Origin of the sequence: Andreprevotia sp. IGB-42 (assembly GCF_009848685.1) — a bacterium.
In the GTDB taxonomy this organism is placed as follows: Bacteria; Pseudomonadota; Gammaproteobacteria; order Burkholderiales; family Chitinibacteraceae; genus Andreprevotia.
Map to the genome: position 1 here is coordinate 226,395 of NZ_WXTX01000002.1, position 56,961 is coordinate 283,355.

Below are 56,961 nucleotides of genomic sequence, written 5' to 3' on the forward strand. Positions count from 1 at the left end.
GGGCAAAAAGCTTGAAGCGGCCGGCTTCGCAGTGGAAATACCGCTGCTGGCCGGCCATGGCAGCACACCGGCCGAACTGGCGGCCACGCACTGGCAACAGTGGTATGCCAGCGCCGAAGCCGCGCTGGAATCATTGCTGGCGCGCTATCCGCGCGTGTCCATCGGCGGCTTGTGCATGGGGTCGTTGCTGTCGATCAAGCTCGCGCACAAGTACCAGCACCGGCTGCGTGCACTGATCCTGGTTTCCCCGACGATGTTTTTCGATGGCTGGGCGCAACCCTGGTACCGTTTCATCCTGCCGCTAGTGGTGAAAACCCCGCTCAAGCACCGGCTGTCTTTCCCGGAAGCGCCACCTTACGGCATCAAGAACGCCAAGCTGCGCTCGCGGCTGGAAAAACAGATCCACGCCGGCCAATCGCACTATGGCGCCACGCCGGTGGCTGCCATCCATGAAGTGATGCAGCTGATCGATACGCTGACCCCGCAGGTACTGGGCGAGATGTATCTGCCCACGCTGATCGTGCACGCGCTGGAAGACGAGGTGGCCGCACCCACCACGCCGCTGCACCTGAAGCAGCACTTGGCGCATTGCGATTGCGAGCTGGTGTGGCTGGAAGACAGCTATCACATGGCCACCATGGACAACCAGCGCGACCGCGTCAGCCAGCATGCATTGCGCATGCTGCGCCTGGCCGGGCATCAGGCCAGCCTGCCGGCGCTGGCGCCGTTTGCCTGCCCGACTGCGCTGGCGGCGGGGTAGGGCCGGCGCGGCAGCTCCCCGCCAGCCCCGGTTACCGTGCAACCGGCCAGTAGCGGCCTTTACAGTCCCAATGACAGCATGCAGACGATCTGCCCGTCCTCGGCGCCGGCCAGGTTGGCACGCGCACAACGCAGCCGCATGCCGCTGGCGGTGATGATTTCATCGGCCAGCGCCCACGCCGGGTCAACGTGGTCATCCTGCAATGCCAGCCAGGCACGCGCGGTGTTGTTGGCGGCTTCGATGCGGCCATTGCGCAACCACAGCACGGCCGCAGGGAATGCATCGAACAGGCCGGGAAAGCGCGTACGCAAGTGCTGCGGATCCTGCAGCCGCAGTGCCAGCTCGGCTTCCAGATCAGTTTGCCTTGCTGCCAGCGCGAACTGCGTGCGGCTCACCAATACCGCCTTGTCGTGCAAGCGGGCGATCACCTGCACGCAGATCAGCGCGCTGGTCATCAGCACCCCCAGCCGCACGGCGGTTTCCACGCTGTGCACGCCAAAACGGTAGTACGGCCACAGAAAGAAGAAATCGTAGGCGATGATGCTTGCCACGCTGATCGCCAGGCCGCCTGCCAGCCCCAGATAGAGGCTGGCGTACACCACCGGCACGATCAGCAGCATGTCGGCCACGCCGTGCCGCCCGAAGTGCCCCAGCACCATGCCGATGGCAATCACTGCCGCCAGCAGCAACGCCGAGATCAGCACATGGCGGCGGCGCAATGCCTGCGGGTTATCCAGCGGATTGGCAAACAATTGCGACATCTCGGTGTCCTCGGCGTAACGTATATGCCATGCAGTTTAGAGGCAAAGGCGGCAGCTTGCGCCGGCCATCGACCCGTATGCATGGCAAGGTGGATTGAATTGGCAGCCTTTGCCACCATATGCTGCACTCGTAGAACGCCAACGGAACCCATCATGAGTGTCCCCCACCTGACTACCGCGCTGTCCGGCCCGCTGCTCGACCTGGAGCGCAAGATCCTGGATGCGCAATCGGAAATCGAACACTGGTTCCGTAACCAATGGCAGGAGCACACGCCCCCGTTCTACGGCTCGGTGGATTTGCGCAATGCCGGCTACAAGCTGGCACCGGTGGACATGAATCTGTATCCGGGTGGCTTCAATAATTTGAACCCCGATTTCCATCCACTGGCAGTGCATGCGGCAATGAGCGCGGCAGAAAGTTTCTGTCCGGACGCACGCCGCCTGCTTTTGATCCCGGAAAACCATACCCGCAACCAGTTCTACCTGCAGAACGTGGCCGCGCTGGCACGCATCCTGCGCCATGCCGGCCTGAAAGTGCGCATCGGCACGCTCAACCCGGATATCACCGAGCCAACCGAGTTCGAGCTGCCCAATGGCGCCAAGCTCAAGCTCGAACCGGTGGTGCGCAACGGCCGCCGCGTGGGCCTGCCCGATTTCGATCCATGCGTGGTGTTGCTGAACAACGATCTGTCGGCCGGCGTGCCGAAAATCGTCGAGGACATCGAGCAAACGCTGCTACCGCCCTTGCATGCCGGCTGGTACATGCGCCGCAAGACCAACCATTTTGCCGCTTACGACCAGGTGGTGAACGAGTTTGCCAGGCTGATCGGCATCGACCCGTGGGTGATCAACCCTTACTTTGCCAGGGTGGGCGGGCTGGATTTCCACGAACGCACCGGCGAGGAAAAACTGGCCGCTACCGTGGACGAGATGCTGGAGAAAATCCGCGTCAAGTATGCGGAACACGGCATCACGCAAACGCCGTTCGTCATCGTCAAGGCAGATGCCGGCACCTATGGCATGGGCATCATGACGGTAAAATCGGGCGAAGAACTGATCGGCCTCAACCGCAAGCAGCGCAACAAGATGTCGGTGATCAAGGAAGGGCTGCAGGTGCACGATGTGATCGTGCAGGAAGGTGTACCCACCTTTGAAACCATCGACGGCGCAATTGCCGAGCCGGTGATCTACATGGTCGATCACTTCGTGGTGGGCGGTTTCTACCGCGTGCATACCGAGCGCGGCATCGACGAAAACCTCAACGCCCCCGGCGCGCAGTTCGTGCCGCTGGCGTTTGCCTCGCCGCCGAACACGCCGGAGTGCGACGACAACCCGGATTGCGAAACCAACCGTTTTTACGCCTATGGTGTGATTGCACGGCTGGCACTGCTGGCCGCCGCGCACGAGCTGGAAGCTACCGCCCCCGAGCCCGCCCTGGCGCTGGCCATTTAAGCTGGAAATCGCATGAAACTGCTCGTCATTGCCGACCCGCTCGTCAAGTTCAAGATCCACAAGGATTCCACCTACACCATGCTGGTGGAAGCCAGCCGCCGCGGCTACGCCATCCATACCTGCGAGGCAGACACGCTGCGCGTGAAGGATGGCGTGGTCGAAGCGCAGGTGCTGCCGTTTGCACTGACCGCAACGCAGGCCTACGGCAGCTGGTTTGCAGCCAGCGAAGTACAAACCGTGGCACTGCGGGATTTCGATGCGGTGATCATGCGCAAGGATCCGCCATTCGATCAGCAATACCTGTACAACACGCACCTGCTGACGCTGGCCGAAGCGCAGGGCGCCAAGGTATTCAACCCGGGCGGCACGCTGCGCGAGTACAACGAGAAGCTGTCCATCCTCAAGCATCCGGAATTCATCACGCCCACGCTGGTGGCGCAGCAGGAAAGCGACCTGCGCGCGTTCCTGAATGAGCATGGCGATATCATCCTCAAACCGCTGGACGGCATGGGCGGCACCGGCATTTTCCGCGTGCGCGATGACGACCCCAATGTGGGGAGCATCATCGAAACGCTGACCGCCAACGGCCGGCAGACCATCATGGCGCAGCGCTACCTGCCCGCGATCAAGGAAGGCGACAAGCGCATCCTGCTGATCGACGGCAAGCCGGTGGACTGGTGCCTGGCACGTATCCCGAAGGCGGGAGAAACCCGTGGAAACCTGGCCGCCGGCGGCACCGGCGTGGCCCGCCCGCTGACCGACAGCGACCGCGCGATTGCCGAAGCACTGGGTCCGCGCCTGGCGGCCGAAGGGCTGCTACTGGTGGGGCTGGACGTGATCGGCGACAAGGTGACGGAAATCAACGTCACCAGCCCGACGTGCTTCCGCGAAATCAGCGATCAATCGGGCATCGACGTACCGGCGCTGTTCATCGATGCGCTGGAGCGCCATGCCGCTTGAGCACTGCCACCGCTGGCTTGCCTACCCGGGCAGGCTGCTGTGCGTGCTGACCGTGTTGCTATCGCTGGCCGCCTGCAGCAAGGAGCCGCTGTACCAGAAAGAAGCACAGGCTTTCGGTGGCCGGCTGAAGATCACCATCTGGGGGCTGCCCGATGAGCTGGCGGCCCGCCACGCCAATGCGGTCATTGCAGACATGCAGCGGCTGGATGCCAAGCTCGGTAGCGGGCCACGCTCGGCGGTCAGCGCGCTGAACGCCACCTTGTTGCGTGGTGAGCCCGTGCAACTGGATGAAGAACTGCAGGAAATCCTCGCCCAGGGCAGCGATGTTGAACTGCGCTCGGATGGGCTGTTTCCCGCCGCTACCACACGCATGCCCGCGACATCGGCGGTGCAGGCGGCCAGCGCGCCTGCAACCGAACCTGCCATGCTACGCAGCGCGGGTCTGGCAGCCCTGCATCTGGATGGCAATCAGCTCAGTGGCGACGGCGCGACCACGCTGCGGCTGGATCATGTTGCCCAAGGCTGGGCGCTGGACCGGATGGCCGCCTATCTGCGCCGTCACCGCGTTTTCAACGCGCTGCTGCAGCTTGACGGCGCCACGCTGGCGCTGGGCAAGCGCGGCGAGACACGCTGGAAGGCAGTGATTCCCAGCCAGAAATCCAGCACGCCACTCGCAATGCTGGCACTCAAGAGCGGCGAGGCCTTTGCCTATGCCAGCGCTGCAGATACAACACTGGCTGTCGACCCGAAAACGGGCAAATCCGCCCGCAAGGTACAGCTGGCGGCTGCGCTCACGCCTGCGACGCTGCAGGCTACCGCGTTGGCAGGCATCGCCGCCAAAACTGCATTTGTGGCCGGGCTGGACGGTGCGCTACGCTACGCGGGCCGCTATGGCACGCAAGAAGCACTGATCGTTGCCAATGACGACAGTATCTACGTGACCGCCGGGCTGCAGCAGCGGCTGGAGTGGCAAAGCAGGCCTGCGCATTTGTACCGTTTGCGCTAAGTACAGGGAACTGGCTGTTGCGGCAGACGTCAACCCGAACCGCCCCGCTGTAAAGGCGGGCCGGATTGCGGTATAAATTCATCAATTCATGATACTCAGGCGTCATCCACCGTGATGATGCGAAAGGAAAGCCATCCGCATGGTCGGCATCATCATCGTCACCCACGTTTCGCTGGGTGATGCGCTTATGTCGTGTGCCCAGCACATCATGGGCCGCCCGTTGTCCAATGTGTCGCAACTGGCAGTCAGCAAGGCCGACGACCCGGACAAGGTGGTCGAGCGCGCGCGCCAGATCATCACCTCGCTCGACGACGGATCAGGCGTGTTGCTGCTGACCGACATCTACGGGGGCACGCCCTCGAACGTGGCCAACCGGCTGATCGTGCCGGGCCGCGTGGAAGCGGTTGCCGGCGTGAACCTGCCCATGCTGGTGCGTGCGTTGACCTATTGCCACCAGCCACTGGAAACCGTGGTCAGCAAAGCGATTACCGGCGGTCTGGAAGGCGTACTCTATATGCTGCCCAGCGCCACAGAATAAAAACGGATGCACCTATGCCCAGTCAAGAAGTAGAAATCGTCAACAAACTTGGTCTGCATGCCCGCGCATCCAGCAAATTCACCCAGCTTGCCAGCCAGTTCCAGTGCGAGGTGTGGATCAGCCGCAACCAGCGGCGTGTCAACGCAAAGTCCATCATGGGCGTGATGATGCTGGCCGCCGGCAAGGGCAGCATGGTCACCATCGACACCAGCAATGGCCCGGATGAAGTGGAGGCACTGGAAGCACTCAAGGCACTGGTCGCGGACAAGTTCGGCGAAGGGGAATGACACGCAGCCCGGGAGCGGGACCCCGGGCATGCAGACAGTGGCGCCACGACAATAGCCCACAGGGCAAAAAGAACGAGGAAGGCGAATGAGCATCTCACTGCACGGTATCGGCATCGGCGGCGGCATCGCAATTGGCCGCGCCCACCTCGTTTCGCAGGCCGATATCGAAATCGACCATTACATGCTGCACGATGCGGACGTGCCGGCCGAGCAGGTCCGCTACGACGCGGCCATCCGTCATGCCCGCCAGGAGCTGGAGCAACTGTGGGGCAGCATTCCGGAAAACGCCCCCACCGAACTGGGCGCCTTTCTCAGCCTGCACATCATGCTGCTGAACGACCACACGCTGTCACGCGATCCGCGCGACCTGATCGCGGAACAGAAATGCAATGCCGAATGGGCATTGCAGCAACAGCTCGATTCGCTGCTGGCGCAATTTGACGAGATCGAGGAAGAATATCTGCGCGAACGCCGCGCCGACGTGATCCAGGTGGCAGACCGCATCTTCAAGGCCCTGGCCGGCCACGACGCGCTGGCGCCGCTGCCGGTACCCAACGCTGGCGACGGCATTCTGGTGGCGCACGATCTTTCCCCGGCCGACATGGTGCTGTTCAAGGACAGCCAGTACGTGGCTTTCATTACCGACGTGGGCGGCCCCACCTCGCACACCGCCATCCTGGCGCGCAGCCTGGATCTGCCATCGGTACTGGCGCTGCGCCATGCGCGCGCGATGATCCGCGATGGCGAAACCATCATCGTCGATGGCGTGAACGGCATGGTGATCGTCGACCCGGACGAAGGCATCCTGGCCGAATACCGTGCTCGCCAGGATCAGTGGCAGGTCAAGAAAGACGCGCTGCAAGGCATCCTGAAGAAAAAAGCCGTCACCCGTGATGGCACCGAAATCGAGCTGTTCGCCAATATCGAGCTGCCCGACGACAGCGAGCAGGCACTGGGTAACGGCGCGGCCGGCATCGGCCTGTTCCGCTCGGAATTCCTGTTTCTGAAGGAAGACGACCTGCCGACCGAAGAAGAACAGTTCGAGGCCTACAAGCAAGTGGCGGAGGCCATGGGCAAGAAGCCCATCATCATCCGCACCATCGACTTGGGCAAAGACAAGATCCCCAAGTGGCAGGAAGAGGTGGAAACACCCAACCCCGCGCTGGGGCTGACCGGCATCCGCCTGTGCCTGGCCGAGCCGCAGCTGTTCCGCACGCAGCTGCGCGCGCTGCTGCGCGCTTCTGCGTTCGGCAAGATCAAGCTGCTGATTCCCATGCTGTCGCATGTGGGCGAAATCCGGCAGATCCGCCGGCATCTGGATGAAGTGGCCGCGCAACTGGCCGAGGAAGGCATTGCCTTCGATACGCAGATCGAGCTGGGCGGCATGATCGAGGTGCCAGCGGCAGCCGTTACCGTGGCTTCGTTCCTGGCGCAGCTCGATTTCGTCTCGATCGGCACCAACGACCTCATCCAGTACACGCTGGCGGTCGACCGCAACGACGATGCAGTCAATCACCTGTACGACCCGCTGCACCCGGCGGTGATTTCCTTGCTGGGTCATGTGATCGACACCGCCAACCGGATGGAAAAACCGGTATCGATGTGCGGCGAGATGGCGGGCGATCCGGCGCTGACCCGGCTGCTGCTGGGCTTGGGGCTGCGCCGCTTCTCGATGCTGCCCGCGCAGTTGCTGAAAGTGAAGCAGCAGGTGCTGTCCACCGACCTGGACAAGATACGCGATCTGATCGATGCGATGCGCAACAGCGCTGATGCCGACGAGCTGCGCAATCTGCTGGCACAGCTCAACGCTTGAGCCTACATGCACAGGCGCAGGAATGCGCATTGTCGCCCGGCGGCTGATTTACCTACAATGGCAGAGCCAAAGGCACTGCCATGAAACGAGCCAACCCTGACCCTCTCGGTGAAATTGATCGCCTGATCGACGCGGCGAGGGATTCGTACGCGCCGCGTTGCGAGGAGACGCTGACGCTGGCGCAGCAAGCTGCAGACGCCGCGCGGCGTGTGCATTACACCGCTGGCGAGGCGCGCGCACTGCTTTGGTGGGCCCGTTCGGTACTGGTGCTCAAGGGCTGGCACGATGCCAAGCCGCTGGTGCAACGCGCGTTGCGGCTGGTGCAGGACGATGCAGACCTGCCTACGCGCGCCATGCTGCTGCATGTACTGGCACAATGCCAGGCGGCAGCCGGGCAGCCCGCAGTGGCGGCCCGAAGCTGGCTGCGCTGCCTGACGGATGCGCTGGCCAGTGGCGCAACCGAATGCTGCATCGAAGCCTGCCTGGGCCTGGGCGACCTGTTCGTGCTGCACGAAGACATCGAACAGGCGTTTTACTACCATGCGCTGGCGCACGAGCTTGCCGGCCTGATCAGGCACGAAGACCTGCGCGCCAAGAGCGGCCTGTTCATGGCATCGGCGCTGATCAAGCTCAAGCGCTTCGATACCGCCAAGAGCATCCTGCTCGATACCGAGCGCCACCTGATCCTGCCACTGCGGCGCGACTGGCTGGCCGAAACCTGCCATTACCTGGGCCTGATCCACAGCGAGGCTGGTGACTACGCCATTGCCCGCCACTACCTGGATCGTGCCTACGAAATCAGCGTGGAAACCGGCTACCTGTGGGACCAGACCATCACGCTGCTGTCACTGGGGCGCATGACGCGCAAGGAAGGCAAGGAGGCAGAAGCCGAACAGCTGCTGCACAAGGCGCTGGACGTGGTATCGCGCTTTGGCGCCGCCAACCTGACCATGCAGATCCACGAAGAATTGTCCGCGCTGTACGAGGCACGCGGTGACCATGCGCGTGCGGTCATGCACTACATCGGCTTCCATGATCACTACATGCAGATCGCCCGCGAAGGGCTGGCGGCGCTGGCGGCACGGCAATCGGCACGCCGGCTGGCCAGCCTGGAAATCAAGCTGCGGCTGATGTCGTCCGAGCTGGAAGTGCAGCAGTTGCGCCAGCAGAGCGAAGCGCACAACCAGCAGATGAAACAACTGGAAACCGCCGCCTACCGCGACGGGCTGACCGGCATCTACAACCGCCGCACGCTGGATCAGCGGCTGCCCGACCTGGTGCAGCTGGCGCAATCGAGCGATACCGCGCTCTCGCTGCTGGTGATCGATTTCGATCATTTCAAGCAGATCAACGACAATCACTCGCATCTGGCCGGTGACCGCGTGCTCAAGCAAGGCGCGCTGCTGCTGCAGGACGGCATACGCGATGCCGACCTGCTGGCGCGCTACGGCGGCGAGGAATTCACGCTGGTGCTGCCGGGGGCCCCTTTGCACGTAGCCATGCAGGTGGCCGAGCGCATCCGCCGGCGCATTGCAGAATACCCGTGGGAGAAAGTCGCCCCCGGCCTGCATGTGACCGTCAGCATCGGCTGTGCTCAATTGCGGGATGGGGACGGCGGCGACAGCCTGATCGCACAGGCGGACGAGGCGCTTTACCGCGCCAAGCGTGCAGGCCGCAACCGTGTACTTGAAGCCGAGATGGGTTAAAGCGATGGAAAAGCTGAATCCGGCGGAACTCGCCATGGCGATCGACACGTTGCGCGAGCGCATCGACATCGGTGAGCAGCGCAACCAGGCCTTGCCGAGGGCCGAGCAACTGGTGGCCCATGCGCAGCAGCTGGGCGATCTGGCGCTGCTGGCACGCGCCCAGCGCGAGCGCGCCCGCGCCATCACCCACGGCGGCCATCCCCGGCAGGGGGTGACGGTGATGCAGGAAACCATACGCCTGCTGCAGAAGGAAAAACGCGCCGACTTGCTGGCCTGGGCACATAACGAGCAGGCCGAAATGCACTACCACGCTGGCGAGTACCAGCCGGCACTGGATGCCTGGCTGCGCTGCCTGGAAATCGCCGGCGAGCGCAATGAGCGGCAATTCTGTGCGCTGGCATACATCGGTATCGGCAAGGTGTATTACGCGTTCGACGACTTCACCAACGCCCTGCATTTCCATCGGTTGGCCGAACAGATCGCCCGGCCGCTGGATCAGCCGCTACTCAGTTGCGGCATCCATATCAATATCGCCGGCGATGCGTACCGGCTGCACGATCATGCGGCCGCACTGACTGCGCTCTCCGCTGCCGAGCTGATGCTGGATCAAGGCATTGTCCGGCCGGTATGGCGGGCGGAAATCGTCTACTACTACGGGCTGATCCATTTCGAGCAGGGCGATTTCGAGCGCGCCGAACGCTTCCTGAATGACGCATACCGCATCTACCGCGATACCAACAACCAGTGGGGCGAAGGCCGCGTGCTGTTGCACCTGGGGCGCAGCTACCAGAAGCTGGGCCGCCCGCAAGCAGCGCTGGAGTGCCTGCAGACCGCCAATCACATCGGCGAAACCGCCAAGCTGCCCAGCCTGTTGCTGCAGACCGAAGAGCTGCTGTCCCAGCTTTACCTGGATGTGGGTGAATACCGGCAGGCGCTGGTGCATCACAAGCGCCTGCACGCCACGGTGAGCAGCCACGAGCACAAGCAGGGCGGGCTGCGCCTGCCCAAGGCCACCCGCCAGCAACTGCACCAGCTGGATTTGCAGCTGCAGCTGGAGCGGGTGCGCCTGCAGCAGCAGGTGCGCAAGCCCTGCGCCTAGCGCTGCTGGCCCGATGCGGTGCTCAGGTCACGCCGCGATCCGCAGACTTGCCGGTACGCTTTGCAGCGCCAGCCTTCTTCGCTGCAGCAGGCTGGGGTGTGGCTGCAACCGGCGCCGTACTGCGCAGCGGCGTTGCCACCGCCGGCCCCAATACATCGGCAGTGGTCCAGTTTTCCGGCAGCGCCGCCACGCCGGGATCAAAGGTGATACCCAACCGTTCGGCATGCGCTTCGGCAAAGCGCAGGCCCACATCGAAGCCGATGCGGAACAACGTGGACAGATTGCTGTACGACCAGTCGAACATATGCGCCCAACGCTCTGGGGGCAGGTTCTTGTCGAGCAGCGGCACTTTCAGCAGCGTGCGCCGGGGGCTGCCATCCGCGTTGCGGTTGTGTACCAGCTCGAACAGCTTGAGGTCATCGCGGGCAATTTCGGTCAGCGGCGTGATGATGGACATCACCCAGGCATCATAAAGATCGGTTGGCGCGCGCAACAGCTCATCCGCGCCCAGTACGTCGAACACCACCAGCGTATCGATGTCCGCGCACGGGCCATCTTCGGCGACCAGTGCCTTGAAATTGAGCGTATCGATGGCGGCGCCCTCGATGTAATGCTCGGGCTTGCCATCCTTGTCCGGAATCACCGTGGGCGGGTACAGAAAGGGGAACGACAGCGCCGCGCGGAAATGCGCAACGTCGATCTCCTTGCTGTCCCAGATCGCCATCTCGTGCCGGTCCAGGTTGTAGGCATTCAGATAGAGCTGGCCGGTGTAGGCCTGCAACTGCTCGAAATCGACGATGTCCTCGATGAACGGCACATGCGCACACAGGCCCAGGCTATCGCTGCCCAGATCGCTGGGCGTTGCCACCGCCCACAGCAATTGGTGCCAGTCCGCCCAGAGCCGGAAGCCCGGGCTGGCGTCGTGCAGTTTTGTCAGCAGCTGCGCAAAGGGTGATTGCTTCAATTGCTGGCGGAACAGATCAGCCAGCTGGCCGGGCTTGTTGAAGACCTTGTAGTTGACCGGATAGGCATCGAAGATCGGATCTGCAATGCCCATCTTCACCATGCTGGCCAGCGCTTCGATCGGCGTGGTGTTCTTCGGCGCGGCATACAGCAGTCCCACCAGTGCCCCGGCACCCGATGTGGAAATCACGTCGAACTGCACCTTCTGCCGCAGCAGCGCTGCCAATGCACCCGCCATCAGCGGCATGTTGGGCGCGCCGCCCCCGATGATCAATGCAGTCTTGTGTCCCGCCATGAATGTGTCCTCGTAGCAATGATGCAACAAGGATAGCGTTACTTTCTTTCAGACACAGCTTTTGTAACAAGCCACGTCAGCCCATGCCGCTCAGTACACGCCGGGCATGCCTTCCGGCCGGGTCTTGAAGCGGCGGTGCAGCCAGTAGTACTGGCTGGGGTGCTCGCGCACGCAGGCTTCGATGAAGGCATTCATCCGCGCGGTATCCGCTACTTCGTCACCAGCCGGGAAATCCTCCCAGCACGGGTAGAAGCGCGATACGAAGCCATTTTTATCCAGCGTTGTCACCATCGGCACCACGACCGCGCCAGCGAGCTTGGCAAGCTTGCCCAGCGCCGGCACGGTGGCGGTGGGTACACCGAAAAACGGCACGAAAATGGATTCGCGTGGCCCCAGGTCCTGATCGGGCAGGTAATAGAACGAGCGCGGTTCGCGCAATGCCTTGATGATGGCGCGGATGCCATCGTTGCGGCGGATCAGCAGCGTACTGCCAAAGCGGCTGCGCCCGGCCAGCAATAACTGGTCGAACGCATTCTCGTGCGATGCCGAATACATGCTGCAGCCGTGGTGATCGACGCTGAGGCGGATCCCGCCGGCATCCAGCCCCAGAAAATGCGGCACCAGCAGGATGACGGGTCGGCCGCTGGCCACCGCAGCGGCGTAATGCTCGTAGCCTTCGTGCCGTACCAGCGCCTTGAAGCGCTCACGCCCGGCAAACCATACGTGTCCGTAGGCGAAAATGCAGGTCGCCAGTTGCCGGAAATGCTGGCGCAATACCTGCCGGTGCCGGGTATCGCGCCACTCGGGGAAACACAAACGCAAATTGACGAGGCCGATATGCCTGCGGCGGCCCAGCAGCAGATACAGCATGCTGCCCAAGCCGCCCCCCAGCACATGCAGCAGCGGAAACGGCAGCAAAGCCAGCAGGCGGAACGGTAGTGCCAGCAGCCGGGCCGCCAGGCCCGGCGCAGTTGCAGGAAAAAAAGTCTGATTCAATGCGGAAACTCCGGTGCAGGCGGCGCACCGGCCGGTTGCTTGTAACGGTTATAGCTCCACAGATACTGTGTGGGCGCGAGCTTGATCAGGGTTTCGAGATGCTGGTTCAGCAACGCCGCGTCGTATTCGGGCTTGCCGCTGAATGCCCCGGCCATGGGTAGCACATGCAGCCGATAACCGCGCCCCCAGCTCAGCCTCTCGGCAAAACAGAACAGCACGGTAGCATCAAACTGGTGTGCCAGCCGTGGCAGCAGCGTCATGGTATACGCAGGCCGCCCGAAAAACGATGCCCATACGCCGTCACCGGCCCCGGGCGCCTGATCGGGCAGCAGGTATGCCGTCTGGCCGGCGCGCAGCGTCTTGAGCAACAGGCGCACGCCCTTGGCATTGGCGGGAGCGGCCAGACCGTTCTCGCGGTCGCGCGATGCCAGCATCAACGGTTCCAGCGCATGGATCTTGGGCGGGCGGTAGAGCGCAGCCAGCTGGCGCGGAATGCGCATGGCCAGATGGATACCGCAAGCCTCGATCGCACCATGATGTGGCGATACGAACAGGATGGGATTGGGCCTGGCCAGTGCGGCGTCTACATGCTCCCAGCCATTGCGCTCGACCACCAGCTGCGCCACCTTTTCGGCCGGGCGCAACCAGTGCACCATCATCTCTGCGGCAGCCCGCCCCTGCTCGCCCACACTGGCACGCAACAAACGGTTATAATCTCGGCCGCTTTTAGCGAGATTCGCTTGGCGCAGATTGTCGGCCAGCCGGCGGCGATAGGCGGAGTCCAGCAACCAGGCAAGCCAGCCCAGCAGCGTACCTGCCGCGTGAAAGAACCACAGCGGTAGCCAGGCAAAAGGCCGAAGCAAGCGAACGAGCATGTTGTATCCGTAGTAGGTAGCAGGCAGGATTTTATCGGCTTTGCGCCTCTCAAGACACTTAGGAGCTCAGCGCCCATGAAAGAATTCCTGTTTACTTCAGAATCGGTATCCGAAGGCCATCCGGACAAGGTTGCCGACCAGATTTCCGACTCCATCCTCGATGCCATCCTGACCCAGGACAAAAACGCCCGCGTTGCCGCAGAAACGCTGGTCAATACCGGTCTGGTCGTCCTTGCCGGCGAAATCACCACTACCGCCAATATCGACTATATCCAGATCGCGCGCGACACCATCAAGCGCATCGGTTACGACCACAGCGATATCGGTTTTGATTACAAGACCTGCGCGGTGCTGGTGGCCTACGACAAGCAAAGCCCGGACATCGCCCAGGGCGTGGACGAAGGCGCTGGCCTCGATCTGGACCAAGGTGCAGGTGACCAGGGCCTGATGTTCGGCTACGCATGCGACGAAACCCCGCAACTGATGCCGGCATCGATCTACTACGCGCATCGCCTGATGCAGCGTCAGTCCGAGCTGCGCAAGGATGGCCGCCTGCCGTGGCTGCGCCCGGATGCCAAATCGCAGGTTACGCTGCGCTACGATGCGGAAAGCGGCAAGGTACTGGAAGTGGACACCATCGTGCTGTCCACCCAGCATCACCCGGATGTATCGCACGCACAGCTGTCCGAAGCGGTGATCGAAGAGATCATCAAGCCGGTGCTGCCGGCAGAATGGCTGAAGAACCCGAAATACCTGGTCAACCCGACCGGCCGTTTCGTGATTGGCGGCCCGATGGGCGATTGCGGCCTGACCGGCCGCAAGATCATCGTCGATACCTACGGCGGTGCCGCACCACACGGCGGTGGCGCGTTCTCGGGCAAGGATCCGTCCAAAGTCGACCGCTCCGCCGCGTATGCCGGCCGTTACGTCGCCAAGAACATCGTTGCCGCCGGCATTGCCAGGCAGTGTCTGGTGCAAGTGTCGTACGCGATCGGCGTATCGAAGCCAGTATCGATCATGGTCGATACCTGGGGCACCTCGAAGCTGTCCAACGAGCAGATCGTCGGCCTGATCGAGCGCCATTTCGACCTGCGCCCCAAGGGCATCGTGCAGATGCTGGACCTGCTGCGCCCGGTGTACACCCGCACAGCGGCCTACGGCCACTTCGGCCGCGAAGAGCCGGACTTCAGCTGGGAACGCACCGACAAGGCCGAGGCGCTGCGCGCTGACGCCGCCAGCCTGTAACAGGCCGGGCCAGTGCGACAAGGGCGGCGTGAGCCGCCCTTTTTCACGGCTGCCGTAACCGTGATGCGCTGCAGTCAGGCCAACAGCACTGATGTTCCTGCAACCCGCGCCCGCGTTTACAATGGCGGATTGCGCAATGCAGGCACGCAGCAATCAATTGCGGCGTCTGCACGCCGTCCTCTTCGAAATGGAACCCGCATGCAACAACTGACCGCAACCGATCTGGCCGCCTGGCTGGCCGACGATAGCCGGGCGCAGCCATTACTGCTTGATGTGCGTGAAGGCTGGGAGGTTGCGCAATGCCGGTTACCCGGCATCACGCATATCCCGATGAACGAGATCCCCGTGCGCCAGCAAGAGCTGGACCCGGATGTTCCCACGGTGGTGATCTGCCATCACGGCATGCGCAGCTATCAGGTGGCGATGTTCCTGGAGCGCAACAACGGTTTCTCGGCGCTGTTCAATCTGGCCGGCGGCGTTGCCGCGTGGGCGGATGAAGTGGATCCGGCGTTTCCGCGCTACTGATACGGCACGCCTTGTGGCCGCCGTCGGACGACATCAGGCGCGTGGCAGGCTACCGCGCGCTACGTCCCGCAGCGTATGCGTTTGCGGCGCCAGTGCAGCCAGCAATGCGTCGACCGCGCGTTGCGGCTGCGCATGGCCACACATGAAGATATCCAGCGCCGCATAGCCATGTTCTGGCCAGGTATGGATGCTGATGTGCGATTCCATCAGCAGCAACACCCCGGTTACCCCCTGCCCCACGCCGAAGGCATGGAAATGGGCGAACAGCGCGGTAGCGCCCGCCGTCTGCGCCGCGGCACGCAACATATGCTCCAGCACGGCAGCATCGGTCAGCAGCGCCGCAGCCACGCCGTGCACATCCAGCAACAGATGGCGGCCAATGGCATCGGCGGCGGCCTGCGCGTCGCCCGAATCCGCTCCTGGCCGCATGGTCATATCCGGCTCACGCACTTACTTGTGGCTGCCGCCATACGACCAGCCGCTGCCGCCGCTGGAGTGACCGCCGCTGCCCCAGCCGCGCCCGGCGCTACGCTGGCCATCGGTCTGCGACATATTGATGCCGGTCGACACCACGCTGATGATCAGCGCGTAGATGATGTACACAAAGCGCGACATTCAGTCCTTCATTTCCTTGCCCGCCGGCCACCACAACAGCACAGCGGCAATCAGGGTTACAAAAAAGATACCGCCACCATCATCCGATGCCAGCCATAGCGGCAGGTTGATCAGCAGCAACAGCACGATGGCAACGATGGCGGGGCTTTTCAGTGCCGAATCGCTGACCGCAGCCGCACCTGCCGGTATGGCCTTGGCCGGCTTGGCAAACCATTGCGCAATCTGCTCCGCAGTCACCGGGCGCGCCAGCGACCATCCGGCCTCCTGCGCGGTCGATTCCTTGCTCAGCTTGCCATCCGGCCCCTTGTAATCGGCCAGATGGGTGATGTCGCCCACTTTCACCCGCCAGTTGAACGCGCCAACCGCATAACCCACCACTGATGCGTAGTTGTACAGGTTCTTGTATTCCTTGCCGCGCAGGGTGGCCTCCATCGAGGTGAACCGCTCCGGCCATTCGTCCAGCACCATTACGCGTTCCCACCCCTCCATGCTTTCCACCAGCCACTGGAAGCCCCGTGAGGGGTTGTACAGCAGGTATTCGGTCCACACCGATGATGGCTCATCGCGCTCGTGGCAGCGCATCACGCCGATCACAGCCCATTTCGTGCCGTCAATCTTGCCTTCATCGCCCGGCGCCAGCGTGGTGACGACGCGCGACAATTCAGTGGCTTTCTGCAGTACTTCGGTCTTGTCGCCGGTGCAATCCACCTGTGCCTGACACGCCGGGCAGATCACCTGCGTGGCCCGGCCCGCCTGGTAGGAGATCGGGCTGCCACAGCTGGGGCAGTCGAGCACATTGGCCCGCCCCGGCAGGCGCCCGGCAGTTTCGGCGATTCTTTCCGGCTCACGGCTCAATTGCACCCGCAGCCCTTCCAGCGTGACGGCTTCGCCCAGGTAAAGCCTGGCGGGGCCATCAGAGTAATCAAGCGTGAGGAACAGCTTGCCGCTGCGGGCATCGGCCACCCTGGCCTGCCAGCCCGCACCCACGCTGAATGGCAGCTCGCCCTCGCCACCGGTGCATTGCGCGGTGCGTACGTCGCTGAACACAAAGCTCTTGCCGTCGCGGTTGTAGCGGAATTCGGGGCGCAGCGTCTCGAACGCCGGCGCATCGGTAGCCGGCCCCAGATCGGTGGTCATCACGTACTGGCCGGAGGCGTCAGCCAGCCAGCCGGCACGGCCATCGTCGAACCACAGGTACCACTCGTTCCAGAGCCCGTCTTCATAACGCAGCTGGATACGGCCCACCACGCTGAACGGCCGGTTGGCCCACAGCCCGGACATGCCGATCTGGATGCGGCTGTAATCCTCCAGCACCGCACTCATCTTGCCCTGATCGCGCACGCTGTCCGCATCGCGCAGCAACGTGCTCTGGCAATAGCTGCACACCGCCATCACGGATGCCGGCGACCTGAATATGACTTCGCCGCCGCATGCGGGGCAGGGAGTGCGGTACATGCAGGCTTAACCGATCAGTTTCTTGATGACTTCGGCCTTGGCGCTATCGAAATCCGCCTGCGTGATCAGCCCCTGGTCAAGCAGGCCCTTGAGCTGCGCCAGCTTGGCTTGCAGCGGATCTGCCGCAACGGCAGGTGCGGCAGGTGGCGGTGCTGCCCCAGGTTGCGCCTGCGGATTGATGGCGCCGCGCATCGAATCGGCCATCACCTGGCCAAAGCCCACCCCGGCCGCCAGGCCGGCGCCGAGGCCGGCGAGGCCGCCTTCGTTCTGCGCCGCCAGCGGAATCGCCTGTGCAGTCTGGTACTGGGTGAACTTCTGCATGTCGCCCACCATGCCCATGCTGATGCGGGTATCGATGGCCTTTTGCAGCTCTTCCGGCAACGAGATGTTCTCGACCGCGAAGTTGTCCAGCGCCAGCCCGTACTTGCTGAAAGTGGGCAGCAGCACTTCGGAAATCTTCTGCGCCATCAGGCCCTGGTTGCCGGCCATGTCGAGGAAGGGCACGCCCGAGCCACCCAGCGCGGTGGTCATCGATGACACCACCAGGTTGCGCAGTTGCAGCTCCAGGTCATCGCGCGTGTACTCCTCGCGCGTGCCGCTGATTTCGGCAAAGAACAGCTTGGGGTCGACCAGCTTGTACGAATACAAGCCGAATGCGCGCAGGCGCACCATGCCAAAGTCCGAGTCACGCACGGTGATCGGCTGCTGCGTGCCCCACTTGCGGCCCAGTTGCAGCCGCGTGCTGAAGAAGTACACATCGCTCTTGAACGGGGATTCGAACAGCTTGTCCCAGTTTTTCAGGTAGGTGAGCACCGGCAATGTCTGCGTGGTGAGCTTGTGCGTACCCGGGCCGAACACGTCGGCAATCTGCCCCTCATTCACGAATACCGCCAGTTGCGATTCGCGCACCGTCAGGCTGGCGCCGTTCTGGATTTCCATATCCTGCATCGGGAAGCGCCACGACAATACGCCGTCGCTGTCCTCATTCCACTGCAGGATGTCGATAAACTGTTTCTTGATGAATGAACCGAGACCCATGACGGTACTCCTGAGGTCAGATTGGTCAAAAAAACGGAATGATTACGGCAGATCAGGACAAGCAGGCGGCATTGGCAACCCCCACTACCAGCGACACCGTGCCCATCAGCGAGCCCATGGCGACGTTATTCTCTTCCAGCGCCTGATTCATATTGGGCAGCACGCGTGACAGGATCACGTAGGTCAGCAATTGCACCGCCATCGCGCCAGCCGCCCACGCCAGGAACCAGAGGTAATCGGCATGATAAATGGCCGATGCCGCCAGCGTGAGCGTAAAACCCAGCAAAGCGCCGCCCAGGCTGAGCGCGGCGGAGATCTTCCCCTCGCGGATCAGCTTGATTTCATCGAACGGCGTGACCTTGCAATACACGACGGCAAATACCGCCAGCAGTGCAAAAATGGTCAGCAAGTAGATCAGATAGTTGTAGAGCTGTAGCATGCGGCAGTCCTTGCGATGGCAAGCATGATAGCCGTCAATATTAAGTCAGATCGTACTGGAGCGCATTTGGATCGTATCCTCATCCTGTCGGTTTTCGTCGTTGCTTCCTGCGGGCTGGCGTATGAACTGATTGCCGGCGCGCTGGCGAGCTACCTGCTGGGCGATTCGGTACTGCAGTTTTCCAGCATCATCGGCTGTTACCTGTTTGCGATGGGTGTGGGCTCGCATCTTTCCAAGTATGTGAAAGACGAGAATACGCTGGGCGCGTTCGTCGAGATCGAGCTGCTGGTCGGCCTGATCGGCGGCTTGTCCACCACCTTGCTGTTTCTGGTGTTTGCATGGGCATCCGCGCCGTTCCGCAGCGTGCTGTACGCACTGGTATTCATCATCGGGGTGTTCGTCGGCATGGAAATCCCGCTGGTGATGCGGGTGATGAATGCACGCAATGCCGAATTCAAGGAGCTGGTCAGCCGGGTACTGACGTTCGATTACCTGGGGGCGCTGGCGGTATCGCTGCTGTTCCCACTGGTACTGGCACCACACTTGGGCATGGCGCGCACCGGGCTGCTGTTCGGCGTACTCAATGCTGCGGTGGCGGTGTGGACCTGCTGGTGTTTCCGCAACAGCATTCCGCAACTCGCCGCCAAGCTCAGCCGCGCCGGCCTGGTGCTGCTGGCCTTGCTGACTGCATTTGCGTTCTCGGACCGGCTGACGACGTGGGCAGAGAAAGGCCTGTTCGGCGACGATGTGATCCACGCCGAAACCACCCGGTACCAGCGCATGGTGGTTACCCGCTGGCACGATGACCTGCGGCTGTATCTGAACGGCAACCTGCAGTTTTCCAGCCGCGACGAGCATCGCTACCATGAGGCGCTGGTGCACCCGGTGCTGGCCACGCTGCCGTGGGCAAAGCGCGTGCTGATCCTGGGCGGCGGCGATGGGTTGGCACTGCGCGAAGTGTTGCGCTACCCGAATATCGAGCACACCACGCTGGTCGACCTGGACCCGGCGATGACCACGCTGTTTGCCACCGCGCCACAGCTGACCGCGCTCAACAAGGGATCGCTCAAGGACAAGCGCGCCACCGTCATCAATGCCGATGCCGCGCAGTGGCTGGAAAGCAACAGCGAGGTGTTCGACGCCATCATCATCGACTTCCCCGATCCCACCAATTTTGCGCTGGGCAAGCTGTATTCGGTGCCGATGTACCGGCTGGTGCAGCGCCACCTGTCGCAGAACGGGCTGGCAGTGGTGCAATCGACCTCGCCTTATTTCGCCCCCAAGAGCTACTGGTGCATCGATGCCACGCTGCGCGAGGCGGGTTTTCATACCTGGCCGTACCATACCTACGTACCGTCGTTCGGCGAATGGGGCTTCATCCTGTTCGCCAGCACCGCCACCTACCGCCCGCCCGAGCGTTATGCACTGCCGATGCGCTTTCTGGATGCCGCCAGCACCCGCTTGATGTTCCAGTTTCCCGCCGACATGCAGAAGGTGGACGTCGAGCCCAACCGGCTCAACTCGCAATCGCTGGTGCACTACTTCGAAGACGACTGGCGCAACGTGCAACGATGAAACGGCGTGATTTCCTGCTGCTGTCCGCCGGTGCGCTAGCCGGTTGCGGCCTGCACCCGGGCGTGGCCTTGCGCCGCAATGCACCCGGCATGGCAGAAGGCCACGCGCTGCGCGATATCCGGTCGCTACCGCCACCCTCGGCAGAGATCGAAACCGATGTGGTCATCCTCGGCAGCGGCGTGGCCGGGCTCAGCGCCGGCTGGCGGCTGGCCTCGCAGGGCTATCGCGATTTCCTGATGGTGGCGGGGCCTGAATGGCATGGCAATGCCAGCGGTGCGCTGCTGGGCGGCACACCATGCCCGCTGGGTGCACACTATTTGCCCATCCCCGGCCCGGCCGCCACCCATGTGCGCGATCTGCTGGCCCAGATGGGCGTGATCGAGCAGGGTGCCAGCGCGCTCAAGCCCACCTATGACGAACGCTGCCTGATCCATGCGCCGGAAGAGCGGCTGTACCTGAACGGCCAATGGCATGACGGATTGATCCCGCCCGGCAATACGTCGGACGAAACCGCGCAGATCAAGCGCTTTTTCGACTACGTGCATGGTTTGCGCGGGCAAGCGGGCAGCGACGGCAAGCGTGTATTCGAAATACCCAGCGCGTTGTCGTCACAAGACCCGCAATGGCGCGCGCTGGACCAAATCTCGTTTGCCCAGTGGCTGGACCGGCAGCACTACACTGCCGCGCCACTGCGCTGGTACCTCGACTACGCGTGCCGCGATGACTACGGCGCCAATAGCAGCCGGGTTTCCGCCTGGGCGGGCCTGCACTATTTTGCCAGCCGCAATGGTGCGGCCAGCAATGCCGATGACGATGCCGTGCTCACCTGGCCGGATGGCTTGAACCCGCTGGCACGGCACATGGCCGGCCGGATCGGCGCGGATCGCCTGTTGCCGGGGCTGGCCGCACATGTGACCGAACGCAATGGCCGTGCCGATGTACTGGTGTGGCAGCCGCAGCAACGCCGCACGCTGCGCATCCGTGCGCGCAAGGCCATTTGCGCGATGCCGCTGCACGTGGCGGCACATGTGGTCGAGCCCATGCGTGCACTCGGTTTCGACACGCGCGATCACATGCCCGCGCACGCCCCATGGCTGGTCAGCAATTTCGTGTTCGATCAATTCCCTGCGGAAGCGCAAGGCGTACCACTGGCGTGGGATAACGTGGTGTATGGCAGCAACAGCCTCGGCTATGTGGTGGCCACGCACCAGTTGATCCGTGCCGCACGGCCGGAACGCACGGTGTTTACCGCCTACCATGCACTGGCCGAACACACGCCGGAAGCGGGCCGGCGCTGGCTGCAACAGGCCAGCGATGATGCGCTGTATACCCTGGCCAGCAGCGACCTCGCACAGGTCTACGGCTGGAAGCTGTGGCGCAATGCCAGCCGGGTAGATTTCACGCTGCGCGGCCATGCGATGGCGGTGCCGGGGCCCGGCTTCCTTGGCAACGCCGGGCTGGCTGCATTGCGCGCGGTCGATGGTGCCGTCCAGTTTGCGCATGCCGATCTGTCGGGGTTTTCCATTTTCGAAGAAGCGGCATGGTGGGGAGACGTAGCGGCAACGCGGCTGCTGCAAGGCTGATACCCGCCGATGGGCCCTGCGCCGGTTCATGCCCAGCTGACCTGCAGACGCAAAAACGGGGCGCCTTGGCGCCCCGCTTCTTCCTGCCAGCCAGAAAACAGCCGGTTTACTTGCCCGAATTGAGCTTCTTGCTGACCGAGAACTTGGTACCTGCCACAGTCACTTCGGCAGTCAGGCCGTTCGCGGTGATCTGGTACGCATATACTTCCGGCGCAATCAGCGAAGCACCCGATACGGCACCGCCGCTCTTGCCGGCCTTGGCAGCAGCAGTGGCATCACCAGAGAACGCCCAGCCCGACTTGATGAACTTGTTGAACGCCTTCTCGCTGGTGAACACCAGCAGCAGGCGCGATTCCTTGGCCCCCAGGCCCAGACCGGCCTTGATCTGACCCACGGTCATGAAGGTTTCCTTGCCGTTGTGCACGGCAACGCCGTCACCACCTGCACCACCGGCAAACACCACCTGCACACCGCCGGTCTTGAAGGTGGCATAGCCTGCGGCCTTCTCGATCTGATCTTTGGCTTCCGGGTACTTGGCATACACTTCCGCCAGCGTCTTCTTGGCGTTTTCGCGGGCATCGGCACGGCGCTCGGCCGGGCTCTTTTCCTTTTCCTTGCTGGTTTCAGCCTGATTGTTGGTGCCTTCAGGATTCTGGCTTTCCGCATGAGCGGGCACGGCTACTGCAAGGGCAAAACCGAACAGACTGGCAATCAGTGTTTTTTTGGCAAACATATTGGTATCTCCTATGTGCAGGGCAGCAATCCCATGGACTCACTGTAGTCGTTCAAATAGATAAACATGGATGTCAAAATGACAAACGGCTGCGGTAAAAGTAACTGCAAGCTTTCTGCCAGCAAACATGTGTTCCGTGTATCGGTGATAATCAAGCCATCGTCACAAGAGTCTTCCCCATGAGCTTCGGCACTGCGCTGTTCGTGATGTTCCTGCTGGTTGTCCTGAGCGCATTCTTCTCGATTGCGGAGATTTCGCTGGCAGCGGCCCGCAAGTTCAAACTGCAAACCATCGCCGAAGAGGGTGAACCCAATGCATTACGGGTTATCGCATTGCAGGAAAAACCCGGCGACTTCTTTACCGTAGTACAAGTAGGTGTCAATGCGGTGGCCATTCTGGGCGGTATCGTCGGCGAAGCGGCCTTTACCCCGGCAATGACCCGCGGCTTCGAAGCGATGGGCCTGGGCGGCGATACCGCCGGCCGGCTGGGCTTTCTGGCCGCCTTCCTGCTGACCATCACGCTGTTCATCCAGTTTGCCGACCTGATTCCCAAACGCCTAGGCATGCTGATGCCGGAAAAAGCCGCCGTGCTCATCGTGCGGCCGATGCTGATCTGCACCGCCCTCCTGCGCCCGCTGGTATGGCTGTTCGACGGCATTGCCAACCAGTTCTTCCGCCTGTGCGGACTGCCGGCCGCGCGGGCCGATGCGATTACCTCGGCAGAGATCGTGGCGCTGGTCGATGCCGGCACCGAGGCCGGCACTTTCTTCCGGCAAGAACACCGCGTGATCGAAAACCTGTTCGAGCTGGGCGAGCGCTGGGTGACCTCGACCATGACGCAGCGTGATCAGGTGGTGTATTTTTCGCTGACCGAAGCGGCCGAGGCCATCCGCAGCAAGATCATTGCCGATCCGCATTCCAAATACCTGCTGTGCGAAACCGGCATCGACAGTGCCTTTGCCTATATCGATGCCAAACACCTGCTGCAACTGATGCTGGGCACCCCGCCAGCCGATTTGCTGGCCGATCTGCGGCGCATTGCGCTGCCGCTGCTGGCCGTACCCGATACGCTGTCGCTATCCGAACTGCTGGAACGCTTCAAGGAAAGCGGCGAGGATTTCGCGCTGATCGTCAACGAATACGCGCTGGTGGTAGGCGTGATCACGCTGGGCGACATCACCGGGCAATTGATGGGCGAGCTGATTGCGCCCAGCGACGACGACCAGATCGTGCAGCGCGATGCCGGCTCGTGGCTGGTGGACGGCATCACGCCGATCGAAGACCTCAAGCGCGTGCTGGAAATCGACGAGCTGCCCGATGAAGAACTGTTCGAGACCGTGGCAGGCTTCCTGATGGTGCAGCTCAAGCGGCTACCCAAGAAGGCAGAGGCCATCGACCATGCCGGTTTCCGCTTCGAAGTGGTCGATATCGACCATCACCGCATCGACCAGATCCTGGTGACACGGCTGCCGGCCGGCAACTGAACGGGCACGAAGGCGGCAAAGCCTTTATAATCCGGCGCATTCCGAGGAGCGCTGCGAGGCCCGATCAACAGATCGCCCCCAGGCTCGGACTCTCGCCCCGGCCCCACCTTGCCGGCGCGTTTCAACGGCGCTCATCTATCAACCCGTGCCGGGCGCGGGATGACGGGTGAGCCGCATCCCCCCGGCCACATGCAAAGGAAACGCACTGTGGCTGAATTCAAAGATTTCAAAGTAGCAGACATGAGCCTTGCCGCCTGGGGCCGCAAGGAACTCAACATCGCCGAAACCGAAATGCCGGGCCTGATGTCCGTGCGCGATGAATACAAGACCGAGCAACCGCTGAAAGGCGCGCGCATTGCCGGCTCGCTGCACATGACCATCCAGACCGGCGTGCTGATCGAGGCGCTGCAGGCACTGGGCGCCACCGTACGCTGGGCATCGTGCAACATCTTCTCCACGCAGGATCACGCCGCTGCCGCCATCGCCGCCACCGGCACGCCAGTGTTCGCATTCAAGGGCGAATCGCTGGAAGAATACTGGCAGTTCACGCACCAGATTTTCGAATGGCCGAATGGCGAATACGCCAACATGATCCTGGATGATGGCGGCGATGCCACGCTGCTGCTGCATCTGGGCGCGCGCGCCGAGAACGACATCAGCCTGGTCGGCAACCCGACCAACGAAGAAGAAACCGTGCTGTACGCGGCCATCAAGGCGCAGATCGCCAAAGACCCGAAGTGGTACTCCACGCGCCTGGCCGCCATCAAGGGCGTGACCGAGGAAACCACCACCGGCGTGCATCGCCTGTACCAGATGCACGAACAGGGCAAGCTGGCGTTCCCGGCAATCAACGTCAACGATTCGGTGACCAAATCCAAGTTCGACAACTTGTACGGCTGCCGCGAATCGCTGGTGGACTCCATCAAGCGCGCCACTGACGTGATGATCGCCGGCAAGGTTGCCGTGGTGCTCGGCTACGGCGACGTGGGCAAGGGTTGTGCGCAATCGCTGCGCGGCCTGGGCGCCACCGTGATGATCACCGAGGTGGACCCGATCTGCGCGTTGCAAGCCGCCATGGAAGGCTACCGCGTCGTCACCATGGACGACGTGGCCGACCAGGCAGACATCTTCGTCACCACCACCGGCAACGTCAGCGTGATCACGCATGCGCATTTGCTGCGCATGCGCAACAACGCCATCGTCTGCAACATCGGCCACTTCGATTCGGAAATCCAGATCGCCAGCCTGCGCCAGTACGAGTGGGACAACATCAAGCCGCAGGTCGACCACATCGTGTTCCCGGACGGCAAGCGCATCATCCTGCTGGCAGAAGGCCGCCTGGTGAACCTGGGCTGCGGCACCGGCCACCCCAGCTTCGTGATGTCCAACTCGTTTGCCAACCAGGTGCTGGCGCAGATCGAGCTGTTCACCAAGCTGGAGCAATACCCGGTAGGCGTGTACGTACTGCCCAAGCATCTGGACGAAATGGTTGCCCGCCTGCACCTGAAGAAGATCGGCGCCAAGCTCACCGTGCTGACCGACGAACAGGCCGCTTACATTGGCGTCAGCAAGGAAGGCCCGTACAAGCCGGCACATTACCGTTATTGATCTGCCAGCCTGTGCGGCGGCCGTTTCGACAGTCCCGTTACGCTGACAAAGAACAGGAAACACTCACGCCTTCCATGCAAGGTGTTTCCCGTATCTGACAAGGAAGCGCCGAATGGCGCTTCTTTTTTTGCCCAAGGTTTTGTAAGGTGGTTGTAGTACCTCTCCCACAAGAACCCGGATGCCGCATTCGCCACTCGCAATCGATCTGCATTTGCACCAGTTGCGCCGCAGCCTCGTTGCCGCGACGCAGCACGGGGTGGATGCAGCCTTGTCCATGCTGACGCAGGCACGCGCGCAGCAGTACGGCCATGGCATCGCAGAAGCCCAGCTGGTGCAGGCACAGGCGTTGTGGGCGGCAATGCGCTATGACGAAGGGCTGCGTGTGGTCCGGCAGGCGCAGCAGGCGGCGCGCTTTGAAGGCGCCCAGGATCTGCAGGCAGAAGCGCACCATACCGCTGCCCTGCTTTATATGGCCAAGGGCCGCTATCTGCAGGCATTTTCGGCCTGGCAACAGGCACTGGAGCTCAGCCTGATCACCCGGCAGGATGAACTGGGCATCGATGCGTTGATCGGGGTGGGCAAGCTGTGGCATATCGACGGGCAAAGCGAGCGTGCCCACGACTATCATCTGCTGGCTTACCAGCGGGCCTGCCAGCTGAAACTGGCGCTGCATGCCAGCAAGGCCGCCATCTGCCTTGCCCGGCAGCGCATCATGCTGGGCAACCACGAGCAGGCGCTGGATACGCTCTCCGAAGCCAGTGCCTTGCTGCAAGCCGATGGCGACAAGACTTGGCAGGCCGAGGTTCACAACTACCGCAGCACCGCGCTGCTGGCGCTGGGCGACGCACCGGCGGCACTGGCCGAATGCGGGAACGCCTGGTGCATTGTCGGCAATGACGATGCACTGGCCTGGGCGCAAACACTCACGCTGCTGCAACGTGCACGCGTGCTGCTGGCGGCCCGCAATGCGGATGCAGCCGCTACGGATCTCGATGCCGCCCGCGCACTGGCCACCCGCTTCGAGCTGGGTGATTTCCTGGCGCAGATCGCGCTGTGCTGGTCAGAGCTCGCCGAAGCGCAAGCCGACTGGCCCCGTGCACTGGACGAATACAAACACTATCTGGCGCATGAGCAGCATGCGTTGACGCAGCACCGCAAGGCCGAGCAACAGGCCTTGTCATCCGCACGCTTCAGCAAGCTGGCACGCAACATGGACAAGTTGGTCAGCCGCATGCTCGGCGGTCTTGCCCATGCGCCGGAAAAACGCGACGCTTCCCCCATTGTCTCCCGCCATGCATGGCAACGACAGTTGACCCGGACCGCACAAGCACCCCACGCGATGGGCATCATGCTGATCCAGTGGCCGTCGGCGGGTAGCCCGCGCCATGAACAGCAAAGGTTATTGTTGCTGGCCTCTTTCTGCTCGGATCAAGAGGTCGTCACGACGCTGGCTGACGGACTGTATGCATTGTTGCTGTGCCCGGCCCAGCCCGCGGTGCTCGCACAGCTGGGGACGGCGCTGCGGGCAATCGGCGCCCGGCTGCCCTGGGAACCGGCTCCGATGCTCATCGGGCATGCCTATGGCGAAAGGGGCATGACGGCTGATTTCCTGCTGAGCGCAGCACATCAGGCACTGGCAAGCGACCGGGTGGTCTTCACATGATTTCCAGAACGCATCCACCCACTCCGGGCGCGCTGCGCAAGGCCAGAGCTGCGCCAAAGCCGGCAAACGGCGGATCAGACGCCGAGCGGCTGCAGGCCTTGTTGCTCAAGGCTACCGCCGAGGATCAGCTGGGACGCAGCGAAGCAGCGATCGCCTCGCTGACCGAAGCACTTGCCCTGTCCGGTACCGCAGCGTTGAGCGAGGTCCGCCTCAGGCTGCTCGATCAACTGGCAGACCGGCTGTACACGGTAGGCCACTACCGCGAAGCGCTGGAACACTGGATGGCCTGCATTGCACTCGCCGTCGACCTGGGTGATATCGCCGGCTATGTACAAGCATACATGGCCGTAGGCGGGGTATTCGATGCCGCCGGCGCGCACGAGCGCGGCCTGCAGCAACACGAGCGCGCGCTGGCCTACAGCAGCGCGCTGACCGACCCGCAGATCCACGTGAACGTGCGGCTCTATCTGGCATCGGATTACGTGCACTTTGGCCGCCATGCCGAAGCACTGGAAATACTCGACGATGCCGACCGGGTCATCTCCGTCCATGATTTTGCCACTCACCGGGCAGAGACCAGCCTGCACCGCGGCATGGCGCTGCTGGCGCTGGGCAAGACACAAACCGCACTGGTCTGCTTGCGCGAAGGCGCCCGCCAGGCCGAACAGGCAAATCATCCATGGGCGCACACCATGTGCCTGATGCGGCTGGGCCAGGCCCATGACCGGCTGCGCAATCCTCACCTGGCCGAACAGGTGCTGCGCAGTGCACTGGTACTGGCAGAAAGCGGCGATTTCAAGCGGCAGCAACGCGAAATCCAGCAAACGCTGGCCATCCTGTTCGAGGAGGCCGGCAGGGCACGCGAAGCGCTGGGCGCATTGCGCGCCACGCATGCACTGGATTTGGAACTGGCGCGGCATGCGCCGGTATCGGCGCTGGAGCCCCACCTGCTCAAGCGGCTGGACAAGCTGGACACCCGGCTGCGGCTGGAATTGTCGCGCCAGGAAAACCAGCGCCTGCGTGAAACGCAGAACAGCCAGGATCAGTTGCTGCACCGGCTGCATATCGAGGCCTACCAGGATGCGCTCACCGGCCTTGCCAACCGGCGCTGGCTGGATGCGCAGCTGGCAGAAAAGCTCGGCGGCTGGCAGGGGCAGCCGCCAATCTCGCTACTGGTGCTCGACATCGACCATTTCAAGGCCATCAACGATGACTTTTCCCACCTGGTGGGCGATGCGGTACTGCGGCAGGTGAGCGAGCTGCTGCGCCAGGCATGCCGCGGGCACGATACGCCGGTGCGTTTTGGCGGCGAGGAATTCGTGGTGGTACTGGAAGGCTTGCCGCTGCACGAAGCCACGCTGGTGGCGGAGCGCATCCGCGTGCGCATCGCCAGCCACGATTGGCATGCGATCCTCGGCAACCGGCCGCTGACACTGTCTGCCGGCGTGACCGAAGCGCTGCCGGGCGACAATGCCGCCACGCTGATCATCCGCGCCGACGAAGCGCTGTACCGTGCCAAGCGCAATGGCCGCAACCGCATCGAGGCCGCCACGGCATAGCCCTCCATGAGCACGGCTCATACTCCGCTGAACACGGCCGGATGAAAGCCGGCGCTGCCAGTGATACCATCGCACGTTAACCTTATCCAGACCGAGCCGGCACCATGAGCGCGCCCACTTTCAGCTTCGAATTTTTCCCGCCCAAGACACCGGAAGGTGCGGAAAAGCTGCGCGTTACGCGCCGGCAACTCGCCCAGTTCAAACCCGAGTTCTTTTCGGTCACTTTCGGTGCCGGTGGCACCACGCAGGAAGGCACGCTGAATGCGGTACTGGAAATCCGCCAGGAAGGGTTTGCCGCCGCACCGCACCTGTCGTGCATCGGCAGCTCGCGCGCCAACATCGCCGAAATCCTGCAGCGCTATCGTGATCACGGCATCCGCCATATCGTGGCGCTGCGTGGCGACATCCCCAGCGGCATGGGCGACGTGGGCGAGTTCCGCTATGCCAACGAACTGGTCGCCTTCATCCGCGAAACGCACGGCGACTGGTTCCATATCGAGGTGGCCGCCTACCCGGAATACCACCCGCAAGCGCAAAGCGCCGAGGCAGACCTGCGCAACTTCGTGAACAAGGTCAATGCCGGCGCAAACTCGGCCATCACCCAGTATTTTTTCAATGCCGATGCGTATTTCCACTTCGTGGATGCGGTGCAGGCACGCGGCGTGAACATCCCCATCGTTCCCGGCATCATGCCGATCCAGAACTTCAACCAGTTGGCGCGCTTCTCCGACATGTGCGGCGCGGAAATCCCGCGCTGGCTGAAGCTGCGGCTGGCGTCGTTCGGCGACGATAGCGCGTCCATCCGTGCATTCGGGCTGGATTTCGTCACCGAGCTGTCGGACCGGCTACTGCAGAACGGCGCACCCGGCCTGCACTTCTACACGCTCAATGCCGCCGGCGCGGTCTCCACCGTGTGGCAGCGATTGGGCCTGTAAGGGCCTGTTGCACCCCCTTAGCCCCGATCTATGGATAACCTGCATCAGACAACCCGGCCAGCCGGGTTCTGACCGGTTTTTGACAGGGAAACAGCGGCTCTCTCCTGTTTGATTCCGCTCCCCCATCCTCGCCGCCGCGACGGCGCCTCGCTGCGCTCGTCAGTGGCACGAATAGCCGCTTTGCAAGCAGATACCCAAGTACATGACAGGCTCCAAGCTGCGGTTGGTTCGCTGCAAGAGCCGCCAGGCCGTTTTTTTCATTCGCGCTGCTGCCGCATCAACGATGGCTTTGCCGGTATTGCTCCGGCGTGGTGCCGGCCAGCCGCTGGAACATGGCGATGAATGCGGATGCAGTGCTATAGCCCAGCTCGAACGCGATCTCTTGCACGGTATGCCCCGCTTCCAGCGCTTCGATTGCCCGCAAAAAGCGCAGCCGCTGGCGCCATTCGCCCAGGCTCATGCCCAGCTCACGCCTGCATTGCCGCGCCAGCGTGCGTTCGGTCATGTGGATGGAATCAGCCAGCGCGGCCTGCGTGCGTGCGTCGCCGGGTGCCTGCTGCAGTACCTGCAACAAGCCGGCCAGTGCCGGTGATGTCGCCATGGGCAGGTAAAGCGTTTCCGCCGCCGCTTGCGTCAGCTGGTCAACCAGCACCTGCGCGAGGCGTTGATCGGCAGCGGTGCGCGGGATGGCTACATCACGTGTGGCAAAATCGGCCAGCACCGCGCGCAGCAGGTCGCTGATCACCAGCGTGCACGGCGCAGCCGGCAAATCCGCACACAGTACCGTGGCCAGGTACACCGAGCGATATATCAGTGCATGACGGTTGTAACTGCTGTGCAGCGCATCAGGCGGCACCCAAACAGCGTATTGCGGCGGCGAGATGAAGCGCTGCCCGTCGATATCGAGTTGCATCACGCCGTGCGACACATAATTGAGCTGGCCCCAGTCGTGGCGATGTGGTGCGTAATGCGTATCGGCGGCAAATTCGTCGTAACGCAGGTAAACCGGGCAAGGCAGCGCGGTAAAACCCAGATCGTGCAGGCGTTGCATGAGATGTCCGTAATCCGCCGTGTAATGTCGCAAATTCATTATATGCGGCATAAAAGACAGGTGGACAATGGCTGTATCGATCCGAACCTCAAAAAATATGCTGCAATACCTGTACCCGCTGCTGGCCGTGCTGATCTGGTCGGGCAATACCGTCGTCAACAAGCTGGCAGCCGGCAGTATCTACCCGGCAGAGATCGGCTTTTATCGCTGGCTGCTGGCGGGCTTGCTGTTCACGCCGTTCATGTTGCGCCCGGCATGGCGCAACCGGCAGGCCATCCGCCCGCATGTGCTGAAGATCTCCGCACTGGGCGCGCTGGGCATGGCGGTGTACCAGAGCCTGGCCTACTACGCGGCGCACCGCACCTCTGCCATCAATATGGGCATCGTGCTCGCGCTGATGCCGTTGATGACGCTGGCCCTGTCCATACCGCTGCTGGGCCAGCGCCCCGGCTTGCCCGCGCTGTTGGGCGGCGTGGTATCGCTGCCGGGCGTGCTGGTGGTGATTTCCAGCGGCCATCCGGCCAGTGTTGCCACGCACGGCATGGGCAGCGGCGATGCGATGATGCTGATCGCCACGCTGGCGTATGCGATCTACAGCGTGCTGCTCAAGCGCTGGCAGCTGAAACTGCCTGCACTGCAGCTGCTGTACCTGCAGATCATTGTTGCGGTGCTGCTGCTGTTGCCGCTCTACCTGGCCTCACCCAAGGCTGGGTTGACGCCGGCCAACATGCCGTTGATCGCCTTTGCCGGCGTGTTTGCATCGATGCTGGCACCACTGGCGTGGATGCGTGGCGTGGCAGCGCTCGGCCCCAGCCGCATGACGCTGTTTTTCAACCTGTTGCCGCTGTTCACCGCACTGATCGCCGCCGGCGTACTGGGCGAGCCGCTGGCGCGCTATCACCTGGCTGGCGGGGCACTCACGCTGGTGGGCGTGCTGCTGACCGAACGGGGGCAAAACAAACCGGCAACGGTGCCGCCAGCGGCGTGTAAAAACACGGCCTGATCCCCCTCCAGCAAGCACAAACGAGCGCAAAAAAACGCCGGCACAGGCCGGCGTTTTGCATGGGGGTGCAGACAGCAATCAGAAGCTGCTGCTGGTCACCGTATTGGTCTTCCTGGCACTCGGAGTGGGGGCCATGTCGCAACGGCTGGCCGGGGCCACGCGGCTGGTCTGGCCGTCGGAAATTACATCCACGCACTGCCCCAACTGGAACGGCACATCCGCTTCCTGCACCACCACCACACGCTGACCGTCGTTCAAGCGCACGGTCAACTCGAACGCATCAGAGCTGTTGACGTTCTTCTCGATGCTGTTGCCAATCATGCCGCCCAGCAATGCGCCGAGAATGCCACTGATGATCTGGCCATTGCCGCCACCGATATGCGCGCCGGCTGCAATGCCGCCGATGGCGCCGCCGGCTGCCGCACCGATACCGGTGGGGTTCTGCATCTTCACACTACGGATGTTGTCGACCAGGCCGGACTGCACCGTCGCCAGGCGGCGCATCTGGTCCTTGCTGTAGACGTTGGCAGAGTCGCTGGCACAGCCAGCCATCAGGGCGCCGGCAAGAACTGCCGCGATCAGGCTGGAATGTTTCATGATCATGCTCCGAAAACACTTGGGGGATAATGATGATGCTACGCTTCCCGCGTGCAGAATGCAGTAACCAAAGTCACACTTTGCGTCTGCGCAGCCAGCCGGTCAGCGACCAGCGTTCACGCCGGGCCGGCAGCACCTCGTGTTCGAAGCGATCCGACATGAATACCACCAGCTTGCCGGCCTGCGGCAGGATGTCCTGATGGCTGCCATCATCCAGGTACAGCCTCAACTCACCGCCGTTTTCCGGCTGCCAATCGGCATTCAGGTACAGCACGATGGTGACCACGCGCGTGTCCTGGTTGCGGTGCTGATCGATATGCCGTGAGTAGAAGCTGCCTTCCGGGTAGACCGCCAGATGGCATTCGAGTTCTGCCAGCCCCAGGTAAAGGTCGCGATTGAGCATCTCGCGCACCGCATCGAGGCGCTGCAGCGCCAGCTGGTCTGCGGCTTCCTCGTTATCCAGCCACAGCACTTCATCGCTGCGGATGGCGGCATTGAGCTGGTGCAGTCCTTCGCGCCCGATGCCCGCGCGGCTGAAATTATCGCGCCGCTCCCGGGCATGCGCGAGCAGCGCTGCGGCTTCCGTATCAGACAGAAAGCCCTCCACCGTCACCCAGCCGGGGCCGGCCAGGCCATCGGCGATCGCGTTGAATACGTCAGCGTGCATCCTGTATTTCCTCCTGGACCACGGGCGTTTTCGGTGGCACGAAGAATTCGCCCGGGTGCGTAAAGAAACGGCGGAACAGCTTGCCCGCCAATGGCCGTGCGCTGCGGAAAGTCAGCCGGCGCGCGCGCAGCGCCACCCACAATGCCAGCGTGAAGCTGACCGCCAGATTGGTCAGGCCGATCAGCGCGATACCGATCGCGGAGGTCAGCACGATCCGCCAGTCCAGCGCAAAGTTGTAGGTCACTTCAGCGTAGGACAGATACGCGGACGAGAAAGTGATATGCCGTATGTCCACCGGCAAGCCCAGCAAGGTGCCGATGGTGCCGATCACGCCCAGCATCATGCCGAAGTAGAAGTTACCGGCCAGCGCGCCCAGGTTGTTCTCGATATAGCGCGCAATGCGGAAGGTACGCTGCGTGCCCAGCAAGCGGTTCAGCCACGGCAATGCGGCGATGCGTTGCGGAATCTGGTTGTAGATCGCCTTGTTGTCGTAATAGCCGGAAATCAGCCCGGACAGGAACAGGCAGATGCCGGCAATGGCCGCGTGGAACAACGCCAGGCTGGCCAGCGGGTTGAGATCATGCAGCAGATGATCGGCCTTGGCCTTGTCGATCACCGGCTCGCCAACGCCATACTGCCAGGCCATGGCAATCAGCAGTGCCACCGGCATGGCCACGATCACGTTGCCGAGGATGGCCACGAACTGGGTGCGGCCCACCGTGACGATCAGATCGGCCAGCTTGTCGAGCTGCAGCGACTTTTTCACCTGCTTGCTGCCATGCTGGATGGCGCCGGCAATGCGCGCCGCTGTCATTGCCGGCTGCTTGGTGGCCACCGTGCAATGCAGCATGTGGATCAGCATGAAGCCGAATGCATAATTGAGGCCGAAGGCCAGCGCCTCCAGCAGCATGGGCAGGTGCGCCTTGCCGATCAGCAGCTTGATCAGCGCCATGAAGCCGACCACCACGCCCGCGCCCGCAGCCGAGCGGAACATGGCCATCCATTCGCTGCGACTTTCGGCAATGTAGTGCTCACCGGTGTGGCTGGCATGCTCGGTCACTTGCAGCGCCAGCAGCTCGGTGTTCTCGGCGAACACGTCGCGCAGCGTATAGCGGCGGTTTTCCGCCCGCACGAAAGTGATGACGGTGTCGATCAACAGCTCGGCTTTCTCGGACGATGGCGGCGGATCAAGCAACAGCAACACGGTGCGCAAGCGGTCAATATGCTGACTGATGCGCAACACGTGGTAAGTCAGGCTGACCGATACGCCGTTTCTGGAGGCATTCCTGCGCACGCGGCTGATAAATTCTTCGCACTGGTCCAACAGCACCAGAATGGGCTTGACGTCTTCATCCGGCAGGCGCTTTTCGATCATGTCGCGCCGGTACCCCTCGATATAGGCCAGCGTCTCGACATTCTGGCGCACGAAGGGCGATTCGAAACGGTCACCATCCGGGTGGTTCTGGATGATCTCCGGCTCGACGCCGATTGCAGAGAGCCGGCACGACAGCACCTGTGCGGCCTCCAGCGCCTGCATGCGCGTGAGGTTGATGCTCTCCTGATCGGTTTCTTCCTCGAAATGCATTGCGCGGCCAAGATCGATCCAGGCTTCGCGCGGCACCATTTCCAGCCAGACATAATCGTCCTTGCGATGAAAGATCGCGCCGAACAGGTCCTTGAGCGAATGGGGATTGAACACCGGCGGCAGCAGGCGGTGGCCGATACGCTTGACCAGTGCACTGTAGAAGCTTTCATTCGAAAACACGCCGGTATCGGTGTACAGCCGCACCTGGCGGCGCGTGGACAGGATATGCAGCAAATGGTGGCGCAACGAGGCGCGGTACGCGGCATGCGTTTCAAGCAGATAGGCCAGCGCCTGTACGCCGTTGGTAGCGGCCTGACTGTCATCGGTGGCGCGAGGGCGGACTGCATCGACCAGATCACGCAGCAGGTCAAATGCGCGTGCCTCCCGGCTCGCCGTGGTCATCTCGCGCAGGATGGCTTCCATTCGTACTCCTTGTCATTGCGGGTCGGCCCGGCATCCGTGCGGACGCAACTCGGGCAGCTTTACATGCGGCAAGCATGCCGCATGGCGGCCGGAGCGTCGAGGCAGGATTGCCGGCAAGCAGCCGGGGCGGGCAAAAAAAAGGCCATCCGGAGGATGGCCTGATTGACGTCCAGAAAAATCGGACTGCGCAGGTGCTACTTGGCCGGCTGTGCTTCCGGTGCCAGACCGGTCATCTGGCCGGATGGATCGGTGACGAAACCGATGCGGCCCAGGCCCGAGCGCTGTGCCATCGCCATGGTTTGCGCCACCAGCTCGTAGCGGGTGGCACGATCGGCGGACAGGTGCAGCTCGGGCTGCGGTTGCAGCGGCGCGGCCGACTTGAAGCGGGTTTCCAGCGTGGCCTCGTCGATCTGCTTGCCATCAAGCCAGCGCTGGCCGGCGGCATCGATCGATACCGCGAGGGCGGCCGGTTTCTTCTGATCAGGCGGCGTGGCGGCGGCGCGTGGCAGATCCAGTTTCACCTGGTTGGCCAGCACCGGCATGGTGATCATGAAGATGATCAGCAAAACCAGCATGACGTCGACCAGCGGCGTCATGTTGATTTCGTTCATGACGTCATCGCCGCCTTCATCCAGCGTGCCGAAGGCCATGTCAGCGCCCCCCGACCACGTTCAGCGTGGGTGCCGGCGATGGCTGGTGGCCGCCAACGCGGGCACCGGTCACGAAGTAGGCGTGCAGATCGTGCGCAAAGCGGTTGAGCTGCGCCAAAACCGCCTTGTTGCCGCGGCTGAGCGCGTTGTAGCCCAGTACTGCCGGGATGGCCACAGCCAGGCCGAACGCGGTCATGATCAGCGCCTCGCCCACCGGGCCGGCTACCTTGTCGATGCCGGCCTGGCCGGATACGCCGATGCTGACCAGCGCGTGATAGATGCCCCACACGGTGCCGAACAGCCCCACGAACGGCGCGGTGGAACCCACCGACGCAAGTATGGCCATGCCCGACGACATCACTTGCGATGCATCGTCGATGGTGCGGCGCAGGTTGCTGGTCACCCAGTCGCTGACATTCAGCGCGCCATGCAGGTCCGACTTGTTCTGTGCATGGTGGGCCACCGAATCAGCGCCTTCCTCGGCCAGGCTGCGGAACGGGTTGTCGTTCTTGGTATCCCCCAGCGTGGCGAGGCCGGCGGCGAAATCACGCTGGTGCCAGAAATCGTGGCTAGCGGCGCGCGCCTGCTTGCGCAGCTTCACCAGACGCCAGGCCTTGAGTGCGATCACGCACCAGGAAGCAATCGACATGATCAGCAGCAGTGCAGCAACGCCACGCGTGACGATATCGCCCTGTGCCCACATTGCCGCGATGCCGTAAGGATTATGTTCCATCGATGTGTTCCACCGCGCCAGGCGCGCCCGATAAATTTTGAAGGCTTACATTTTAATGCGAATCGTTATCAATTAACAAGACGAGTTGGTTCTGATCAGGATGAACGGCACATTTCGCTCCAAAATACATACCATAATGCATGTAAAAAGCAAACATCTGACTAAGGTGCAACCCTGAGTTACAAATGATAATGATTCGTGTTAACTTGAAAAATCACCCGTTCTGCCCGTCTCCAAGGTTTTTGCCGCCCCGCTTTTCGAGCGGTAATCGCAGCAATGCCCATCGGGCAAGACCATTCATCTAGATAGCAAGGGCAGTGCCGTGACCGTGTTGGCCATTTTCTTTTCCGTACTGAGCGCCAGTTGCTTTTACCTGGCAGCCAGCCAGCAACGTGTGCTGGCAGTACGCTGGAAGCGTGGCCGCATTACCGGCCTGATCATGCTGTTGCCGGCACTGGCCTGCTGGCTGACCGCACAGGGTAGCAGCGCGGGCATTGCCGGGTTTCTGGCGGTGATGATGCTGTGCTGGGTGCTGCTGCCGGCCGCCACATTGCTGCCGCGCCGGGCCAGCCGCTGATGTGGACCAAATTCACCGCCGGTGCGTTGCTGGGCTTCCCGCTGGCGGTGGCGCTGACCGGCCTGCTGATCTGGCTATGGCCGGGCGTGTGGATCAGCGCACTGATCGTGGGCCTGCTGTTCTTCGTGCCGCTGTGGATCACCGCGATGACCACCAGCGTGTTGTTCCCGCGCCGCCGTGATGCCTGGCTGACGCTGGCCGGCCTTAACCTGATTGCCTACGCACTGCTGTTTGCCGCCAAACAGTGGGCCATCTAGATACCGCATGAAATCTGCCACACTCAAGCTTTACCGCAGCCTGCACACCTGGACCGGCATCCTTTGCGGGCTGACGCTGTTCGTCGCCTTCTACGCTGGCGCCATCACCGTCTTCCATGAAGACCTGCACCAGTGGCAGAACCCGGGCTGGCGCACGCAAGGCCAGGAAACCCCGGCCGATGCGCAGAAGCTGCTGACCACCGCGCTGGCCGCGCACCCCGAGCTCAAGGGCAATATCGCCATCATGCCGGCCGGCAGCCATTCTTCGCCCAACAACGAAGCCTACTGGTACGACCCGAAAATCGATGACTGGGCGCACAAGTCGCTGGCCGATTTCGACCCGCAGACCAGGCCGCAGCATGGCTCGGAGCTGGCGGACTTCGTCGACAGCGTGCATCGCACACTGGGCATCCCGGTGGCCGGCCAGTACGTGATGGGCATCGTCAGCATCATTTACGCGCTGGCGCTGGTGTCCGGTGTGCTGATCCATTTGCGGCAACTGGTGGACGACCTGTTCGCGGTGCGGCCGGGCAAGAACAAGAAACGCTTCTGGCAGGATGCGCACAACCTGATCGGTGTGATCAGCCTGCCCTTCCACATCATTTTTGCCATCACCGGCGCGCTGTTCAGCCTGTTCGTCATCCTGATGGCGGCGTTCAATTTCGGCGTCTTCGATGGCCAGCTGGAAAAACGCTTCATCGAGGCGGTCGGTACCGTGCCGCCCAACAGTCCGCAGGCCAGTGGCAAACCGGCAGCGATGCTGAGCGTGGCGCAGCTGACCGCGCGCGCCCGTGCGCTGGCACCCGACTTCGAGCCCAGCTGGCTGGGTTTCAGCAACTATGGCGATAGCAACGCCTACGTGGAGATACTTGGCAATACGCCGCAGACAGTCAGCCGCTTTACCGCGATGACGCTGAAAGCCACCAACGGCAGCGTGGTAAAGATCCAGACCCGGGGTGAGCGTGATGTCAACCATGCGGTGATGTCGTCACTGTATGGGCTGCATTTCGGCAACTACGCGGGTGATCTGGTGCGCTGGGCGTACTTCCTGCTGGGGCTGTCCGGCGCAGTGCTGTTCTATTCGGGCAACCTGCTGTGGATCGAATCGCGCCGCAAGCACCGCCAGCAACAACAGGCGCGTGCGCCCTACCGCATGGCACAAGGCACGCTGGGCTGGTGCCTGGGTACCTGCCTGGGTATTTCGCTGGCCTTCAGTACCGCACTGTTGGCGCCTATGGCCGGGCTCGATGCCGCACGCTGGGAAAAAATCGCCGGCTTCGGCGGTTTCTTTGTGGCCATCCTGTGGTCGTTCGCCCGCCCGCCAGCGCGTGGCGCGGTTGAATTGCTGATGGTCACCGCCATGGCCACCCTGGCCATTCCGCTGGTGAACGGCCTCGTGACCGGCGATCACCTGTTGCTGACGCCATGGCATGGCCAGTGGGCGATATTCGGGGTGGACCTGACGGCCACGCTGATGGGGGCCGGTTTCGTCTACCTGGCCGCGCTCAGCCGCCGGCGCAGCCGCAATGGCCAGCCCAACAGCGTGTGGGCACTGGATGGGCCGCCTGATATCACGGCCACCACGCCCGATGCACAAGCGGATGCCGCGCCCATCGCAGCCCGATGAGCCAATCGGCCTGTTGATCATTTCGCCCATTATTTCATATCAGGCCGGCCTGCCCAGGCTGCCGGCCCATACCACCAGGAGTAGCACCATGTTCACCCCCCGTCGGAGCCCGCTCGCGCTGGCCCTGCTGGCCGCCTTTGCGTCGCCCGCGTATGCCGCAGACGTCACGCTGCCCACTGTTGAAATCACCGCGACCAAGACGGATACCCCCGTCAACCAGTACCGGCGCGAGCGTGCCGCATCCGGCGCGCTGGGCGACAAGACGCTGGTAGACACACCGTTCTCGATCGAGGTATCGACTGCGGAACTGCTGAAGAACACCCAGGCCAGCACCATCAATGATGCGTTCCGCTACGATGCATCGGTCACCGCGATCAACAACGGCTATATCGGCGAAGCATCGGGCATTGCCATCCGCGGCCTGCAGCTGGATCTGCTGAATGGCTTCAAGATCGACGGCCTGGCGGTGCCCAACTGGGGCAGTGATCTACCGCTGGAACACTACGAGGAAATCCAGCTGCTCAAGGGCCTGGGTGGCTTCATGTACGGCTTCGGCTCGCCGGGCGGCATTGCCAATTTCGTCAGCAAGCGCCCCACCAGCCAGCCGCTGGCCAGTGTGAGCGTAGGCTACCAGAACACCGGCACGCTGCTGGCCAGCGCGGACCTGGGCGGCCGCTTGGGCGAGGGCAAGCGCTTTGGCTACCGCTTGAACGTAGCGCATGAAGAAGGCGATACCTTCGTCGACGACGGCCATGTGAAGCGCGATTCGCTGTCGTTCGCCGGCGATATCAAGCTGACCGACAACCTGCTGTGGTCATTCGATACGCTGTACCAGAAGCGCCGTGTGGATGGCGCCTACTATGGCGTGATCCTCGGCCAGGACTTCGGCTACCCGGTGAATGCCAGCGTGCCGGAGGCACTGGACGGCAGCCAGCGCATCGCATCGCCATTCACCTACTACGAAACCGAATACAAGATCGCCGGCACCGACCTGCTATGGGCAATCAACCCGGATTGGGACGTGAAGCTGTCCTACCGCTATGCGCAGCAGAACCGCCTGAATCACGACAGCGGCATCGTGTTGTCCGACACTATCGGCACTTATTCGGAGGCACAGTACGGCGGTTACTCCACCTACGACTTCCAGACCGTGCAGGCACTGGCCACCGGCAAGCTGCAGACCGGCAGCATCCGCCACGATGTGGTGCTGGGCGCTGCATGGCAACTGATGACGCAATACTGGGGCAACACCCCGTACAGCTACGCCTACCTGGGTACCGGCAACCTCTACAACCCGGGCAATTTCGCCAACGCGGGCCTGCCGGATGACCGCACTCAGTACAAGAACGCCGATACCACGCAGAAATCGCTGTTCGCCAGCGATACCGTGCAGTTCAGCGACCAGTGGTCTGCACTGGTTGGCGTGCGCTACACCGCGTACGACCAGGATACCTTCGATACCACCGGCAGCAAGACCGCCAGCTATAACGAAAACCCGCTGACGCCGACGCTGGCGCTGATCTACAAGCCCGATGCCATCACCTCGGTATACGGCAGCTATGTGGAAGCACTGGAGCAAGGCGGCGGCGCGCCGGTTACCTCACGCAATGCCGGCACCGTGTTCGGTCCGCTCAAGAGCCGCCAGTACGAAGTGGGCTTCAAGCTGGCCGATGCCGACTGGAGCGCCAATGCCGCGCTGTTCCGCATCGAGAAAGGCCTGGAATACCTGAACGGCGCCAACTACTACGTGCAGGACGGTACTGAAGTGCATCAGGGCCTGGACCTGAACGCCAAGGCGCAACTGGCACGCGACTGGACACTGATGGGCAGCGTGATGTGGCAGCAGACCGAAAACGTCGATGCCGGCGCCGACGTGAACGGCAAGCGTGCGTACGGCGCGCCCAATGTGCAGGCCAGCGCGTATGTGGAATACGCGGTGCCGCAGCTCGCCGGGCTGGTGATGAGCGGCGGCACGCAGTACGTGGGCAGCCGGCCCATCGAGGCCACCAACGCCAACATGCTGGACAGCTATGTGCTGTTCAACCTGGGCGCACGCTATGCCACGCGCTGGAATGACCAGAAAATGACGCTGCGCCTGAACCTGGACAACGTGGCCAACGAGAAATACTGGACCACCAGTTGGGGCTTCATCCTCACCCAGGGTGCACCGCGCACCATCAAGGCCAGCGCGCAGTTCGATTTCTGATCGCAACGTCCGCTCCGAGCCCGGCCGCAGCATGCAGGTGCTGCGGCTTTTTCATGCCCCATGCATGAAATGCAGCCGGCCAGCGGTAATTGGACACACGGCGGAACTGTAGCGTACCGCGCATACCATAATGCCTATGGCACCTGAAAACAGGTGCCTGCATCGACCCGGAGCCAAGCAGCTGCAGATCGCGGCATGGCCCCACCCGCGGAGGATTCATGCCCCAACGCGTACACCTGTGGCGCATTGCGCAAGAGCTGGATGCCCAGCTTGGCGACCTGCCCGACTTGCGGGCGGAGCTGCTGATGATCGTCGACCATGAGCCGCATCGGCTGCTGCCGTGGCTGGGCGTGATCGAACAGGCGGAAAGCGTGCTGGGGGATTTGCACCGGGCAGTGACGTGGTTCAAATCGCCCACGCCGGCACTGAATGGCGAAATACCGGCAGTTTTACTGCATGACCCGGATGGCCCGGAGCGCGCCCGGCTGATTCTTACAAAAATGCAGCAAAAAAGTGCCAATTAGAGTGATAATGTCAGGATCGATGGCGCAACGCCTGTATGGCAGTACCGCCCTCATCACGACGGTTAACCGTAACGGCAATCTCGCCTGTTCAACTACCAAAGGCCAGACCTACCGATGAAGTTCCATTGGCCCGCAGAAGTCAAACCGACCGATCATCCATCCGTGCTGTTCCGCACTGATCCAGCCAGCGATCCGGCCACGCCACCGCTGGAAGACTGGCAGTTGCTCAAACAGCAGGAAGAGCAGGAAAACCAGCGCCGCATTGCCCGCCAGGCGGCACGGCGCGAGGCACTGCAACTGATCCAGCTGCGCGCGGAAACCATCCACGAGCCGGCAGCAGAATTGCTGGACTGGCTGCGCGAGCAAGCCGGGCTGATGTCCTCATCCTGATACGGGGCAGCCCCACGCATACCGCAGATCGGCCATTCATCCCGAGCACAGATCAGCACACATGAGAACGGGCGCCGCGGCGCCCGTTCTCATGCCTGAAGCGCAGGCTGATCAGCCAAACGCCGCGCACGGATCTGGCCGGGTTGCGGCAGGCACCACGGCAAACAGGTCGTACGCGGCAGCATCGGGCGTGGCCTCGACAAACGCTACGCTCAATGCCTGCACATCCGTGCCCAGCCAGCGCGGCGCGCCCAGATCACGGCGCACATGGCCGTTACCCGCCAGCAGGATCACGCCATGCGGCTGGCGATGATCGCGCAGCACCTTGGCCATGTAGGCATCACGCGCAACCTGTGCACGCGCCATGCCGGGCAATGCGGTGGCGGGCAGCTTGCCGCAATGGCCAGCGGCGATTTCCTTTTCCTGTGCGGACTGGATATCGGCCGGCACAGGCTTATCCAGCCCCAGGCTGGCCAGCGTGGCAGGATCGAATGCGGCGGCAAACCCTTCCTTCGAAATCTTTGCGCCATCGGCACGCGATACATTGGCAGCAATCAGCGGCAACTGGTATTTGAGCGCCAGATCGATTACCGGCTTGTAGAACGCCCAGTTCCAGCTGGCCTTGGCGCCACCGGCGGCAAGGATCACGCAATCGGCGTCATTGCAGCTTTTTAGTGCCCGGTCCAGATCGCCCTGGCGCTCCCGGTCGAACTGTTCCATGGCGATGGCCGGGCGGCGCTGGTCCAGCTCCACCGCGCGCTGGATCAATGCGGCGCGCTGGCGGTGGCCTTCGGCGTTGTCGTGCACTTCGCCCAGCAGCACCACGTCTTTCTGCTTCATCGAGCTGAAAATCACGTCGTCGCCACGCGGCGGGTTCATGCAGCCGGACAACACGGCTGCGGCAATCAGGGCCAGGCCCATGGATGATTTCTTCATGCATTCCTCTGCATCGGTAAAGCCGGTCGACCCTGCACCGGTCTGCGCAATGTGCGCTAGACCAGTTGCAGGTGGTTATCCCATTTCACACCGCTGCGGGTAATCAGCGGCGTGAGCTTGCGTGCTGCCAGGTCCAGCTCGGCAATCACGCCCATTTCGTTGCTTACGTACGCACGCGCGCCATCGATGGCGATGCCGGCCGGCCGCTGCACGCCGATCTGCCCCAGCGCCTTGCCATCACTGCCCCACAGCGCCAGCGCGTTGCCCTGCAGTGCGCTGGCAATGAACACATTGCCCAGCGCCGCCACGCTGGCAGCATAGCCACCAAGACCCGGCACGGCTTCCGCCAGTTGCAGCCGGCCATCTTTCAGGATGGCCAGCAGCGGCGCATCGGTGATTTCCCTGCCATCCGGTGATTCGGCCTGGATGGCAATGCCCAGTGCGCCGTCCGCAGTGCGTGCCAGATGGCGCAGGCTGAGCGTGCGGTCCGGCAGCACATGCTCGGCCAGCTTGTTGCCCGACGGCATGTCCAGCAGCACCACCGAGGGCTCCATCCGGTCCAGATTGAGCTTGATGCGCCCGCTCTCCGGCAGCGTGAGAATGCCGCCGTTGGCAACGGCCAGCGTCTTGCCCGGCTCCAGCCACAGCAGCTCGTGCGGGCCCACGCCATGGCTGGAAAATTCACCGCGCCGCGTCAGCGTGGCGGCATCGTAGATGCCGACCAGCCCATGGCCGGTGGCAATGTCGTTTTCCGTGGTGTACAGCGTGGCGCCATCCGGGCTGAGTATCGCGTGGCCAAAAAAATGCCGGTCTGGCGCGGCGGCGATCTGCTTGATCAGTTGGCCACTTTTCCAGTCGATGCGCGCCAGCCAGAAGCCCGCCCGGCGCGCCACCAGGATCAGCTCGGTACTGCCGGGAATGGGCAACATGCCGTGGCCGCGCGTGGGCAGGCGCAGCGGCACACCGCCAACCGATTCGAAAAACGGCCCGCTGCGGTCTGCCGCCGCCGCCAGCAAGGTGCGCTGCGGCATGCCGGCAATGGCCGGCAACGGCAATGCCAGCGCACCCAGCGCGGCCAGGAAGTGACGGCGGTTCAACGCTCAGTCACCGTCCGAATCGTTGAAACCCAGCGTGATATCCAGTGCTTCGGCCACGTCACCTTCCACCACATGTTTGATATCCGCCACCGCCTTGATGAAGGCCTTGCGCGTGGCAGCGCCAGCCGGCGCATCGATCTTCTGCGGCATTTTCTTCAGCAATGCGCGGGCATTGTCCAGCGCGGCCAGCACCCGGGTATTGACTGCCGCCTTGTCATGATCGACAAGGAAGCCTGCCAGGCTGGCCTTGTCCTTGCCCGCACCGAAATACGCAACGGCAAAGCCTTCCAGCTGCGCCGATACCGCCGCCTTGCCCACGTCGCTGCGCCAGTCGGCATAGGCTTCGATCTTGGCATCGTCCACGCGCGGCAAGCGGCGCAGCGTGCCTTCCAGCCCGGCCAGCATCAGGCCGACGGTTTCCGGAAACAGGTTGTTGCGGAAGAAGGCTTCTTCGCCCGCCAGCTCCTTGCGGTAGGTAGCCCAGCCTTCGTCCAGCGCATGCACATCGGTGACGATCTGCGCGGCGCTGCCGGTCAGGTACGCGCAGCGTGCCGGTTTTTTCAGCTTGTTCAGCTGTGCCGTCGGCTGGCGATCGCCCCATAACAGGTATTCGGCAGCCGGCAGGCCACGCGTGGCCACATTGAGCGCGTCCACGCCCTTGCCGTCACTGATGGCCGATTCGATGTCCGCCACGCGCGTGGGGCGGAAATCGATCTTGCGGCCGGTGCGTTCCAGCACATTGGGGCCAGCGGTAGCGCCATCCATGCTGCGCCAGGCCAGCAAGGCCTTGCCGTAGGCATTGCGTGCATCGGCCAGCGTGGCGGCAGCGGGCTTGCTGCAGAACGCGGCGCTAGCCGAACTGAACTGGTCGGCAGCGGCCTGCAAGGCGTTGTGCCGGGCCAGGTAGCCCTCATCCAGCCAGCGCACGGCAAACGCCGTATCGGGCACCAGCGCTTCGGCCTGGCTCACGCCGGCCACCGCCAGCAGGACAACTGCGATTACAGCGCGCATGCGCGTCTCCTCGGGATTCATTTCAAAGCGATTGCAGGAAGAGATGCAGATTCTCCCGGTCCTGCCTGTCCAGTTTCAGTACGTATTGCCTGGCCGCCTCGCCCTCGCCGCCGTGCCACAGCACCGCTTCCATCAGGTTGCGCGCGCGGCCATCGTGCAGATAGGTGGTATGGCCATTGACAGTGGGCACAAGGCCCAGCCCCCATAGGGGCGGTGTTTTCCATTGCGAACCGCTGGCCTTGTAATCGGGCCGGCCATCTGCCAGGCCCGCGCCCATGTCGTGCAGCAGCATGTCGGTATATGGCCAGATTTTCTGATTGGAGAACTGCGGAATGGTCGGGTGCTTACCGGTGGTATAGCTGGGCGTATGGCAGCTGACGCAATTGGCGTCCGCAAATACCTGCTTGCCGCGCAGCACCGCCGGATCTTGCGCATCGCGCCGGCCGGGCACGGCCAGGGTCTGGCTGTACAGGATGACCTTGTCGAGCGTCTTGTCGATGATCTCCGGCTTGCCGCCGGATGGTGCGCGCTTGCAATCCTTTTGCGCAGCCGTGCATTCCTGGTTCGGGAAGCGGCTGGAGGTGATGCCGATATCACCCACGAAGGCGCCGGCTGCCTGGTGGGCCACGCTGCCGACATTACCCTTCCAGCCGTAACGGCCCAGCACGGTTTTCTTCGCGTACGCATCCCACACCCAGTTGGGTTCGCCCTTGATGCCCCGGTTCTGCGCGGCCTGGCGTGTGGCATTGGCGAGGATGTCTTCGGCCTTGATCGCCTCGATCAGCCCCAGGCCGATCATTTGCGGTGCGATGCGTGGTGACAGCATGACATCGCTGCGCATGGCGCCGTAGCCGAGGTCGGTCAGCTTGTAGGTGGGTTTGCGCAGCGTGTAGCGCTCACCATCGGCGTACTGGCCGGCGATTTCCTCGTAGCTGATTGCAACCTGGCCTTCCGGCTTCACACCGGGTATGGCGTCGTTGTTGAACTGGCCGCCGTAGGTGGGCTCGGCCTTGGGGCCGCCATGCGCATCCACGCCGGGCACCGACAGGCGGATCAGCAGCGCCATCGGCTGCTCGGACTGCACGCCGTTTTCGAAATCCGGCGGCGCGCCACGGCCGTCTTCGGTGTGGCAGGCACCGCATGAGCGGGCGATGAAATGCGGGCCCAGCCCGTCACGCGCGGCGGTGGACGATGGCGCCTCCACCCACGCTTTCTTGAAGAAGGAATTGCCGACCACGAAATCGGTTTTCTGCTGTTCGGTCAGGCCCGGTGCCGGCAGCGAAAACGAGTTCTTGCCGTTTTCATCAATGGTGGCCACCACGCCGCCGGGCAAGGCTTCATCCGGATCGAAGGGGGACAGCACGCCGGCTTCGTACGCGGCATACAGCGAGCCGGTTACCAGCAGCGCGCCTAACAACAGGGAAGATTTCGCTTTCATTTCCAATAACTCTAAATGGCAAAGCCCCACCCCGTCGGCAAGACGGAGCGGGGCAATCCGGGCATGGGCCAACAGGCCCCGGCCGGCTAGCGTAACTTAAACGCTGGTATTCAGGCGCTTGATACCAAGGGCCTTGGCCGCTTCAACCAGGCTCTTGGCCTGCTTCTTCAGGCTTTCCACCACTGCCTGCACGCGCTTGCGGCCGGCAGCATCTTTCTTGCCGACGATTTCGCGGTCAAACGGCGCCTGGATCGCTTCGGCCAGCTTCACGCTTTCAGCCACATCGGCGCTGACGGCATCGGCCACCTTGGCATCCTTTTGCGCCACCAGCTGCTTGAGGCTGGCCCCCTCGACCACCTTGCCATCACGCGCCACATAGCGGCCTTCCCACACGTTCTGGATGCCCTTGGCGTTGGTGACGATATCGCGGTGCGTATTGTCGGAGAAGCACGAGTGTTCATCTTCCTGATTCTGCGTATCCAGCGCGACTTCGATGCGCTCGCCGGCCAGTTCGCCACGGCTGAGCGTGCCGATACCGGTCAGGATCTTCTTGATGCTGTTGTCGCCACCGGCCACGAAGCGGCTGCGGAAGTTCTTGTCGCCGGCAGTCCACTGCTTGGCAACGGAATCGAGATCATCCACCAGCAATTGCGCCACGGTCTGCAGGTAGAGCTTGCGGCGATCTGCGTTCGGTGCGGTGGTGTAATCAGTGTACGGGCGATCGCCCGGGCCGGTTTCGCTGAAATCCTGGCCCCACAGCAGGAACTCGATCGCGTGCCAGCCGGTGGCGATGTTTTCTTCGCCGCCGCGCTCGTTCAGCTTGGACAACTGCTTGGCGTTGATCGCCACCTTGGGATTGTTGATGATGCCAGCCTTGGGCTTGCCCTTGATGGCGTCGATATAGGCTTCATCCAGCGGCCATGCATTGATGCGGCCTTCCGGGCCCTTGTCATCGTCGATGGGGCCGCCGTAGAAGCGGAACGCCTCGGTCTGGCCATAGGATTCGCGCGCTGCCAGCCATGCCTTGCGGGCATTGGCCAGGCCATCGGCGCTGGGTGCTGCCACGAATGCATTGATCGCCACCTGCAGCTCTTTCGCGCCGGCCAGTGCATCGCCATAGCTGGCGGAAACCACGTTCGCGTATTGCTCGAGCACCGCGTTCTGGGTGACGTCGGCATGGGCAGGCTGCATGACCAGCAGTGCGCCGAATACGGCAGCAATCAGCGGGCGAACGATCTTGCGGGAGCGATGCATTGCGGTTCCTATGAGGAATGTTTGAACAATGCCGCGAACATTAAATGATAACAGTTCCTATTTCAACCAAAGCAGTGGCAAACATGTCAACGCAGCGCGCCATCATGCGTTCCGGCGGACGAATGGCGGTAATGCATGATGGCGCTGGCGGGCATTGCTGAAAACACATACACAGATAGTGCGCCATGACGGTGCGATAACGGGCAAAATCCATCAGCAATTACTGATGTTTAAAACAGGAATACCCCGTGAAACTTTCCACCCGCCTGACATTGCTGATCGGCTGCACGGTGATCGGCCTTGTCATCGTCGCCACGCTGGCGCTGACCACCATACGCAGCACCATGCTGAGCGAGCGCCGCACCGAGATCAAACTGGTGCTGGACATGGCCGCCAACCAGATCAACCACTTCAAGGCGCAGCAAGCCGCCGGCAAACTCGGCAAGGAAGAAGCGCAGGCGCAAGCCCGCGCCGCGGTCAGCGCCTTGCGCGTGGGCGATGATTACCTGTTCGTGCGCCTGCCGGATAGCACGGTGCTGGTGCACCCGGACCCGCGCAAGCAGGGCAAGAAAGACCCGGGCAGCAAACTGCCGGACGGGCGTACCAGCATGCAGGCTTATCTGGACGCGCTGACCGGCAGCGATTTCGGCTATGTGGAACTGACCACCAAACGCCCCGGCGGCAACGAGGAAGTACCCAAGCTCAACGGGCTGATCCGCATCCAGGGCTGGGACTGGATCGTCGGCTTCGGCGTATTCCTCGATGACGTGGACAAGGCCTTCTGGCGCTCGGCGCTGACCTTCCTGCTGGTGGGCATTGCCATCGTGGCGGCGGTGGTGACGCTGGCGGTACTGATGTCGCGCAGCATCTACCGGCAGCTGGGCGGCGAGCCCGCCTATGCAGCCGAAGTGGCCACGGCCATCGCCAGTGGCGATCTCGGCCGGCAGATTGCCGGCAACGCCGCCAGCGGCAGCCTGCTGGGCGCCATGGCCAGCATGCAGGCCAATCTGCGGCAAATGATCCAGGGCATCCAGCAGGGTGCCGGCCAGTTGGGTGAATCCGCGCAAAGCCTCAGCCGGCAGATGGAACAGATCAATACCGCATCGCGCCAGTCATCCGATGCCACGGCGGCCACCGCTGCCGCCATCGAGCAGATGTCGGTCAGCGTGACGCAGATCTCGGACAGCGCACGCGAAAGCGAACAGAACTCGGTGCGCTCGACCGAGCTTGCCAACGAAGGGGCCGATCTCGTCACGCAGGCATCCAGCGAAATCCAGCGCATTGCCGGCGATGTCACCGAAGCATCGCAGCTGATCGCCGGGCTGGTGGAGCGCTCCAACGAAATCAGCGGCATCGTCGGCGTGATCAAGGACATTGCCGACCAGACCAATCTGCTGGCATTGAACGCCGCCATCGAGGCCGCACGCGCCGGCGAGCAGGGCCGCGGCTTTGCGGTGGTCGCCGATGAAGTGCGCAAGCTGGCCGAGCGCACCGGCCAGGCCACCGGGCAGATCGCCGGCATGATCCAGGGCATCCAGCAGGATACCGGCTCGGTAGTGGGCAGCATGAACGCCATCACCCCACAGGTGGCGCAAGGCGTGGCCAAGGCCGGCCAGGCAGCGGCAGCGCTGCACGAAATCAATGCCGGCACGCTCGATACGCTGGCGAAAATCCGCGACGTTGCGCATTCCACCTCCGAACAAAGCCAGGCCAGCGCCAATGTGGCCAGCAATGTGGAGCGCATTGCGCGCATGGTGGAGGATTCAGCCGAATCCGTCCGCGCCGCCAACGATGATGTACGCGCACTGGAGCGACTGGCGGGCGAATTGCGCGCGTCGGTGACGCGGTTCAGGCTGTGAGGCCATGCGCTACGGGCGACCGAAGCACGCAACGGGTGGCTTCATCAAAACGGAGCGGGGTGGGCGATGACCCGCCCAAGCATCATCTGCCCGCCGCAACAGAATCTGGCACAGCAACAATGAACCCCATCAATCTTCAGGCACGCGTGGATACGTCAACTCCATGGCGATCCAAAGTGCTGGCAAGTACAGGCGACGCCAATCTCAAGGTGCTGCGCATGGATGGCAGCCCCTACCCTGAAGAAACACACGACTACGCCGAAGCACTGCTGGTGATCGAAGGCCAGCTGAACCTGACCGTGGGCAGCGATGCGATCACCGTGCGCGCCGGCGAATTGTTCATCGTGCCGGTGGGCGTTGCACATGCTGTGGCAGCAAGCAGCAATGGGGTGTTGGTCATTTTCGACCGCTGAGGCAGATACTGGTCACAGGCGCCGCTGCCGCCGGCATCTGGCGGACTTGGATCAACAGGGGCTGGTTGCCGCCTCCAGCCTCGTGAGCCAAGTCATCGCCGCCACCGCACTCTCCCCGCACATCTCCCGCTCGGGCTGCAGCCCGCCACATACCGCAGGCCGGCGCGGATCACCGAACAGCTTGCAGCGCAATTCATCATCGAGCTGGATACACGGCACGCCAGCGAGCTTGCCGTTGGGTAATTATGTTCATACATAACTAGAGTCGTGTTTGTTTTTTTTCAATCATTGTTTGGACGTTTTTAGAACGTATCGCAGAAAAAATTAACTGCAGCCCTAGCGGACCTGTCATGTACTTTCCTACGCTTAATGCTCAGTATCAAAATTTCGACGTGTGCATTATTTGCATAGTTTAGGTCTTAAGTAACCGATAACAAACAACTGACAGGGAGCAAGCGACCCAAGGCGGAAATAGCTGGTTTGAAGAGACAGACATTTAGGTACGACCAAGTGCAGCCATGCGCGCCTTGGCTCGTCGGCAAGAACACCTTGTTAGACAACAACTTGGGACGCATCAGCAAGAGAAGCAAGCGTTGCCCCTCAAATCACTGGAGTTACCAATCCAGCCTGTTTTACCAGTGCATCAAGTAATTTCAATATCTTAGAAACATTGTAGCTACCATTTCGCAATTGATCGTCATGCTGATTGTAGAAATGCTTTGAATAGGCCTCTTTGAAATCCAACGCCCCATGCCATGCGTCGATGTCTTTCTTGAAGTTACTCCATGTAATCTGAGGGGCTGGATTTTTTTCCACACCAAGGTCGAGGTCGAGATAGCATTCAATTGCTGCGGCTCGTCCATTGATGTCAGATACGCTAACGCCTTCCGGACCGAGGGTGGAGAATGCCCTAAATTCCTCAAGATCGGGTAAGAGCATCGCTCGCATATTCGCAGGTAGTTTCAGTTTTTCTAGCTTGCGAAAAGCGTCAACACCCTCCGCATCGTTGTCGAAAACGAACAAGACCTGATTGAGAACGTCAATTCGCAAAAGCCCCTCTGCAAATTTGACGAGATTACCAGTTCCCCAGAAATGATGGCGTTCATCGACATCCACGAAATTGAAAAAATCTGCGACATCTGGGCGGAGAATATTTAGTGATCGCCGCATGATGCGTGCGTCAGATGCTCCCTCGGTTGCGATCAAAATTTTTTGTTTTTGGCGCACCCCGGGCTGAAATGCCTCACGTTGAACCCAACCGGCATAGACAATGGGGCCAAACGCCCACGTGACCTCAACTTCAGCATTGGCCGCGTTCAGAGCAAAGATCTGAAGCATCGACTCAGCACTCAGAATGCAAACTCTCGCAGAAAGGAAGCTAGTTTCTGACCAATAAGAATCAAAATTGTCAGTTCTGGGAATTCGCTCAAATACGTTGATCTCAGCGGCAAACCGCCCTTGTGAAAGCGTGTTTCTGTCTGGCGTTTCATACTTAACGTAACCGCTTTTCAGATCGATTAGCGGATAGCGGCAAGCTAAATTGCAAAATTCTTCAAACGTAAGATACTCGTTTTTCTGCTCTTCTGGCTCGCCAAAGCAATCTATATCGACTGCTTCCGCGACCACCGCTTGATATTCAGCGCGTGCTGCTTCAAGAGTGAAGCCTAGTATTTCAAGACGAGGCAATATGCGAGAAAGAGTTCTTGCAAAGAGTTCCTCAGCTTCATCAAGCTCTCCGTTCTCTTCAGGATGTTCTTCGTAATAACTGTAATTTATTGAGTCCGTCTTGCGGCGGAAGATATCACCCTGCTGAAATAAGAACCCGTAATCCATCCCCATGAAGTTCTTAGAGTAAGATAATGATATGTTACCAACGCAGAGTTCTACGGAAGTTCCCATCTAATGCACCTTCCCGCCAAAATTTAAATTTTGTAATCACGGCATTATACGGCTTCTTTTGGACGATCTGAGCCATTATCACTTCAATGATCCATTGCTGACTGAGCCCCTAGGATCGGTGGCAATTTCAAGTTGTGTTAAATAAAACATCGCCTGTCCTTTATTCTCGCCGCACATCTCAAACGACGGTTGCAATCCCGCGCAAACGGCTGGCCGATCTGGATGACCGAAGATTTTACACTGCAAATTTTCATCGAGCTGGATACATGGCACGCCCGCGGGCTTGCCGCCCTCCATGCCCGGGATCGGGCTGGAGATGGATGGCGCAATGCAGCAGGCGCCGCAGCGCGGGCGGCACGAGAGGGGGGTGGAATGCAACATGGGCGCGATTGAAACGCGAACTGGCTCACATGGGCAAGTTGCAAAGCGGCCCAACCGACCATTGGCGGCATGACCCTGGGCGAATGTTGTAGTAAGCTCGGCCCTTACAACAAAAAACCGGCCGCTCATCTGAGCAAACCGGTACGATCACATCGGGCGCGGCATCACGCCGCAGCTTGGGAATCGGGAACGCCAGAACCGGCACTGCATGCCGCGTCGGCTGTTCCGCTGGAGGAGTGGAAGTGAACGCAATCTACCTCGCGCTGACGGTAGCGATCCTGTTCGTCAATTCTGCCGCGCTGGCACAGCTGTTTGCGCGCTGGTTTGGCGACCGTCATCTCGCACGTGCAGCTGGCATCCTGGCGGTCTGTACACCGCTGTTCTTCGTCGAGCACCTGTTCGGTCTGGGCAAGCTGGCGTGGCTGTGGCCGCTGACCAGCATTGCCGCCGTGGCGCTGCTGCGCGGCAAGCTGGTGAGTACCGCGTTCTGGCGCAGCGAGCTGCCCTTCATCGTGCCGTTCTTCTGGGCACTGGCGTGGCGCTTTGCGTTCCCCAATATCGATGGCGGCACCGAGCACCTGGCCGACCTGTACTTCGTTGCCAACTACATCAATGGCGACAGCCTGCCCCCGCCCGATCAGTGGCTGCCGGGCTACAAGTTCAACTTCTACTACAGCTACCTGCATTACTGCACCGCGCTGCTGGGCCGCTGGCTGGGCGTAGGCCCGGGCATGGCGATGAACCTGGGCGACGTGGTGGTGTTTGCGCTGCTGGGCAGCCTGGCCTGGAGCGTGGTCAGCCGTTTCGTCACCAGCACCTGGGTAAAGACGGCCATCGTGGTGGGTGTGATCGTGGGCGGCACCGGTGTGTCGCCGCTGCTGCCCATGCTGTACAACCCGGACAACACCATCGCGCAGATGTGGGGCAATACGCGCTTTGCCGGCATGTTCGACCAGGACATCACCACCGTCTTCGGCCAGAAGCTGTTCCCCAAGATGACGATGGAAACCGCGCCGGTGCCGGGGTTCGAGCCGCGCGATCTGCCGCTGGAAACGCTATCTTATTATCTGTACCTGGGTGACCTGCACCCGCCGCTGGCGAGCTTCATCCTGGTGTTCTTCACGCTGGGGCTGTTTGCGCGACTGGAAAAACCCGAGGAAGGCGAAGACCCGCGGCCACTGCTGTTTGCCATCGGCAGTACGCTGGCCTTGCCGCTGGCGCTCAATATCTGGGCACTGCCGGTGCAGGGCTTCCTGGTGGTGTGCTGGCTGCTGTACCGCTGGACGGGCAAGCAGGTGATGCACTGGCGCTGGCTGGTGGCCGGCGCGCTGACGGTGATGGTGCTGATCTATCCCTACCTGACCGAATTCGTTCCCAACGCACTGGCCACGCCGATTGCACTGACCGACAGGCTCGATCACACACCATGGCGGCAAGGCTTGGCCATCTGGTGGCCGGTGCTGTGGCTGGTGGTACTGGCCATTCTGCATGGGCCGCGGCAACGGCTGGTTTTCTGGTCCGGCATTTTCGTGACCATGGTGTGGCTGATCACCGAATTCATCGTCATCGACGATCCGATGGGGGGCCGTTACCAGCGTTTCAATACTGTACTCAAGTGGTGGTCGTGGCTGTACCCGGTGGCACTGCTGTGGCTGACCGCGCTGGTGGTGTCCAGCCAGCAGAAATGGGCGCGCGTGCTGGCGCTGGTGCCGGTACTGCTGGTATCGCTGTACCTGATCCCGCAGGCGTTGCACTGGAAGGCATCGATCAAGGGCGGGCTGCAAAGTGCTGGCCGCCTGCAGGGCGATGGCTGGCTGCGCGCGGATGAAACCAACCGCACCATCCTCAACTGGCTGCGCACCGCGCCGCGCGGCAACGTACTGGAAAGCTTCGAGCGCGGCTCGTACAGCAACGCCAGCGCGTTTGCGCTGCATTCGGGCCAGCCATCGGCAATGGGCTGGGTGGATCATATCAACCTGTGGCGCGCCAACCCGGCGTACATGGCGCAACGCGCCGAGGCCATACGTGCGCTCTACCAGGGCGAGCTGCCCACCGCGCGCGACTGGCTGAAAACGCAGAACGTGCGCTACGTGGTGTGGAGCAAATTCGATACCGCCCGCGGCCCGCAAACGCTGGCCACGCTGCAGCAGCAGTTGGCGCCCGATTACGTGTGGATCCCGTTGTGGGGCACCGCGCCCGACCAGTACGGTGTGTTCAAGCGCCTTTACTATTAACCCGCCCTAGCCCATTCCGGTTCGAGATCAACCATGTCTGCCATTTACTACTTTTTCACGCTGGCGCTGATCCTGCTGCACTTTGCAGCGGTATCGGCGTTGCTGTCGCGCTGGGTGCAATCATTCCACGTGGCGCGTGCCGGCGGCATCCTGGCGTTCACGCTGGCGTGCTTCTTCATCGAGCACTTCCAGGGCCTGGGCAAGCTGGGCTGGCTGTGGCCGATCAGCACCGCGGGCTCGCTGGCGGTGCTGTGGTGGAACCGTGACAGGCTGAAAGCAGATCGCTTCATCCGCGCCGAACTGGTGTTCTGGGTGTTCGTGGCCTACGGGCTGGTGTGGAAATGGATTTTCCCCTCCATCTACCCGACATCCGAGCGCATTACCGACCTGTTCTTCATCACCAACTACCTGCCGGGCGCCACGCTGCCGCCGCCGGATCACTGGTTTCCGCAACGGGTATTCGATTACTACTACGCGTTCCAGCACTATGGCGCAGCGCTGATGGGGAGGATTTTCAATCTGTCGCCGGGCCTGTCGTACAACTTTGCCATGCCGCTGCTGATGGGCATGACAGTGGCGCTGACCTGGGATTTCGGCGGCCGTTTCATCCGCCATACCGGCTGGAAAGTATTGCTGGTGGCCACGCTGATCATCGGCGGCACCGGTGCCACCCCGTTCGTGCACCTGGTGCGCAGCGCGGATGCCGGCGCCTGGGGCGAATCCAACAACCGCATGTGGGGCAGCGCGCGCTTCATCGGCCTGTACGACCACGACCAGACCAATACCGAGATCGGCCGCAAGCTCTTCCTCAGCCAGCCGATCTCGCCGGGCTTCGAGCGGCGCGAGCTGCCGATGGAAGGCTTCGGCTACCAGTACTTCCTGGGTGACTACCACCCGCCGCTGGGGGGGTTCTTCCTGCTGGCGCTGGCATTGGCGCTGATCGGCATGCTGGAAAAAGGCGTGGGCAACCGCCGTGCCAATACCGCACTACTGGCGTTCAGCGTGCCCGTCACCATCGCCACCAATACCTGGATCTTCCCGCTGCAGGCGCTGCTGGTGGCGGGCTGGGCGATCTGGCGCACGCGCGACAAGAAAAGAACCGAGCCATCGGTTACTGATACCGACTGGCCGGCGCTGATTGCCGGCGGGCTGGTGTCTTTCATCCTGCTATACCCGTTCCTGGCCGGTTTTGCTGCCAAATCGCTGGCCACGCCGTTCAAGATCGTCCCGTGGGATGACCATACGCCGTGGCGGCAATTCCTGGCGCAACACTGGCCAATGCTGCTGATGATCGGTATCGGCATGGTCCGCAGCGAAACGCGCCGGCTGGCCACCTACTTTGCACTCGCTTTTGGTGCGATGCTGTTCGTTTCCGAATTCATCTTTGTGGATGATCCCTCCGGCGGCAAATACGAGCGCACCAACACTACGATGAAGTGGTGGGGCTGGATCTGGACCGGCGCGCTGATCTCGCTGGGCGGCATCCTGCTGGGCTCTCCATCGCGCGCAATACGCTGGGTGGTGGGTATTTCGCTGGCGATCACCTGCTATTACATCGTCGATGTGGGCAATTACATCTACTACTCGGCGTTTCAGGGCGAAGGTTCGCGGGACAAGGGCAAGCTGTACGCTCACGCAACCTATACCAACGACGACACCGCGCGCGACATGTTCCGTTACCTGAACACCGCGCCGGACGGCGTGGTGATGGAAAACCTGTATACCGACGCGTTCAACGACGGCACCGTGTACGCGATCTTCGCGGTGAAACCCTCGCTGCTGGGCTGGCCGTCGCACCTGATGACCTGGCATGGCAACGTGCCGGAGGCGTGGATCGTGCGCGATGGCATCCGCTCCTTCTACGCCGGCACGCTGCCGGACGCCCGTACCTGGCTGCTGGCGCATGACGTGCGCTACATCGTGTGGAATGCCAAGGACACCGCCAATACTGCCGCCTGGAGCAAGTGGCAACAGGAAATCGGCAGCAGCTATGCGTGGCTGAACTTCAGCCAGGCCGGCCAGCCGCCGGTGGGCTTCTGGGTACGCCGCCGGTGACCACCATGGCGCGCCCGGCAATCGGCCAGTTTGCCCGCTACGTGATTACCGGCGGGCTGTCGGCAGCCATGGAATACGGGCTGTTTGCGCTGACGCTCAAAGGCCTGGGCTGGCGCTATCTGGTGG

The 56,961-nt window shown here is 62.2% G+C and carries 53 protein-coding genes and 1 riboswitch (2 of these 54 running past the window's edge); of the genes, 30 read left to right on the forward strand and 23 right to left on the reverse strand.

Features of this window, described 5'->3' with window-relative positions; all coding sequences use genetic code 11:
* A protein-coding gene (locus IGB42_RS03830; protein ID WP_159667050.1) for a carboxylesterase crosses the window boundary here: on the forward strand, positions 1 to 760 show its 3' portion. Its footprint begins 77 nt before the window's first position; only the last 760 of its 837 coding nucleotides appear in the window; its start codon lies off the left edge, out of view; its stop codon occupies positions 758 to 760.
* 59 nt (positions 761 to 819) lie between these two features.
* Here the strand turns inward: IGB42_RS03830 and IGB42_RS03835 are convergent, their stop codons facing one another.
* Positions 820 to 1,521: a DUF4118 domain-containing protein gene (locus tag IGB42_RS03835; RefSeq protein ID WP_159667053.1), complete on the reverse strand. Its 702-nt coding sequence runs from the start codon at positions 1,519 to 1,521 to the stop codon at positions 820 to 822.
* A gap of 153 nt (positions 1,522 to 1,674) precedes the next feature.
* Here IGB42_RS03835 and gshA point away from each other — a divergent pair, with 153 nt between their 5' ends.
* The 8 genes from gshA to IGB42_RS03875 all read left to right on the forward strand — a co-directional run bounded on the left by gshA (position 1,675) and on the right by IGB42_RS03875 (position 10,382).
* Positions 1,675 to 2,973 carry a glutamate--cysteine ligase gene (gene gshA / locus IGB42_RS03840; RefSeq protein WP_159667056.1) on the forward strand — a complete coding sequence of 433 codons (1,299 nt, stop codon included), beginning with the start codon at positions 1,675 to 1,677 and terminating at the stop codon, positions 2,971 to 2,973.
* Between the two features lie 12 nt (positions 2,974 to 2,985).
* A complete protein-coding gene (gene gshB / locus IGB42_RS03845) occupies positions 2,986 to 3,933 on the forward strand; it encodes a glutathione synthase (protein ID WP_159667058.1) in 948 nt (315 codons plus the stop codon).
* Entirely contained in the window at positions 3,923 to 4,939 is a 1,017-nt protein-coding gene (locus tag IGB42_RS03850) for an FAD:protein FMN transferase (protein WP_159667061.1), read from the forward strand. Before gshB ends, IGB42_RS03850 begins: the two co-directional genes overlap by 11 nt.
* Before the next feature lie 139 nt (positions 4,940 to 5,078).
* Positions 5,079 to 5,477 carry a PTS sugar transporter subunit IIA gene (locus IGB42_RS03855; protein WP_159667064.1) on the forward strand — a complete coding sequence of 133 codons (399 nt, stop codon included), beginning with the start codon at positions 5,079 to 5,081 and terminating at the stop codon, positions 5,475 to 5,477.
* Positions 5,478 to 5,491: 14 nt separating this feature from the next.
* Complete coding sequence (locus IGB42_RS03860) at positions 5,492 to 5,764, forward strand: HPr family phosphocarrier protein (RefSeq protein ID WP_159667067.1); 273 nt, start codon at positions 5,492 to 5,494, stop codon at positions 5,762 to 5,764.
* An 85-nt stretch (positions 5,765 to 5,849) separates the two neighbouring features.
* A complete protein-coding gene (gene ptsP / locus IGB42_RS03865) occupies positions 5,850 to 7,577 on the forward strand; it encodes a phosphoenolpyruvate--protein phosphotransferase (RefSeq protein WP_159667070.1) in 1,728 nt (575 codons plus the stop codon).
* An 80-nt stretch (positions 7,578 to 7,657) separates the two neighbouring features.
* On the forward strand, positions 7,658 to 9,283 hold the full coding sequence (locus IGB42_RS03870) for a GGDEF domain-containing protein (RefSeq protein WP_159667073.1): 1,626 nt from the start codon (positions 7,658 to 7,660) through the stop codon (positions 9,281 to 9,283).
* A gap of 4 nt (positions 9,284 to 9,287) precedes the next feature.
* A complete protein-coding gene (locus IGB42_RS03875) occupies positions 9,288 to 10,382 on the forward strand; it encodes a tetratricopeptide repeat protein (protein WP_159667076.1) in 1,095 nt (364 codons plus the stop codon).
* A 22-nt stretch (positions 10,383 to 10,404) separates the two neighbouring features.
* On the opposite strand, the gene IGB42_RS03880 is transcribed toward IGB42_RS03875, so the two are convergent.
* The 3 genes from IGB42_RS03880 to IGB42_RS03890 all read right to left on the reverse strand — a co-directional run bounded on the left by IGB42_RS03880 (position 10,405) and on the right by IGB42_RS03890 (position 13,541).
* Positions 10,405 to 11,640 carry a patatin-like phospholipase family protein gene (locus tag IGB42_RS03880; RefSeq protein WP_159667079.1) on the reverse strand — a complete coding sequence of 412 codons (1,236 nt, stop codon included), beginning with the start codon at positions 11,638 to 11,640 and terminating at the stop codon, positions 10,405 to 10,407.
* A 90-nt stretch (positions 11,641 to 11,730) separates the two neighbouring features.
* Entirely contained in the window at positions 11,731 to 12,636 is a 906-nt protein-coding gene (locus IGB42_RS03885; protein ID WP_201799811.1) for a lysophospholipid acyltransferase family protein, read from the reverse strand.
* Positions 12,633 to 13,541 (reverse strand): lysophospholipid acyltransferase family protein, encoded by a 909-nt coding sequence (locus IGB42_RS03890; RefSeq protein ID WP_308419207.1) that lies wholly within the window; start codon positions 13,539 to 13,541, stop codon positions 12,633 to 12,635. The genes IGB42_RS03885 and IGB42_RS03890 overlap by 4 nt, the downstream gene beginning before the upstream one ends.
* A 45-nt stretch (positions 13,542 to 13,586) precedes the next feature.
* Between IGB42_RS03890 and metK the strand changes: the two genes are divergently transcribed.
* Both metK and IGB42_RS03900 read left to right on the forward strand, forming a co-directional pair.
* On the forward strand, positions 13,587 to 14,756 hold the full coding sequence (metK, locus tag IGB42_RS03895; protein ID WP_159667086.1) for a methionine adenosyltransferase: 1,170 nt from the start codon (positions 13,587 to 13,589) through the stop codon (positions 14,754 to 14,756).
* 198 nt (positions 14,757 to 14,954) lie between these two features.
* Complete coding sequence (locus IGB42_RS03900; RefSeq protein ID WP_159667089.1) at positions 14,955 to 15,281, forward strand: rhodanese-like domain-containing protein; 327 nt, start codon at positions 14,955 to 14,957, stop codon at positions 15,279 to 15,281.
* Between the two features lie 33 nt (positions 15,282 to 15,314).
* On the opposite strand, the gene speD is transcribed toward IGB42_RS03900, so the two are convergent.
* The 5 genes from speD to IGB42_RS03920 all read right to left on the reverse strand — a co-directional run bounded on the left by speD (position 15,315) and on the right by IGB42_RS03920 (position 18,828).
* Positions 15,315 to 15,710: an adenosylmethionine decarboxylase gene (speD, locus tag IGB42_RS03905; protein ID WP_201799812.1), complete on the reverse strand. Its 396-nt coding sequence runs from the start codon at positions 15,708 to 15,710 to the stop codon at positions 15,315 to 15,317.
* A 21-nt stretch (positions 15,711 to 15,731) separates the two neighbouring features.
* Entirely contained in the window at positions 15,732 to 15,896 is a 165-nt protein-coding gene (locus IGB42_RS21860; RefSeq protein ID WP_174764163.1) for a hypothetical protein, read from the reverse strand.
* Entirely contained in the window at positions 15,897 to 17,288 is a 1,392-nt protein-coding gene (locus IGB42_RS03910; protein ID WP_201799813.1) for a DUF4178 domain-containing protein, read from the reverse strand.
* Between the two features lie 69 nt (positions 17,289 to 17,357).
* Entirely contained in the window at positions 17,358 to 18,389 is a 1,032-nt protein-coding gene (locus tag IGB42_RS03915; RefSeq protein ID WP_159667098.1) for an SPFH domain-containing protein, read from the reverse strand.
* Between the two features lie 52 nt (positions 18,390 to 18,441).
* Positions 18,442 to 18,828, reverse strand: coding sequence for a DUF350 domain-containing protein (locus IGB42_RS03920; protein WP_159667101.1), 387 nt, complete (start codon positions 18,826 to 18,828; stop codon positions 18,442 to 18,444).
* A gap of 24 nt (positions 18,829 to 18,852) precedes the next feature.
* On the opposite strand from IGB42_RS03920, the gene IGB42_RS03925 reads away from it, so the two are divergent.
* Positions 18,853 to 20,403, forward strand: coding sequence for a polyamine aminopropyltransferase (locus IGB42_RS03925; RefSeq protein ID WP_159667713.1), 1,551 nt, complete (start codon positions 18,853 to 18,855; stop codon positions 20,401 to 20,403).
* Positions 20,400 to 21,986, forward strand: coding sequence for an FAD/NAD(P)-binding protein (locus tag IGB42_RS03930; protein ID WP_159667104.1), 1,587 nt, complete (start codon positions 20,400 to 20,402; stop codon positions 21,984 to 21,986). Before IGB42_RS03925 ends, IGB42_RS03930 begins: the two co-directional genes overlap by 4 nt.
* A 106-nt stretch (positions 21,987 to 22,092) precedes the next feature.
* On the opposite strand, the gene IGB42_RS03935 is transcribed toward IGB42_RS03930, so the two are convergent.
* Positions 22,093 to 22,719, reverse strand: coding sequence for a YSC84-related protein (locus IGB42_RS03935; protein ID WP_159667107.1), 627 nt, complete (start codon positions 22,717 to 22,719; stop codon positions 22,093 to 22,095).
* 179 nt (positions 22,720 to 22,898) lie between these two features.
* On the opposite strand from IGB42_RS03935, the gene IGB42_RS03940 reads away from it, so the two are divergent.
* The 5 genes from IGB42_RS03940 (at position 22,899) to metF (ending at position 29,968) form a co-directional block, all read left to right on the forward strand.
* A complete protein-coding gene (locus tag IGB42_RS03940; RefSeq protein WP_159667118.1) occupies positions 22,899 to 24,203 on the forward strand; it encodes a hemolysin family protein in 1,305 nt (434 codons plus the stop codon).
* Between the two features lie 37 nt (positions 24,204 to 24,240).
* Positions 24,241 to 24,343, forward strand: a riboswitch (S-adenosyl-L-homocysteine riboswitch).
* A 49-nt stretch (positions 24,344 to 24,392) separates the two neighbouring features.
* Positions 24,393 to 25,811, forward strand: a complete 1,419-nt coding sequence (ahcY, locus tag IGB42_RS03945) for an adenosylhomocysteinase (RefSeq protein ID WP_159667121.1) — start codon at positions 24,393 to 24,395, stop codon at positions 25,809 to 25,811.
* 178 nt (positions 25,812 to 25,989) lie between these two features.
* Complete coding sequence (locus tag IGB42_RS03950) at positions 25,990 to 27,474, forward strand: hypothetical protein (protein ID WP_159667124.1); 1,485 nt, start codon at positions 25,990 to 25,992, stop codon at positions 27,472 to 27,474.
* Positions 27,471 to 29,033 carry a GGDEF domain-containing protein gene (locus IGB42_RS03955; RefSeq protein ID WP_159667127.1) on the forward strand — a complete coding sequence of 521 codons (1,563 nt, stop codon included), beginning with the start codon at positions 27,471 to 27,473 and terminating at the stop codon, positions 29,031 to 29,033. Before IGB42_RS03950 ends, IGB42_RS03955 begins: the two co-directional genes overlap by 4 nt.
* Positions 29,034 to 29,137: 104 nt before the next feature.
* Positions 29,138 to 29,968 (forward strand): methylenetetrahydrofolate reductase [NAD(P)H], encoded by an 831-nt coding sequence (gene metF, locus IGB42_RS03960; RefSeq protein ID WP_159667129.1) that lies wholly within the window; start codon positions 29,138 to 29,140, stop codon positions 29,966 to 29,968.
* Between the two features lie 277 nt (positions 29,969 to 30,245).
* On the opposite strand, the gene IGB42_RS03965 is transcribed toward metF, so the two are convergent.
* Positions 30,246 to 31,019 carry a helix-turn-helix transcriptional regulator gene (locus tag IGB42_RS03965; RefSeq protein WP_159667132.1) on the reverse strand — a complete coding sequence of 258 codons (774 nt, stop codon included), beginning with the start codon at positions 31,017 to 31,019 and terminating at the stop codon, positions 30,246 to 30,248.
* A gap of 97 nt (positions 31,020 to 31,116) precedes the next feature.
* On the opposite strand from IGB42_RS03965, the gene IGB42_RS03970 reads away from it, so the two are divergent.
* Positions 31,117 to 32,022, forward strand: coding sequence for a DMT family transporter (locus IGB42_RS03970; RefSeq protein ID WP_201799814.1), 906 nt, complete (start codon positions 31,117 to 31,119; stop codon positions 32,020 to 32,022).
* 78 nt (positions 32,023 to 32,100) lie between these two features.
* Here IGB42_RS03970 and IGB42_RS03975 read toward each other — a convergent pair whose 3' ends face one another.
* The 5 genes from IGB42_RS03975 to IGB42_RS03995 all read right to left on the reverse strand — a co-directional run bounded on the left by IGB42_RS03975 (position 32,101) and on the right by IGB42_RS03995 (position 36,677).
* Complete coding sequence (locus IGB42_RS03975) at positions 32,101 to 32,619, reverse strand: hypothetical protein (RefSeq protein ID WP_174764164.1); 519 nt, start codon at positions 32,617 to 32,619, stop codon at positions 32,101 to 32,103.
* 73 nt (positions 32,620 to 32,692) lie between these two features.
* The gene (locus IGB42_RS03980) at positions 32,693 to 33,286 is read right to left on the reverse strand and encodes a 2OG-Fe(II) oxygenase (RefSeq protein ID WP_159667135.1); all 594 of its coding nucleotides are present in this window, start codon (positions 33,284 to 33,286) and stop codon (positions 32,693 to 32,695) included.
* A complete protein-coding gene (locus tag IGB42_RS03985; RefSeq protein WP_159667138.1) occupies positions 33,276 to 35,294 on the reverse strand; it encodes a site-specific recombinase in 2,019 nt (672 codons plus the stop codon). Before IGB42_RS03985 ends, IGB42_RS03980 begins: the two co-directional genes overlap by 11 nt.
* 194 nt (positions 35,295 to 35,488) lie before the next feature.
* Positions 35,489 to 35,944, reverse strand: coding sequence for a biopolymer transporter ExbD (locus IGB42_RS03990; protein WP_159667141.1), 456 nt, complete (start codon positions 35,942 to 35,944; stop codon positions 35,489 to 35,491).
* 1 nt (position 35,945) lies between these two features.
* Entirely contained in the window at positions 35,946 to 36,677 is a 732-nt protein-coding gene (locus IGB42_RS03995; RefSeq protein WP_159667144.1) for a MotA/TolQ/ExbB proton channel family protein, read from the reverse strand.
* Positions 36,678 to 36,999: 322 nt separating this feature from the next.
* Here IGB42_RS03995 and IGB42_RS04000 point away from each other — a divergent pair, with 322 nt between their 5' ends.
* From IGB42_RS04000 to IGB42_RS04025, 6 genes are all read left to right on the forward strand, one after another.
* On the forward strand, positions 37,000 to 37,254 hold the full coding sequence (locus IGB42_RS04000) for a hypothetical protein (RefSeq protein WP_159667146.1): 255 nt from the start codon (positions 37,000 to 37,002) through the stop codon (positions 37,252 to 37,254).
* Positions 37,254 to 37,511 (forward strand): hypothetical protein, encoded by a 258-nt coding sequence (locus IGB42_RS04005; RefSeq protein ID WP_159667148.1) that lies wholly within the window; start codon positions 37,254 to 37,256, stop codon positions 37,509 to 37,511. The genes IGB42_RS04000 and IGB42_RS04005 overlap by 1 nt, the downstream gene beginning before the upstream one ends.
* 7 nt (positions 37,512 to 37,518) lie before the next feature.
* Entirely contained in the window at positions 37,519 to 39,138 is a 1,620-nt protein-coding gene (locus IGB42_RS04010) for a PepSY domain-containing protein (RefSeq protein WP_159667151.1), read from the forward strand.
* An 88-nt stretch (positions 39,139 to 39,226) separates the two neighbouring features.
* A complete protein-coding gene (locus tag IGB42_RS04015; protein WP_159667154.1) occupies positions 39,227 to 41,344 on the forward strand; it encodes a TonB-dependent siderophore receptor in 2,118 nt (705 codons plus the stop codon).
* Between the two features lie 218 nt (positions 41,345 to 41,562).
* Positions 41,563 to 41,868, forward strand: coding sequence for an antitoxin Xre/MbcA/ParS toxin-binding domain-containing protein (locus tag IGB42_RS04020; protein WP_159667157.1), 306 nt, complete (start codon positions 41,563 to 41,565; stop codon positions 41,866 to 41,868).
* 114 nt (positions 41,869 to 41,982) lie between these two features.
* Positions 41,983 to 42,258: a hypothetical protein gene (locus IGB42_RS04025; protein WP_159667160.1), complete on the forward strand. Its 276-nt coding sequence runs from the start codon at positions 41,983 to 41,985 to the stop codon at positions 42,256 to 42,258.
* Positions 42,259 to 42,369: 111 nt separating this feature from the next.
* Here IGB42_RS04025 and IGB42_RS04030 read toward each other — a convergent pair whose 3' ends face one another.
* From IGB42_RS04030 to IGB42_RS04050, 5 genes are all read right to left on the reverse strand, one after another.
* On the reverse strand, positions 42,370 to 43,194 hold the full coding sequence (locus IGB42_RS04030; protein WP_236822484.1) for a ChaN family lipoprotein: 825 nt from the start codon (positions 43,192 to 43,194) through the stop codon (positions 42,370 to 42,372).
* A 56-nt stretch (positions 43,195 to 43,250) separates the two neighbouring features.
* A complete protein-coding gene (locus IGB42_RS04035) occupies positions 43,251 to 44,291 on the reverse strand; it encodes a DUF1513 domain-containing protein (protein WP_159667163.1) in 1,041 nt (346 codons plus the stop codon).
* Positions 44,292 to 44,294: 3 nt separating this feature from the next.
* On the reverse strand, positions 44,295 to 45,302 hold the full coding sequence (locus IGB42_RS04040; protein WP_159667166.1) for an imelysin family protein: 1,008 nt from the start codon (positions 45,300 to 45,302) through the stop codon (positions 44,295 to 44,297).
* Between the two features lie 22 nt (positions 45,303 to 45,324).
* A complete protein-coding gene (locus IGB42_RS04045) occupies positions 45,325 to 46,740 on the reverse strand; it encodes a di-heme oxidoredictase family protein (protein WP_159667169.1) in 1,416 nt (471 codons plus the stop codon).
* Between the two features lie 96 nt (positions 46,741 to 46,836).
* Positions 46,837 to 47,994: an imelysin family protein gene (locus IGB42_RS04050; RefSeq protein ID WP_159667172.1), complete on the reverse strand. Its 1,158-nt coding sequence runs from the start codon at positions 47,992 to 47,994 to the stop codon at positions 46,837 to 46,839.
* A gap of 248 nt (positions 47,995 to 48,242) precedes the next feature.
* Here IGB42_RS04050 and IGB42_RS04055 point away from each other — a divergent pair, with 248 nt between their 5' ends.
* Together IGB42_RS04055 and IGB42_RS04060 are read left to right on the forward strand one after the other, a co-directional pair.
* Positions 48,243 to 49,853 (forward strand): methyl-accepting chemotaxis protein, encoded by a 1,611-nt coding sequence (locus tag IGB42_RS04055; RefSeq protein ID WP_159667175.1) that lies wholly within the window; start codon positions 48,243 to 48,245, stop codon positions 49,851 to 49,853.
* A gap of 176 nt (positions 49,854 to 50,029) precedes the next feature.
* The gene (locus IGB42_RS04060; RefSeq protein ID WP_201799815.1) at positions 50,030 to 50,266 is read left to right on the forward strand and encodes a cupin domain-containing protein; all 237 of its coding nucleotides are present in this window, start codon (positions 50,030 to 50,032) and stop codon (positions 50,264 to 50,266) included.
* 600 nt (positions 50,267 to 50,866) lie between these two features.
* Here IGB42_RS04060 and IGB42_RS04065 read toward each other — a convergent pair.
* Positions 50,867 to 52,165: a HEPN/Toprim-associated domain-containing protein gene (locus IGB42_RS04065; RefSeq protein ID WP_159667181.1), complete on the reverse strand. Its 1,299-nt coding sequence runs from the start codon at positions 52,163 to 52,165 to the stop codon at positions 50,867 to 50,869.
* Between the two features lie 78 nt (positions 52,166 to 52,243).
* A complete protein-coding gene (locus IGB42_RS04070; RefSeq protein WP_308419203.1) occupies positions 52,244 to 52,675 on the reverse strand; it encodes a YkgJ family cysteine cluster protein in 432 nt (143 codons plus the stop codon).
* A gap of 113 nt (positions 52,676 to 52,788) precedes the next feature.
* On the opposite strand from IGB42_RS04070, the gene IGB42_RS04075 reads away from it, so the two are divergent.
* The 3 genes in view from IGB42_RS04075 to IGB42_RS04085 are tightly spaced (at most 33 nt apart) and all read left to right on the forward strand, a layout consistent with a single transcriptional unit that may run on beyond the window.
* The gene (locus IGB42_RS04075) at positions 52,789 to 54,780 is read left to right on the forward strand and encodes a DUF2298 domain-containing protein (RefSeq protein WP_159667187.1); all 1,992 of its coding nucleotides are present in this window, start codon (positions 52,789 to 52,791) and stop codon (positions 54,778 to 54,780) included.
* A gap of 33 nt (positions 54,781 to 54,813) precedes the next feature.
* The gene (locus tag IGB42_RS04080; protein ID WP_159667190.1) at positions 54,814 to 56,835 is read left to right on the forward strand and encodes a DUF2298 domain-containing protein; all 2,022 of its coding nucleotides are present in this window, start codon (positions 54,814 to 54,816) and stop codon (positions 56,833 to 56,835) included.
* A 5-nt stretch (positions 56,836 to 56,840) separates the two neighbouring features.
* Positions 56,841 to 56,961, forward strand: partial view of a GtrA family protein gene (locus IGB42_RS04085; protein WP_159667193.1) — the start only. 260 nt of this gene lie beyond the right edge of the window; only the first 121 of its 381 coding nucleotides appear in the window; its start codon is at positions 56,841 to 56,843; its stop codon lies off the right edge, out of view.

Bases quoted from the DNA above. Each gene is read 5' to 3' on its own strand.
- IGB42_RS03915 (WP_159667098.1), bottom strand. From the start codon at position 18,389: ATGGGTCTCGGTTCATTCATCAAGAAACAGTTTATCGACATCCTGCAG.
- IGB42_RS03935 (WP_159667107.1), bottom strand. From the start codon at position 22,719: ATGTTTGCCAAAAAAACACTGATTGCCAGTCTGTTCGGTTTTGCCCTT.
- IGB42_RS03980 (WP_159667135.1), bottom strand. From the start codon at position 33,286: ATGCACGCTGACGTATTCAACGCGATCGCCGATGGCCTGGCCGGCCCC.
- IGB42_RS04080 (WP_159667190.1), top strand. From the start codon at position 54,814: ATGTCTGCCATTTACTACTTTTTCACGCTGGCGCTGATCCTGCTGCAC.
- IGB42_RS04015 (WP_159667154.1), top strand. From the start codon at position 39,227: ATGTTCACCCCCCGTCGGAGCCCGCTCGCGCTGGCCCTGCTGGCCGCC.
- IGB42_RS03875 (WP_159667076.1), top strand. From the start codon at position 9,288: ATGGAAAAGCTGAATCCGGCGGAACTCGCCATGGCGATCGACACGTTG.
- IGB42_RS03930 (WP_159667104.1), top strand. From the start codon at position 20,400: ATGAAACGGCGTGATTTCCTGCTGCTGTCCGCCGGTGCGCTAGCCGGT.
- IGB42_RS03925 (WP_159667713.1), top strand. From the start codon at position 18,853: ATGATAGCCGTCAATATTAAGTCAGATCGTACTGGAGCGCATTTGGAT.
- gshA (WP_159667056.1), top strand. From the start codon at position 1,675: ATGAGTGTCCCCCACCTGACTACCGCGCTGTCCGGCCCGCTGCTCGAC.
- IGB42_RS03955 (WP_159667127.1), top strand. From the start codon at position 27,471: ATGATTTCCAGAACGCATCCACCCACTCCGGGCGCGCTGCGCAAGGCC.
- IGB42_RS03975 (WP_174764164.1), bottom strand. From the start codon at position 32,619: ATGAAACATTCCAGCCTGATCGCGGCAGTTCTTGCCGGCGCCCTGATG.
- IGB42_RS04050 (WP_159667172.1), bottom strand. From the start codon at position 47,994: ATGCATCGCTCCCGCAAGATCGTTCGCCCGCTGATTGCTGCCGTATTC.
- IGB42_RS21860 (WP_174764163.1), bottom strand. From the start codon at position 15,896: ATGTCGCGCTTTGTGTACATCATCTACGCGCTGATCATCAGCGTGGTG.
- IGB42_RS04020 (WP_159667157.1), top strand. From the start codon at position 41,563: ATGCCCCAACGCGTACACCTGTGGCGCATTGCGCAAGAGCTGGATGCC.
- IGB42_RS03870 (WP_159667073.1), top strand. From the start codon at position 7,658: ATGAAACGAGCCAACCCTGACCCTCTCGGTGAAATTGATCGCCTGATC.
- IGB42_RS04070 (WP_308419203.1), bottom strand. From the start codon at position 52,675: ATGAGCGGCCGGTTTTTTGTTGTAAGGGCCGAGCTTACTACAACATTC.
- gshB (WP_159667058.1), top strand. From the start codon at position 2,986: ATGAAACTGCTCGTCATTGCCGACCCGCTCGTCAAGTTCAAGATCCAC.
- IGB42_RS03910 (WP_201799813.1), bottom strand. From the start codon at position 17,288: ATGGCGGTGTGCAGCTATTGCCAGAGCACGTTGCTGCGCGATGCGGAC.
- IGB42_RS03860 (WP_159667067.1), top strand. From the start codon at position 5,492: ATGCCCAGTCAAGAAGTAGAAATCGTCAACAAACTTGGTCTGCATGCC.
- IGB42_RS03985 (WP_159667138.1), bottom strand. From the start codon at position 35,294: ATGGAAGCCATCCTGCGCGAGATGACCACGGCGAGCCGGGAGGCACGC.
- metF (WP_159667129.1), top strand. From the start codon at position 29,138: ATGAGCGCGCCCACTTTCAGCTTCGAATTTTTCCCGCCCAAGACACCG.
- IGB42_RS04025 (WP_159667160.1), top strand. From the start codon at position 41,983: ATGAAGTTCCATTGGCCCGCAGAAGTCAAACCGACCGATCATCCATCC.
- IGB42_RS03995 (WP_159667144.1), bottom strand. From the start codon at position 36,677: ATGGAACATAATCCTTACGGCATCGCGGCAATGTGGGCACAGGGCGAT.
- IGB42_RS03880 (WP_159667079.1), bottom strand. From the start codon at position 11,640: ATGGCGGGACACAAGACTGCATTGATCATCGGGGGCGGCGCGCCCAAC.
- IGB42_RS03940 (WP_159667118.1), top strand. From the start codon at position 22,899: ATGAGCTTCGGCACTGCGCTGTTCGTGATGTTCCTGCTGGTTGTCCTG.
- IGB42_RS04010 (WP_159667151.1), top strand. From the start codon at position 37,519: ATGAAATCTGCCACACTCAAGCTTTACCGCAGCCTGCACACCTGGACC.
- IGB42_RS04045 (WP_159667169.1), bottom strand. From the start codon at position 46,740: ATGAAAGCGAAATCTTCCCTGTTGTTAGGCGCGCTGCTGGTAACCGGC.
- ahcY (WP_159667121.1), top strand. From the start codon at position 24,393: ATGCAAAGGAAACGCACTGTGGCTGAATTCAAAGATTTCAAAGTAGCA.
- IGB42_RS03835 (WP_159667053.1), bottom strand. From the start codon at position 1,521: ATGTCGCAATTGTTTGCCAATCCGCTGGATAACCCGCAGGCATTGCGC.
- IGB42_RS04065 (WP_159667181.1), bottom strand. From the start codon at position 52,165: ATGGGAACTTCCGTAGAACTCTGCGTTGGTAACATATCATTATCTTAC.
- IGB42_RS03950 (WP_159667124.1), top strand. From the start codon at position 25,990: ATGCCGCATTCGCCACTCGCAATCGATCTGCATTTGCACCAGTTGCGC.
- IGB42_RS04030 (WP_236822484.1), bottom strand. From the start codon at position 43,194: ATGAAGAAATCATCCATGGGCCTGGCCCTGATTGCCGCAGCCGTGTTG.
- IGB42_RS03900 (WP_159667089.1), top strand. From the start codon at position 14,955: ATGCAACAACTGACCGCAACCGATCTGGCCGCCTGGCTGGCCGACGAT.
- IGB42_RS03970 (WP_201799814.1), top strand. From the start codon at position 31,117: ATGCTGCAATACCTGTACCCGCTGCTGGCCGTGCTGATCTGGTCGGGC.
- metK (WP_159667086.1), top strand. From the start codon at position 13,587: ATGAAAGAATTCCTGTTTACTTCAGAATCGGTATCCGAAGGCCATCCG.
- IGB42_RS03965 (WP_159667132.1), bottom strand. From the start codon at position 31,019: ATGCAACGCCTGCACGATCTGGGTTTTACCGCGCTGCCTTGCCCGGTT.
- IGB42_RS03850 (WP_159667061.1), top strand. From the start codon at position 3,923: ATGCCGCTTGAGCACTGCCACCGCTGGCTTGCCTACCCGGGCAGGCTG.
- IGB42_RS03920 (WP_159667101.1), bottom strand. From the start codon at position 18,828: ATGCTACAGCTCTACAACTATCTGATCTACTTGCTGACCATTTTTGCA.
- ptsP (WP_159667070.1), top strand. From the start codon at position 5,850: ATGAGCATCTCACTGCACGGTATCGGCATCGGCGGCGGCATCGCAATT.
- IGB42_RS04040 (WP_159667166.1), bottom strand. From the start codon at position 45,302: ATGCGCGCTGTAATCGCAGTTGTCCTGCTGGCGGTGGCCGGCGTGAGC.
- IGB42_RS04005 (WP_159667148.1), top strand. From the start codon at position 37,254: ATGTGGACCAAATTCACCGCCGGTGCGTTGCTGGGCTTCCCGCTGGCG.
- IGB42_RS03855 (WP_159667064.1), top strand. From the start codon at position 5,079: ATGGTCGGCATCATCATCGTCACCCACGTTTCGCTGGGTGATGCGCTT.
- speD (WP_201799812.1), bottom strand. From the start codon at position 15,710: ATGCGGCCAGGAGCGGATTCGGGCGACGCGCAGGCCGCCGCCGATGCC.
- IGB42_RS03990 (WP_159667141.1), bottom strand. From the start codon at position 35,944: ATGGCCTTCGGCACGCTGGATGAAGGCGGCGATGACGTCATGAACGAA.